Here is a 57,671-nt window from a genome sequence, read left to right on the forward strand (position 1 = left end):
GGAAAATCAACGGCCAAATTGTACAACTCATAAAAAATAGACAAACTCGATTTTCATCGAGTTTGTCTACAGTCTGAGTGGTTTTTCCTTCTGGAAAAACCACTTTTTCTTTCCATACCCGAATTTATTTTTAATACTGATTATGATACTTACTGAAATGCTAAAGATCATTCCCTTGATTGATCCCAAATCAAATCAATAGACAAATTTCCTTTTGTCCCTACAACAGCATAAGAGATGTCAATAACAGAAAGGTTTCTTTTTTTAAGTTCAGCCATTAACCATTCGTCATCGTAGGTTTGTTTGGATAAGTTTTCGTATAGGATCTTCCCATCATAGACCATCTCTATCGGTATAGTTCCAGCTGAGGACCGTATAGCCAAATCCTGTTTGGTGGTATTTTGGTATTGTGTTTTTTTTAATACAGAAAGTGAGCCATTTATCTCTAATATGGCACATTCCACTTCATCAAAATGGAAGATATCCTTGCCCCGCAAAGCCTGTTTAAGAGAATCCAGTGAATACCCCATTCGCTGCATGGACTCCTCAAGAATCTGTCCTTTCTGAATTAAGGCAACAGGTTCTCCAGCAATCCATTTTCCGAAGCGCGGATTTCGAACCGCTACAAGATTCAGTATAAAAACGACGGCACCCATAATAATCATTGCAAGGATAAAATACAAGAATTTAATTTTAATATTGAATGCTAGATTGCCTGCAATTGTCCCCATCGTAATTGAAGCGATATAAAGGTGATAGGTCCTTTGGGCAATCGTCTGTTTACCGAGCAGATGGACAAATACCCATAATAAAATAAAAGCTGTAAAGGTTCGAAAGATGATTTCAACAGATCCTGGCATGGCTATTTCTCCCTTTTAAAAATCCCGACAGTTCGTTTGTAATAGTATGTTTTTACAGCAAGCCCATTATTCTGTAATTTGGGTGCGAAAGTTGAAGAAGAATTAAGTTTTTTAGGATCGTGGCCATATTTTAAATATTCCATAAAGGGAGCGATTCTTTAATAAGGATTGGTTTTCTTCCTGAACGAAGGCATAAGTCAAAAATAGGTAGGGAAACTAATTGGTTTTTTTTGTAATTAATTTGATCAACTATTAAAAATGAGGTATACCAGTTTACATGTCCCTTTTCAATAAACGGGACCCTATAGTTTTCGGCCTAGCATTTTTTTATTTCGTTCACTGTTTCAATATGCATTCCTGAATCAGTATAATCACTGTGTGTTTCGAAAAAATCAACATAATTATGAAACGTACTTCCTTATAAATCAGGCATTCAAAATAAGTGAAATAGGAAGCAAGTAGCATATCGTTACTTGCTTCTTTTTATTTGGTGTCGAAAATCCATGGATATGTTTACTTAGTATTGATTTAGAACATTTTTCGAATAATAGTATCAAAATACTTTTTGCACGGGGGTATGTTTTGAGTAATATTCGGGAGATATTCATTGACGATTTAAAATGCATTTATAAAAATTTCTTTATTTGTATCGTTGTTGTGTTTCTTATGTTCATCCCATCCATTTATGCGTGGTTTAATATTGTTGCATCATGGGACCCATATGCAAATACGGAAGGAATCCTTGTCGGTGTTTCAAATAATGATAAAGGTGCAGAGTTAAATGGCGAAGCCGTAAACATAGGCAAGGAAGTCATAGAGGGGTTAAAGGGAAACAAAGATTTGGGCTGGAGATTCACAACTCAAAAAGAGGCGTTAGCAAAAGTGGAAAAGGGGGATTATTACGCATCCATCATCATTCCAGAGAATTTTTCGGAGCATATTGCGACAATCATGACCGATGACCCTATTAAAGCGGAGATTGATTATTATGTGAATGAAAAAATCAATTCCATTGCTCCTAAAATTACGGCAGCGGGGGCCAACAGCATTGTGGGAAATGTGAGCAAAAGCTTTATCAAATCAGCTAGCGGGAGTATTCTTGCAATCTTTAATGAACTGGGAATCACCTTGCAAAATGAGTTGCCGACAATTCAGAAAATGAAGAATATGGTGTATTTATTAGAGGGAGAACTTCCGGAGCTTGAACAAAATCTGAAAATCGTACAAACACATGTGAAAAGAGCAGAAGAAATCATTAAAATGGTCAATGATGGTCTGGATTCAATAGAAGGTTTAACATCACAGAAAGACAAATTGGTATCAGGTGTTTCTAATTATGTAGACTCAACCAAGCAGGCATTTGCCGAAATCCATCCACTCTTGAAAAATGATATTGCGAGCATCAGGAGTGATAATGAATCGATTTTAGTGCTTGCAAATAGGTTAGCGGATCAGGATTTGCCCGATAATGAGGGGAATCAGCTAGTTGAACAAGGGAGAACGAGGATAAATAAAGAGTTATATCTTTTGGACAGTATGTATAACTTATTGGTGAGCGTCAATCAATTTAGTGAAAAAAACCGCCTTCAGCCAGAAATAAATCTAGTGGATGGTTTAAGGGATAATGCTTCGGATCAACTTCAAGCACTGAATGACCATTCCTTCGACTCACTTAGAAATCTTGGTGAAAATAATGATGAAGTCCTGGGAAGCTTCCAGGATACCTTTTCAAAGGAGACAGGACCAAAATTCAATGAAATCTGGGCTGAAACGGATACTATATTACAGAATGCCCAGCGTATGATTGAGGAGGGAAGCCAAGCTCTTCCTGAAGTGAAGACATTGTTGAATGAGACGAATCGAACGTTAGTAACTCGTACGGGAGATATCGATAAGTTACAGGATAAATTTCCGGAGATCGAGGGAAAAATCAAGGCTCTGGCTTCTAAAATGAGAGAAATCGATAAATCTTATAATATGGAAGAAGTGATTGATTTTCTAAAGAATGATATTGAACAGGAAAGTGACTTTTTCTCGGAGCCAGTATTGCTCAATAAACACAGTTTATTTCCCATTCCGAACTATGGATCTGCCATGTCCCCCTTCTTCACGGCACTTTCCCTCTGGGTGGGTGGGACAATATTGATTTCCATGCTTAGCGTGAGCGTCACACAAAAGGGTTACAGTCCATATCAAATTTATATTGGCAGGTACCTTATATTCTTCATCATTGGATTGATGCAGGCATTAGCCGTTTCCATCGGTAACCTTTTTCTGATTGATGTATATGCAGTAAATAAATTCGAGTACGTCATGTTCTCCGTCTTGATAAGTACAGTATTTACTTTAATGGTCTACACATTCGTCTCGGTTCTAGGAAATGTTGGGAAGGGAATAAGCGTAGTTCTGATGGTGCTTCAAATATCAGGCTCGGGAGGTACCTTCCCCATTCAAGTAACACCGCCATTTTTCCAATATATCAACCCCTTCCTGCCGTTTACCTATGCCGTTGGTTTACTTCGTGAATCAGTTGGAGGGATAACCTGGAGTGTCGCTGGCAATGATATATTCATCTTATTCCTCTATTTAATAATCACGCTCAGCTTTGGCATCATATTGAAAAAGCCACTGCATGAAAGGACGCAAAAGATGAAGGATAAATTGTATGGAAGCAGGATTTTTTAAGTTACTGAATGGAGCGGAGACCTCGGTTAACTTAACTGAAATGAAGGCACGAAATTGGATACTGAAAAATCAGCCTGAACCCTTGAAAAGGGCTCAGGTTTTTTATTTGTTGAATGGAATTTGTTTATATGAACCTTTATGTAAAATTGGAATATTTATCAATATATTGACAGTTTGATAGAAAGATACCGATAAATTAGAATTTTTGCATTTTTATTGTTGACAAAAACCATTGGATTAATCATTATTAAGAAATAATGTTTAGTTAATCGGTGCGATATAAAAGTGGGGTGACTTTATGTATTTAACAATAGATGGCATTGAAAAAAGTTTTTCGAATGAAAAGAAAGAAAGCATAAAGGTGCTCGATGAGATTAATATAGAGGTCGAGAAAGGAAGCTTCGTTTCGATCGTCGGACCTTCAGGATGTGGCAAATCGACACTCCTTTATCTAATTGCCGGCCTTGATAAGGCTGATAAAGGTGAAATACGTGTAGCTGGAAAAAAGGTGATTAAGCCAGGTCCGGAGCGGGTTGTAGTGTTTCAAGAGGCTGGGTTATTTCCTTGGTTGACGGTTCTTGAAAATGTTACATACGGATTGAAGTTAAAGAAGATTCCCAAAGAAGAGGCTAAAGCCAAAGCATTGGACATTTTAAAAATGGTTCACCTCAGCAGATATGTTGACTCCTATCCACATCAACTCTCGGGGGGGATGAAACAGAGGGTAGCCATCGCAAGAGCGCTGGTGATGGAACCTGATATCCTGTTGATGGATGAACCATTTTCTGCTCTTGATGAGCAAACGAGGATGGTCTTGCATAAAGAGCTGCTCGAAATCTGGAGAAAAACTAAAGTGACCATTTTTTTCGTTACCCATAATATTCGTGAGGCTGTTCAGCTTTCCGAAAAAATTATCGTCTTTGCAACCCGTCCCGGGAAAATTAAAGAGACGATTTCCGTCCCTTCCATGAAAGATGGAGTTATGCCGGATAGTGTAACTTTGCATACTGAACAAAGGGTTCTATCGATCTTGCAGGAGGAAATTGAAAAAGTGCTGAAGGAGGAAATGGGGAATGATTACAGCTTTAAGACGAATCATATTCATCGCGATGATAGCGGGGATATGGGAAGTCACATCTAGACTTTCCAGTCTACCGGACTTCATGTTTCCCAGCCTGACTCAAGTGTTGGAAACTCTGTTTAATGGACTAGTAAGCGGACAAATAACCGAAGCCATCGGAAAAAGCCTTGGCCGTATCCTAATCGGCTTCACGATTGCCATTATAATAGGTCTAATCTTAGGATATTTCATTTGGCGCTTTAAACTGGTTGAGGATACGCTTGGATTCGTAGTGACTGCTTTACAATCCATCCCGAGTATCGTTTGGTTCCCTTTGGCAATAATTTGGTTTGGATTGAATGATTTTTCAATTCTCTTTATCGTCACGATCGGCGCAACTTGGACGATGACAGTTAATGCAACAAGTGGATTCCGGAATGTGCCCCAGCTGTATCAACGGGTTGCCAAAACATATGGATCAACCGGTTTTCATTTTCTACGTACCGTAATTTTACCAGCATCTGTTCCACAAATTATATCCGGGCTGCGAATTGCATGGGCATTTTCTTGGCGTGCATTGATGGCAGGTGAATTACTTGGCGGTGGCGGCGGTCTTGGACAGTTGCTGGAAATGGGCAGATCACTTGGACAAATGGATTTGGTGATCTCCGTAATGATCATTATCGCAATCATTGGAACAATCGTGGATAATGTTGTCTTCTCACGCCTAGAGCGTAATGTTCAACTGAAATGGGGAGTAAACCAACGGTAGATTAATAAGATTATAGTGTAAAAGGAGAGGGAAATATGCTGAAAAAATCATTTTTTGCCCTTATTATGTCCGTATTGTTAATCGGAATAGTAAGCGGATGCACACAATCCACCAGTAAAGAAGAGGAAAAAGGCTCTGGTAAACAAACTGTGAAAATTGGATATTTTCCTAATTTAACTCACAGTGCAACGATCATTGCACTTGAAAAAGGCTTTTTTGAAGAAGAGTTCGGTAAAGATGTTAAGATTGAAACCAAAACAGTGGCCAATGGCGGATTATTCATGGAAGCAATGGCTACAAACGCTATTGATGTCGGAACGGTTGGACCTGGTCCATTGCTTAACTTTTACGTGAAAAACCCTGAATACCATCTGATCTCTGGCGCTGTTAATGGCGGTGCCGTTCTTGTGGCCAGTGAGAACAGCAAGGTAACGGATTTAAAAGATTTGGACGGTAAAAAAGTAGCGATTCCCGTCATTGGGAGCACACAGGATGTCATGCTTAGGAAAGCCCTTCAAGATGTTGACTTAAAACCGACTACAAATGGGGGAACAGTTGAGTTGTATGCGACAGCCCCTGCTGACACAACCGCTCTCTTTGTCCAAAAATCAGTCGATGCAGCTGCTACCCAGGAACCATGGGGGTATGTATTGGAAAACCAGGCAAAAGGAAAGTTAGTGCTTGACTGGGATCAATTTGCATGGGGAAAAGATTCACCTAATACGGTAGTGGCTGCAAGCCAGAAGTTCTTGGATAAAAAGGGGCTCGCTGCTTCCTATTTGAAAGCGCATGAAAAAGCGGTGAAGTTTATACAGGACAACCCTGAAGAAAGCCAAAAACTGGTTATTAAGCATTTGAAGGAACTGACTGGAAAAGAATTAAGTAAAGAAGAAGTGGCTTCAGCATTTTCACGCTTGGAAGTGACAACTGAAGTTAATGAGCAAGTCATCCAGGAAATGGCTGACATAAGCAAAGAAGCCGGTTATATTCCTAGCAGTGATATAAAAGGCATGATCGATCTATCAACTCTTGAAAAAGTGTCCAAGTAAATTGTAATGAGAAAGCGCCTCAGCCATCCAGGCTTGGGCGTGTTTTTTGTATTCCGGTAAAGGTCGAAAAAATCTAGTTTAGGTCGGATTAATCCGTTATAATGGCCTGAGAAGATGATTATACATATAAACACGGCACTGTCATGAACTCCTGTATTATGGACAGACTCGATCCAATGCCTGAATAACATGATCAACCTCTTCCCAGGAATGGATGGTAGCACCTGACGCCAGTGAATGTCCTCCTCCATTGAATTGACGTGCGACAGAAGCGATGGGAATACTCCGTGAACGAATCCTGACACGGATTTCAGAAGGATATTCGATGAAGAAAGCCCAGATTTTGTTTCCCCTTACACTTGATAGAGTATTTACTAAATTCGAAGCTTCGATTCGATCTATTCCATACATATTTAACAGATCCTCCGTAATAATGAAGTAAGCTACCCCTTTATCGGTTACCTTGAAGCTCATGAGAATGTCTTTTTGAAGTCTTGAAGAGTTTTTCGACTTTATATTAAGCCAGTTATGGATTCTTTCTGGCTGAAAATTATAAGTTCTTAAGTGCGAAACCATTTTTAATGTCCTAGGAGTGGTATTCCCATTCATGAAATTCCCTGTATCACCTAGAATTCCTGCATAAAATGATTTAGCTGCTTCTTTATTCATGATAAAGTCTTCTGGAAATTGCAAAAATAAATCAACAAGCATTTCACTTGCAGAGCTATAAGAAGGGTCGACCCAAGAAAGGTCACCGAATTGTTCATACTCGGGGTGGTGGTCAATTTTGATCAGCAGGTCCCCGTGATCATAGCGGGAATCACTTATCCGTGAAAGGTTGGCAGTATCACAAACAATCACTAAGGCCCCTTTGTATTTTTTATCGGTAATGACATCCATTTCACCAATGAATAAAAGCCTATCCACTTCTTCGCCAACCACAAAAACTTCCTTGGCAGGGTATGAGTGCTTCAAAAGCCGTTGTAAGCCGATTTGTGACCCCAATGCATCGGGGTCCGGATTAACATGGCGGTGAATGATAATGGTTGGGTATTTCTTGATCGCTTCGATTATTTCCTTTTTTTTATTGACCATATTGCCATCTCCCTTTGAATCTTTCCTTGTCTGTCGACCGATAATTGATTGTATGGAAAATTCTCATTTTAAATATAGACAGTTATGTATATCCAATCATCACATGCCTCACGAATAAAGGCAATTCCAATTACTTTAGCTTGAGGGAGTCCTGGAAGTATTTTTATATTAAACGGGAAGTATGCTAAAGAGTATTTCAGTGGAAGTAATAAAAACACCCAAACAAAGTTATTGCAAAATTCAAAAAATGAAACTATACTTAATTTACCAAACCGATGACAACAAGTTACCTTGTTGCATGGCCGGCTTGTCATAAATCTGGAATTCATAAAAATTGACTTGGTTCACTTGATCTTCCTTTGCAGGAAGACAGTTCGTGGATAAGGGTCAGTGAAACATCAATGTATGACATTGTTGGTTTTACTGGCTCTTTTTTGTGTATCCTGACAGTTTGAAAGGGGTGATGATATGAATGGAGCTTTGGAAGGAGTCAGGATTATCGATGTATCCCGTGTTTTGGCGGGACCGTTCTGTTCAATGATTCTCGGTGATTTGGGTGCGGAGGTAATTAAAATTGAGCATCATGAATCAGGTGATGAAACGAGAGGGTGGGGTCCGCCATTCGCCCAAGGAGAAAGCGCTTACTATTTATGTGCCAATCGAAATAAGCAAAGCATGACCTTGAATTTAAAATCTGAACAAGGGAAAGAGATTTTCCAGAAATTAGTGTCTTCACGGGATATAGTGATTCAAAATTTTAAGACGGGTACATTGGAAAAAATGGGGTTAGGTTATGAAGATTTAAAGGAAATTAACCCTAAATTGATCATGGCCTCGATTACGGGATTTGGTTTAACCGGTCCTTATAAAGATTTGCCTGGCTATGATTATATCATTCAAGCAATGAGTGGTTTGATGAGCATCACAGGAGAAAAAAATGGAAGCCCCGTGAAGGTCGGAGTGGCCATAGCTGACATATTGACTGGCTTGTATACAGGCATTGGCATTCTATCCGCTTTACATCATAGGGATAAAGAGGGGGAAGGACAGGAAATTGATATTTCGTTAATGGATTGTCAGGTTTCTTCATTGGTGAATGTTGCCAGCAACTATTTATTCAGTGGCTTGACCCCTGAACGAATGGGAAACCAACATCCCAATATCGTTCCATACCAGACGTTCCGGACAAGGGATGGGGAGCTTGTCGTGGCTGTAGGAAATGATGATCAGTTCAGGAGATTCACAACCGTTTTAGGCAGACCTGATTTAGCCGAGCAGGAACAGTTTAAGCATAATGAAAAACGTTTGCAAAACAAGGAAGAATTAATACGGATTATAGAGGATTCGTTGAGAGGAAAGACAAAGAAAGAATGGAAAAGGCTGTTTGATGATGCAGGGATACCCAATGGTCCGATTAATGATATCGCAGAGATGTTCGAGGATCCACAAATCATCGCAAGAGGCATGTTGGTGAACATGGAACATCCGACAATTGAAAATCTTAGAGTGACGGGATCGCCCCTGAAACTTTCGAAAACGCCGGTTACGATGAGAAAGCATCCGCCGTTGTATGGTGAGCATACCGATTCCATTTTGGCTGAAATTGGATATAGTCCAGACCAAATAAGCAAATTCAAGGAAAATAAAATTATTTAGGAGGAATTTTAATGATGAATTTCGAATTAACAGAAGAGCAGCAAAGTGTAAAGAAAGTGGTAAGGAAATTCGTGGATAGGGAAATTACCCCATATATTCAAGAGTGGGATAGGCAGGGTCAATTCCAGCCACATATTTTAAAAAGATTAGCGGAATTGCAGTTGATGGGCGTTTGTATACCAGAAGAGTACGGTGGAGTCGGAATGGATTATAATACCCTGGCCATCGTTTGTGAAGAACTGGAGCGAGGCGATACGGCTTACCGAACCGCAGTTTCTGTACATACAGGGTTGAATAGCATGACCCTGCTGCAATGGGGGACGGAAGAACAAAAACGGAAATACTTAGTTCCTCAAGCAAAAGGGACCAAGATTGGCGCTTTTGGGCTGACTGAACCGAATGCAGGATCTGATGTAGCGTCAATGAAATCAACTGCAAAACGTGTTGGGGACCATTATATCCTGAATGGATCAAAAACTTGGATTTCGCTCTGTGATTATGCAGATCATTTCCTTATTTTCGCCAAGACGGATCATGATGCCGGCTCAAGGGGAATTACCGCTTTTATAGTGGAACGGACTTTTGAGGGAGTGGAGTCGAAAGCCATTAAAGGGAAATTAGGAATCCGTGCGGGGAATACAGGCGAAGTCTTTTTAACGGATGTAAAAGTTCCGGTGGAGAATAGGCTTGGTGAAGAAGGTGAGGGCTTTAAAATCTCCATGTCGGCATTGGACAGCGGCCGGTTTACAGTGGCCGCAGGTGCTGTAGGGTTAATTGAAGCAAGCCTTGAAGCAAGCTTGAAGTATTGTCATGAACGAAGTACCTTCGGAAAAGAGATTGGCAGGCATCAGCTCGTTCAACAGATGATTGCCAAGATGACCGCAAATTTAGAGATTTCAAGATTGCTGGTCTTTAAAGCGGGTACCTTAAAAAATCAAGGAAAAAGGAATACGAAGGAAACATCACTTGCCAAGTGGATATCATGTAATGCTGCTAACGAAGCGGCCAATGATGCTGTTCAAATTCATGGTGCCTATGGCTACTCGGATGAATATCCAGTCGAACGTTTTCTCCGGAATTCAAAGGCTCCGGTCATTTACGAAGGAACCCGTGAGATTCATACTGTAATGCAGGGTGAATACGCTCTTGGCTACAGACAAGATAAAGCGCTTCGCAAGCAATTGCCTGCATGGCCCTTCGAGCAAATTTCCGTACATTAATTATAGATAGAGGAGATCAGATGATGAACACATACTTTATTGCAGGGCATGCAAAACTTCCACAAGGGATGGCAGCGAGAAATATATATGATTCCATCACGATCACGGTAGAACTTGATTTTAAACATGGTGTCATTGTCGAGGCTTCCTGTACACTTGCTACAGAACATGGCAGGGAATTCATTCGTCACCTGCTGCGAGGGTATTGCCTGAAAGATGGTATCGAAGAATTGATTGATCGTGTACAAAAGTATTATCGTGGAAAAGCTGGTCAAGCCATTCAAGCAGGACTGAAGGATGTGTATGCACAGTTCGAATTGGTCTCCGTCAAATAAGGGAAAATGGAAGGATCCTACCGGTATGTGAAACCGATAGGATCCTTTTTTGAGGATTAAAAAATCATTCAATTTTCGTTTTCAGGATATAAAAAAGAGGCGTTGATGTAAACACCTCTTTGTCTTATAAATTATTAAAATACATGAAAGGGATGATGAAACTAGAAGCTCCAATTCCATTTCTTGTTGCCGCTGCCGTGGTTAGAAGATCTCCGATTTCTGCTAGTACGCCTTTGGTTTCTGCATGTAGATCTCCGATTTCTGCTAGTGCGCCTTTGGTTTCGGCATGTGGATCTCCGATTTCTGCTAGTGCGCCTTTGCGCGCTGCATGTGGATCTCCGATTTCTGCTAGTGCGAATTTGCGCGCTGCATGTGGATCTCCGATTTCTGCTAGTGCGCCTTTGCGTGTTGCATGTAGATCTCCGATTTCTGCTAGTGCGCCTTTGCGTGCTGCATGTAGATCTCCGTTTCCAGCAAGATCCCCATCGTGTGCCGGAAGTGGACCTTTTCCAGCAAGTGGACCGATTTCTGCTAGTGCGCCTCTGAGTGCTGCAAGTGGAAAGATTTCTGCTAGTGCGTCTTCGAGTGCTGCAAGTGGACCGTCTTTTTTTGTTTCTTTTACGTGAAGAACGGCAATTTGAACGTGGGTCATTAAACATGAAATCGCTTAACCCGAAGGAATTGGCTCTATCCACCGCATTTTGTATATCACGAATGATGTTTGACATATTTATATATCCTCCTTTCTATACGTTAGACTATTCGGCTTGTACGTAATGTGCTAATGATAAACGCACAACTTTTTTGAAAAAAAGAGTTGTTTTTTTGTGACGTCCTTCGCTTTTTCCCATAATTTAATAGGAAAGTGAAAGGGAAGGGTTATATGAATAATGACCAGAAGCTGCCTGTATATCAGCTTTTTATTCCACCTGTAAATTTAAAGGACCTTCGCAGGGATATATGGTGCAATGATCCTTTACCTGCAAAGTTAACCATTAACAGAAAAAAATTGGATATTGATATTGTTTACCGTGGCTCACATATCCGCGGTTTCCAGAAAAAGTCTTATAATGTAGTCTTTTATAAACCTAATACTTTTAGGAATGCTAAGGAAGTTCATTTAAATGCTGAGTATAAGGATAAATCTTTACTAAGAAATAAATTATCTTTAGACTTTTTTGCGGATATCGGGACTTTATCACCGAAATCCCAGTTTGTTTTCCTGAATCTGAACGGGAAGGACGAGGGAATATATCTAGAATTGGAATCAGTGGATGAATTTTATTTGAAGAATAGGGATCTTCCTAAGGGATCAATTTTCTATGCAGTGGACGGTGATGCAAATTTTTCATTGATGAGTGATTTGGATAAAGGAATCAAAAAATCATTGGAAATGGGATATCAAAAAAAATGCGGGTCAGCAAAGGATGAATTATATTTACAAGAATTGATTATCCAAATCAATACAATTTCAAGGGCGGATTTTGAAAGGGAAATCGTAAATTATCTCGATGTGGAAAAGTACCTGCGCTGGCTGGCTGGTGTCATATTCACGCAAAACTATGATGGGTTTGTTCACAACTATGCCCTGTATCGAAATGGAGATACTGGACTCTTTGAAATGATTCCATGGGATTATGATGCGACATGGGGCAGGGATGTTAACGGAAAAGTGATGGAAGAGGATTATGTGGGAATCGAGGGATTCAATACATTGACTGCTAGAATCCTTGATGTAAGGGCATTTCGTGTTCGATACCAAAGACTCCTAAAGGGGATTTTGAACACCCGGTTTAACGTTAAGCATATGAAACCCATCATTCAGGGAATGCATGATCAAATAAGTCCTTATGTTTCAAAAGATCCATATATCAAGGATAATAAGAAAACTTTTGATAATGAGCCTGATTTTATCCTGAAATTCATAGAGAGCCGCGCAAAGTATATAAAGGGTCGGCTGCATAAATTAGATTAATGATTCCCATACTTTAACTTTGAAAATTGTGATTGGAAATGGGGAAAAATAACGGGAGTGTTGAAAGAAAAGCATTCCTGTTGTTTTTTCTGCACGATTCCATTTGCTTTTCCATCCTATTACAGCTATGTTTGATAGAAAGATATAATCTATAGTAAATGAAGGATGGGAATGGATTGACTAATCAAAGCCGTATACCGGCATATATATACACCTTTACGTGCAGCCCTGACGAACGCTCATTATCTAAAATGGAAATGCGCTCGTTCTTTGGCTTTGAGGCTTCAGAAAATATATTAAAAAGTGATATAAAAATTGAACCGAGCAGAAGTCCCTTTATAAAAGGACGGGTCGATGTCATGTTTGAAGGGGATAGCATATCCGAAATTGTTGAGCAAGTGAAGGATATAAAATTGCCTGATTCGACGTTCAAAGTGTTATTCGTAAAAATTAATGATCTTAATAAAGAAGAAAAAATAGATTATGATGGACAGCGTGAAATTGAACGGGAGATTGGCTGGCACATTCAGGGGAATGCCGATGTGAGAAATCCTGATCAGGTCTATGGAATAGTAACCCTAGGCGGCCGTTGGTATTTTGGGAAGTATGTAAAACCTGAAGCGGTTTGGTTACATCATATGAAAAAGCCGCGTGAATATTCAACAGCACTTAGCACACGAGTGGCGAGGGCCATTGCCAACATAGCCGTTCCACATCCAGATGGAGTGAAGGCCATTGATCCATGCTGCGGAATTGGAACGGTATTGGTGGAAGCACTATCAATGGGGATAAATATTGTTGGCCGAGATATCAACCCACTTGTTACTGACGGTTCCAGGGAGAACATTGCCTATTTCGGACTCGAAGGTGATGTAACTACAGGTCCGATTTCGGAGGTCACCAGTAAATATGATGTAGCGATTATCGATATGCCTTACAATTTATATACGCATGCGACGCCGGAAGATCAGCTATCGATCCTTAAACATGCCAGGGGCTTTGCTGACAAGGTCGTTGTCGTTACGATTGACACGATGGATCATATGATTGAAGAAGCAGGATTTGAAATTGCTGATCGTTGTGTAGCAAGGAAAGGCATTTTTTCCAGACAAGTTGTAGTGTGTGTATAAGTTTCGTCAGCAAGATGAAAAAAGCTGAAATCTTTAATGGTTTTGAAGTTACCCCTGTAAAACAGACAACTAAAAAGGCTAAGTTGCCATCTGGCATCGATATTCTATCGGTGCGAGGTGGCAGAGTCTTTTTTGGAATCGTTCACAATGGCTGCTTGTAGTTATTTTCAGATTCAAATTGATTTAAAAAAATACATTCTGATTCAATACAAGCATTATAAATGACAGTTTCCCTTACGAAGGGGGCTTCCAATAACACCCAGTTGTGCTAATTGCTTATGATAGGCGGGAGATGTGTACTGAAACCCTTGATCCGAATGGAGAATGGTTCTGTACACATTTCTTTTTTCTGTTACTGAATTTAATCTATCCAACACAAGATGTAAATCCCTTCCGTGAAGACAACTTCCAAGCAATAATCTCATTGTTATAATGTCTTATACGGCAGATAAATAATGAAATCCACACTTCAGCAAATATAGGTAATATCCCTAACGAGTACTTCAGTGGGCTCTATTCTGAAATTTTCGTTCAAATGTGGATAGGTTCTAGAGTATTCGCCTTTAAAGAAACGCGGTTTCCCTTCTAATAATGGACTGTACTTGTAATTCCCACATTAAGCATATACTTTTTTGTGAATGACGAAAAAGCCTCGATTGCAATGCAATTTTCACCCGAGGACATCCATACCATCTAGAAAACTTTGAACTGCTTGAATCTTTAACTCCAAGAGTAGCGTTATTTTTTCTAGGCATAATAAAATCCCTCTCCAAGAATGAACGTTTTTTACACTGTCCACTTAGAGGGGATAATATCAATTTATCTATTGAGATAGCCGCCTTTAAAATTAAGTTTCAACGTGATTAGAATCCCGGTGTAGATGAACTTTCAGGAATATTTTCATAGTCTGATGGATTAATATTATGAACCGATCCATCTGTTACACCATTGATAATACCCATTAGACCAGTTTCAACCGTTTTTACTAGCTGGCCTTTCTTTTTTTGCCCAAAGTTTTGTGTTTGTCCACTTACTTCAAATAGAACCGTACCACTTCCGTTTAAAGCAAACGTTCCTAAAGCAGTACCTGGCAGGTCGATAGATTGATCGTACAATGAAATATTTGTAAACACGGAATTCCCTTTTGCTTGTAGTGCGTTATACGCAGTAAGTGTCAACTGACGGGAGAAATCATATTTAAAATTATCTGCATACTCTGCATATTTAGCCCCTGCAGGAGTGCTTGGGTTGGCAACGAATTTTCCGGATATTGACATTGTTACACGACCATCAGTTCCTTCGATATATGGGAACCCTTGGTGATGAAGGTCGATAAAAACATCCACTTTACCAAATTTCGATTTTAACCCTTTATATATGTCACGTACCGTTTGCGATTCAGGTGTAATAAACCAGCCCGGCTTTTCAGATGCCCCCGGGAAGTCTTGAGGCTTTGGTACATAGTTAAGGTTTGGATTAAAGTCACGATTAACATCAAATCCCGGTTTGCTAGCATAGTCGTCTCCAGATCTGGGAATCGTGTAATAGTTCCAAGCGGGTTTCACATTTGAAAGTTGTGGGAATTTCCCTACAACCTCTGACCATGTCATCTCATTTCCACGGCGATCAAGCTCTGAGGCGTCTACGTTCATCATTGGAATAGCAACGATTGTTAATTCATCAAGCATTTTCTTTACCTCAGGCGAGTTGCTTTGACCAAGGTTTTCAAGAATGTTCAATAACGCAACAGTTCCTGTTTTTTCATTTCCGTGAATTTCACTTTGAATAAGAACGACTTTGTCACCATGACCGACCGTTACCTTGTGAATGGAACGCCCCTGATTTGTTTGTCCAGCCACTTCTACTTTTACTTTCCCTTTACTCACTTGCTCAAGTTGATTTAATTTTTTTACAAGCTCGTCATAATTAAGGAATGCTTCAGTAGAAAGATTCGTTCCACCTGTCGGGTTTGGTCCTCGTTCAGCAAAGCTGACATTAGGGACAAGTAATGCTGCTGCTATTACTGTTGAACTTAAAACCTTAAAAAGTTTCTTTTTCACATTCATTCTCCTTTTTCGAAAATACCCAATATTCAGAAAAATTCTTCGTTTTCTCTTCTTTTTCCTGTTAGATTATTAAAAACACCTAAAAAGGCCTATAAATGTGAAAAGAAAAATTCAATCCAAAATGACAGTTTACCACGCAGCGCAATTTTCATCCGACGGTATCCATACCATTTAGATAACCTTGAACTGCTTGAATCTTTAACTTTCAAGAAGCTGTTATTTTTTCTAGACATAGTAAAATCCTCACTGAGGGGACAGTGGGGATAATATCTATTCAGCCTTATTGATTGTCACTTAGTTTGATAATGAACTACATATTCGATAAGTTGTTTCTTGACCTTCCCCTGATATTCCAAGTAATCCAAATGGCCGATGATTTCTGACATGACGAGCGGGAATTCTGATGTATACTTTTGTTTGTAAAATTCCTTTGCCAGTTCATTTCCTGTAGAAATTCCAGATTCTATTAAGGCCAGGATTTTTTGTGACTTTCTCTCAATGCTATTGAGTCTTTTTTCAATCAATGGACCAGGTTGTTCCATGATGTTGCCATGACCTGGTAAGAGGAGATTCACCTGTAATGCTAAACATCGCTTTAATGAGTCGATATGATCGACAAGAGTCAGCATCCTATTGCCGTTTTCATCAGGTTCGATCAAGGCGTTACTTGAAATATGTTCAATCAATAAATCACCGGAAAGAAGCAGTTTCCCTTTTTGGTCAAGGAAAGCAATTTGATCCGGGGCATGCCCGGGAAATTCGATCACTTCAAAATTTAGCCATTGTTTTCCTGTGATTGCGATGATGTCACAATTCAGTTTTTGATCTTTATTATTGTCGACCGCGTTGAAAAGGTATGCTACTTGTTTATCTCCAAGTTCGCCACAGCCCATCTCAAGATAAAGCTGCTTATAAAATTCTATTCTCATATTTAAGAAGTCAGGGTCCCGTTTTAGACGGGGAACGGATTTAGAATGGGCATAGACTGGTATAGGATGGAGTTCAGTAATCCGGTTGACCAAGCCAACATGGTCCCCATGATGATGGGTTAATAAAATTCCCGTGATATCCCCAACGGTAAATCCATTTTCCTTTAAGGTTTGCTGCAGTGCATTCCAGCAAACGTCATCATTCATACCAGCATCGACTAATGTTAAAGATTCATCCTGTTTGACTAAATAAAAGTTTATACTTTTTAAAGATAAAGCGCTTGGAGCTATAATTGGATAAATTTTATTATTTTTCATGAACGTCTCATATCCTCCTAAATCGAGATAAACTTCATCTGAAAAATTGCGACATTACTAAATAAAGTAAGAATAGAATTATAGGGTTATTATTTATGATTAGTTGAATGAAATAAAACTGTCAAGCGGAAGCTTTCAGATAAACAATATTTTAATAGTAAGAATGATTGGAAATGAATGGTCTAATTATCTAGTTTATTTTAAAATTGAATAAACAATCTGGTTACTTAGCCAATATAATAATTAATTTTTTTGAAGTCTCATATGAAATGAAAACTGAATGCATGACGAATGAAGCAAGTGTGTCTCCATGAATAAAAAAACGGTATGGGGGGTTATGGTTTGAAGCCTAAAATTTATATTACAAGGAAATTGCCGGAACAAATCATCGATGGTCTTAGTGGGAATTATGATGTCAGGATGTGGGACCAAGAGGATATACCGGTCCCTAGAGAAGTCCTTGAAAAAGAAATGCAAGAAGTAGAGGGGCTGCTTTGCTTGTTGACGGAACAAATCGACGAGTCACTGATTGAAAAGGCGGCTAATCTGAAAATCATCGCGAATATGGCAGTAGGCCATAATAATATTGATGTTCAAAGTGCAACTAAACGGGGCATCATGGTAACGAACACACCGGGGGTCTTAACGGAAACGACAGCCGATTTAACCTTCGGCTTGCTCCTTGCAACGGCAAGGAGGTTGATGGAGGCAGAAGATTATTTAAGGAGTGGGAGATGGGAAACGTGGTCGCCAATGCAGCTGACCGGACAAGATGTAAACGGTGCGACGCTTGGTATCATCGGGTTAGGGAGGATTGGTGAAGCCCTTGCAAAAAGAGCAAAGGGATTTGATATGAACTTAGTTTATTTTAATCGTAGTCGAAAGTATGAAAAGGAAAAAGAATTGGGAATCGAATATCAGCCCCTTGAAAAATTGCTCCAAATCTCGGATTTCGTTTGTGTCATGCTGCCGCTCACACCGGAAACCGCTTATATGATCGGCAAGGAGCAGCTGGGATTAATGAAAGGGACGGCTGTGCTCATTAATACCGCAAGAGGCGGGATAATTGATGAAAACGCGTTATATCAGGCGCTGAAAAATCAGGAGATTTGGGCGGCTGGACTGGATGTATTTGAAGAAGAACCCGTTCGGTTGGATCACCCTCTGCTTACATTGACCAATGTGGTTACATTACCCCATATCGGGAGTGCAAGTATTGCCACAAGATTAAAAATGGCAACTCTTGCTGTACAAAACTTGAAGGAAGGATTATCAGGTGATTCTCCCCGTAATTTAGTATTGTTGAATAAAGGAAAATGACGCTAAAATGGGGTTCGGATTGGTTTCACCGTTTTTTACTCTCAGACTTTTCTCCAAGTTTGGCTATAGTCTGAATGACTCCGAAATGGGGTCATTTTTTTATGGGGAATGTTGGACCTTTAATAGTTTTTCTTTACTTCGTCGTATTCTCAAATGATATTTCCTGATATATGATTTGTCCTTTTTAGAAGATTTCGGAGTTTTGATGCACCTGTGCTTAACTGAGTGCCGAAAGGAAGAATCCCTTTCAATTGAAGCATACTTATCGTAAATTGTTCCGGTCTTTTGTAAAATAAAGAAAGTCGAGTTTTATTTAGGAAAAACAATTAGTTGAAAGGGATAGGGGTAATAATGATTGAAATGAAGGAAACGATATCATCAGGCAACGAAATGACTAAATCCAAAAGGCTGTTGATGGCTCTTATGCTAGGGTCTTTTGCAGCCATCGGACCACTCTCACTTGATATGTATTTACCGGGTCTCCCCACACTGGCAGAGGATCTGAAAAGCAGTACGTCATTAGCGCAGCTGAGCTTGACTGCCTGCTTGTTAGGATTGGCTTTGGGCCAAATTTATTTAGGGCCGCTAAGTGATGCAAAAGGAAGGCGTTCACCGTTAATCATATCTTTATCCATTTATTGCATTTCATCTCTGTTATGCGCTTTTGCTCCAACCATTGAATTGCTTTTATTATTACGTTTTATCCAAGGTATTGCGGGAGCGGGAGGCATTGTCATTTCAAGGGCCATAGTTCGTGACCTTTTTTCAGGAACGGATTTGACCAAGTTCTTCTCCATGTTAATGCTGGTGAATGGGGCGGCACCGATATTGGCTCCGGTTTTTGGCGGTCAACTTTTGCAGTTCACTTCTTGGCGGGGAGTTTTCATTGTCATTTCAGTATTAAGTATCATTATGGTTGCGGCTGCATTTTTTGGGATAAAGGAAACTTTATCGCCTAATCTCAGGAGTGCTGGTGGGATAAACGATACAATCAAGACGTTTGGGAATTTATTGAAGGATAGGGTGTTTATGGGCTATGCTTTTGCACAAGGATTCATAAGTGCCGCAATGTTCGCTTATATCTCCGGATCACCTTTTGTTCTCCAGAACATTTATGGCGTTTCCCCACAGACCTTCAGTCTGATTTTTGCAATAAACGGAATTGGGATCATCATCGCTTCACAAGTTGCCGGGAAGCTGGCAGGGAAGGTTAAAGAAGAAAAACTGCTTCAAATGGGATTATGTCTAGCTTTGTTTGGGGGAATATTACTTCTTGCGTCAGTCCTTCTCGAAATTGGGCTGGCAGGAATCTTGGCCGCTTTATTCCTCTCCGTCTCCAGCGTCGGTATTGTCGGTACAACGAGTTTTTCTTTAGCGATGCAAAATCAGAAAAAAACAGCAGGCAGTGCTTCGGCTTTAATTGGCTTGCTTCCTTTCATATTAGGATCACTAATGGCTCCCTTGGTGGGACTAGGTTCAGGTGAGTCACCCTTGCCAATGGGGATTGTGATGGTAAGTTGTCATGTCATCGCCATGTGCGCTTATTTACTCCTTGCCCGTCGTGGGTTAAGGAAAGTTGCTTAAAAAGGAAAAGCTGAAATCCTAATATGGGATTTCAGCTTTCAGTTTGTAGACAAAAGGGATTCGGAATTAAAACATTCCGAACCCCTTTTGAAATTCCCTTTGAATTTTGCTCAATATTAAGGAATTGGGTCTCTATGAGCCCCTATGTTAGGGACCTTGCCATGTCCAATTGGCCATCTTCTTTACATTCATGGCAGTGAAAGTGAGCATCGCCTGCATCGACAATTTTTTAAGTCCCCTTAAAGTAATCCAACGCATGCCATGCTTTTCTTTTGCATCTGCGAAAACACGCTCCGCATAGATAGGTTTTACATCTTGATGATGACGCAGATGATCGGCTTCTTTCATATAATCTTGCCAGATATGACGTGTCACTACTTTTTGATGGTCATTACTTTCGGTCACTTTGATAAAAATGGACATGTCACACAAATGTGTTTTGGTGTTTTGTCTCGCGATAGCCCTCGTAATTCGTTGTTGAGTACTTTAAAATCTCGTCCGATGGGCAAAGGTAATAATCAAAATGTTCATCGTAAACATAGTCATGTTTGCAGAAATATTAAAACAAAAAAGACTGTAGGCAAAAGAGATTTTATCTAAATTTTATAACAAAGTTGATTGGAGCGGAAAGCGAGTGCCTGGAGTGGAAATCAACGCTACAGTCTGAAAGCTGAAATCCTAATATGGGATTTTAGCTTTTCCCTTTTAATGGAATATCCGAGGGGGAAGTATGAATTATAATAGTGATTCTGCACCATCGATATAAACTTCCGTGCCCGTAATATGGGAGGACATGTCTGATGCTAGAAACAATACGAGATCACCAGCTTGTTCGGTAGTCCCCGCTTTCTTCGCCAGGGGCTGAGAACCTTGCGGATATTCTATGGGAATCCTGATTTTTTTTAAGTTTTCATCTTCCGGGAAAGTGTTATCGTGAATGTTCGTATCGATGGAGCCGGGACAAATGGTGTTCACCCTGATTTTATATTTTGCCAATTCGAGTGCAGCCATTTTACCAAAAGCGACTTGACCAGCTTTGGATGAGCTATAGGCGGAAAATCCAAAATTCTTGAAATAGCGGTTTCCGTTGATGGAGCTATTAATTACGATGCTGCCACCCGTTTCCTTCATATAGGGAATGGCGTATTTGATGGTGAGAAAGGTGCCTTTGAGGTTGATGGTATGTGTCTGATCCCAATCTTCTGGCTTTATATCTTCAATAGGGGCTATCACTCCGTTTATGCCTGCGTTTGCAAATACAAAATCAATTTTGCCAAAATGGTCATAGGCGGCCTTGTAGGCATGTTCAACTTGCTCAGCCTTGGAAACATCCGTTTTAATGATTAAAGCCTCTCTGCCCAGGTTTTCCACTTCTTCCTTCACCTTTTCGGCATTTTCGACTGTACGGTCAAAAAAGATGATGTTCGCGCCGTTTTCAGCAAGTTTAAGTGCTGCACCGCGGCCAATTCCAGATCCTCCACCGGTAATGATGGCAACTTTGTTTTTCATTAAATCTGTCATAAACTTCACACGCTCCTTTTAAGTTTTCTTTCCCGTTTAGGGAGTATGTAGAAACATCATGGCAGTGATTATATAGGAAAATTATAAACGAATATTGCCTGAAAAATCCAATTTAAACGGTTGCCAGTGTTCATTATTCTTTGTTTTTCAAGGAAATGTCTGTATATTGAGGACATGATAAGTTAGTTTGAAAGGGGATAGGCTGTTGATACGAATAGGGGTAATAGGTACAAATTGGATCACGGAACGATTTTTGGAGGCTGTAAAGCATGTAGCGGATTTATCTTTAACCGCCGTGTATTCACGTACAGAAGCGAAAGCCAAGGAATTTGCCAATAAATACGATGTACATACGATTTTTACAAATTTAGAAGAAATGGCGGCCAGCGATGAGATCGATGCTGTATATATTGCCAGCCCTAACTCTCATCATTGCAGGCAAGCCGTGTTGTTTTTACAAAATAAAAAACATGTATTATGTGAAAAACCAATGGCCTCAAATGCGGCAGAAGTAATGGAAATGATTGAAGCTGCAAAACAAAATGAAGTGCTATTGATGGAAGCGATGAAATCGACCATCATGCCGAATTTCGAAAGTATAAAGGCGAATCTGGATAAAATCGGGAAGATACGACGTTTTTCGGGAAGCTTTTGTCAATATTCATCTCGCTATGATTCGTATAAACAAGGCACTGTGCTGAATGCATTCAATCCTGAATTCTCTAATGGTTCTTTAATGGATTTAGGTATTTATGTCCTCTATCCACTTGTTGTACTATTCGGTAAACCAAATAAGGTGCAGGCGTCAGGAACGATGCTTGAATCAGGAGTTGATGGACAGGGCACGATCTTGCTTTCCTATGATGAAATGGAGGCGGTCGTCATGTTTTCGAAGATTACCGAATCCAATTTGCCATCGGAAATTCAAGGTGAACTTGGAAGCATCCTCATTCAGAAAATTTCAGGACCGCAAGCGGTGGATATCCAGTATCGGGATGGAACAACTGAAAGCATTTCGGCTAAACAGGATATGCCTACCATGTATTATGAAGCGAAAGAATTTGTTGAATTGATACAGCAGGGGAAAATGGAGTCCGATATAAATTCATATTCTAATTCACTGTTGACTATGGAAATCATGGATGAAGCAAGAAAGCAAATTGGCGTCGTCTTTCCTTCAGACCGATTATAAGCACTTAATTGGACATGGCCAAGCAGGAAGGATATAAATGGATGTTACTGTTGCCCCATAATTGGGTAGAATTTAGTACATGGAAATTTTTATTGTTGGAGGAATGGACATGAATTGCAAAATTAATCGTAATGCAGCAAAGGTCTTACAAAAAATGCTGGGCACTGATGAAGCCGAAGGGAAAATGATTCGTGTATATATCACGCATATGCATGGCGATCATGCCCATTATGAGATGAAACTAGATACACCGGCAGAGCATGATGAAATCGTCAAAACAGATAAAGATATCGATATCTTGCTTGATTCACGTGAGGAATTTCTGGATGGCGTCTGGATTAAATATTTTTATGTACCTGAAGAAGGCTTTGAAATCACGAACCCTTCAAAAGAGCCGCACGGACATCATCACGATTAAGATTAAGGGGGAGGATTTGGCATGAACCAAAAATACGAAAAGATCTTTCAACCATATAAATTTCCATCAGGGGTAGAAGTGAAAAATCGTATCATGATGGCTCCTATGACCACTTATTCTTCGGATGATCAAGGTGTTGTAACCGATGATGAACTGGCCTATTACGCTGAACGCTCGGCTGGTGTAGGTGCGGTGGTCACGGCATGTGCCTATGTATCTGCCGGAGGAAAGGGATTCCCAGGTCAATTTAGTGCAGATGACGATTCATTTATCCCATCTTTGAGAAAATTAGCGGAAACGATTCAGTCTAATGGGTCAAAAGCGATATTGCAAATATATCATGGAGGCCGGCAAAGTCCTCCGGAATTATTGCCTGATAACCAACCTGTTTCTGCAAGTGCCATTGCTTCCAGCGAGGAAGCACCTGTACCGCGGGAAATGAATGAAGATGAAATACAAGACGTTATTAAGGCATTTGGCGAAGCAACAAGAAGGGCCATCGAAGCAGGTTTCGATGGTGTGGAAATCCATGGTGCCAATACTTACTTGCTTCAACAATTCTTCTCGCCACACTCGAACCGCCGTACAGATAAATGGGGCGGAACATTGGGAAAACGATTGATTTTCCCGCTTACCATTGTGAATGAAGTCGAGAGAACGGTTGCCGAGCATGCAGAAAAGCCGTTTATAATTGGCTACCGCCTTTCTCCTGAAGAAGGCAGCAATCCTGGAATCACTTTAGATGATACGATCCAATTCGTTGATAGATTAGCGAATCAAAACCTGGATTATCTACATATATCGGTAGGTCACTTCTGGAATGGCTCATTCCGTGAGAGTGATAGGACAAAGTCGCGCATCGTTAAAATTTTCGATAAAGTAGGTAATCGTATCCCGGTGGTCGGTGTAGGTTCACTGCATACACCCGATGAAGTTGCAGAAGCCATGGAAACGGGTGTCCCTTTTATCGCCCTAGGCCGTGAACTTCTTATGGAACCGCATTGGATTGAAAAAATCAGGTCTGGAAAAGAAGCGGAAATACGGACTACCCTCTCAAAAAAAGATCAGGATGAACTGGTCATTCCAGATCCGCTTTGGGAAAAGTTGATCGGGATAAAAGGTTGGCTCCCGGTTGTGGAATGATGATGAAACACCATGAATAGATAAGTTACCCGTCCTCTTTAGGTGGACGGGTTTTTGTTGGATTCACACAATAAACCGAGATTGAGAAACAGGCAAACCGATAAAATATCTGATGTGGAATTCAATTAAAATGTAACTGTCATACGTATATTACGTACATTCGAAACCGAGTATATTTAATTGCCGAAAAGCTTGTTTCTAGGGCAAATTGCTTTATTATTCTATTAGTTCAAAAAAGAATATCAACTTCGGCCAAAGTAGAAGCATTGAATCAGCAGAACGAACGACGTTTATTTTAGTATTGGCACTCGATTTAACCATTTCATTACAGTGAATACTATCTATAACACATATGTTTTTACGAAGATTCTGTAGTCATATACTGAAAAAAATTATATAATTGCATTAATATTTGTACCAATAAATAAAATGTATTATTATCAATTTAATAAGATGGTATAAAAAGGGGTGTTACAATGAAGTTTCCGCACGATTTTTTATTAGGAGCAGCCTCTGCTTCTTTTCAGATAGAAGGTGCATGGGATGAGGATGGAAAAGGTGTAACGAATTGGGATGTCTTTTCAAAGATTCCGGGGAAAACTTTTGAAGGTACAAACGGGGATGTAGCCATAGACCATTATCATCGTTACAAAGAGGATATTAAATTAATGGCAGAGATGGGACTTGAATCGTACCGGTTTTCCATTTCATGGGCACGTATTTTGCCCACAGGGGATGGAGAAGTCAATGAAAAAGGCTTGGAGTTTTATAATAATGTTATTAATGAATGCTTAAAGTATGGGATTGTTCCATTTGTTACGCTGTATCATTGGGATTTGCCTTTGACGCTTGAACAAGATGGGGGATGGACGAATAAGCGAACAGCTGAAGCATTCGTAAAGTATGCGAAAATTTGTTTTCGCGCTTTCGGAGACCGCATCAAACATTGGATCACGTTTAATGAAACGGTTATGTTTTGCGGTTTGGGCTATTTAAAAGGAGCGCACCCGCCTGGAATCCAAAACGATGAAAATAAATACTTTCAAGCGATACATTATGTTTTTTATGCACATGCAAAAGCGGTAGAGGTATACAAGGCACTGAATCATTACGGTGAAATTGGGATTACCCATGTATTCCTGCCAGCTTATAGTATAGATGATAAACATAAGAATGTATTAGCTGCTCGGCATGCCAATGAATATGAAACTTTTTGGTATTATGACCCAATTTTAAAAGGTGAATATCCATCTTATGTGGTTGAGCAATTAAAGGAGAAAGGCTGGACGCCAAGTTGGACTGAAGAAGAACTGGATACGTTAAAAAGAAATGCGGAGAACAATGATTTTATTGGACTTAATTATTACCAGCCCATTCGGGTGGAAAAAAATCGCGAAGCTGTTTCAAACGTGGAGCATTCAAGAGAAACATCTACCCTTGCTCCAGGGAACCCGTCTTTTGATGGCTTTTATCGGACCGTAAAAATGGAAGATAAAACATATACAAAATGGGGCTGGGAAATCTCACCTCAAGGATTTTTAGATGGGCTGCATATGTTAAAAGAGCGTTATGGTGATATTAAAATGTATGTTACAGAAAACGGTCTTGGTGATGAGGATCCCATTATCGATGGTGAAATAGTGGATGTTCCCCGTATTAAATATATTGAGGAACACTTAAAAGTGATTAAGCGTGCAATCAAAGAAGGCATCCATATAAAAGGGTATTATGCATGGTCTGTCATTGATCTATTAAGTTGGTTAAACGGGTATAAGAAGCAATACGGATTTATTTACGTGGATCATCATGATCAGTTAAAACGAAAAAAGAAGCTGTCGTTTCATTGGTATAAGCATATTATCGAGACGAGAGGGGAAGAGCTGTAAATAAAAAGAAAACCTCTTGATTTCAATCAAGAGGTTTTCTTATTTATAAGGTAATGATTGAATGCATCATTTAGTCGGACTAAGGTAAGAGCATGTTTGAGCAACCTTTTCAAACATGCTCTTTCTATTGTTCATTAATCAAGGTTCCTGGTCTTAATTTGATCCAAATTAGTTTCAAAACTACACCATGAGCTGAATGGGGAATTAGTCGAAAGGTCAAACCTCCTGATTCCTAGTCTAAATCTCCGGCTTCAAATTTACCAGACTGGAAGTATGGTCCCGGATTGTAATGTAAATGTAAAAAGATGCAAAAAGTTGTAAACAAATGTTAACGTTACTAACAATGTACAGTTTTACGTTTTACTGTATAATGTTGGAGCGTGGCAAGAACCATGTCAAATAACCTTACAAAAGGAGAGTGCATATGACGATTATTCCTTAGTTTTGGAAAGGCCCCCCGCATGCTTGTAGTGAACGAATCAGTCCCGTTGAAAGGATAGTATCCTCTACAATAGTTAATTTATTTTCGATCGTGTAACTCCCTCTAAAATGAAAGAATGTCATTTTTCCTGATGATGGTAGATTCCAATCTTAAAAAACGAATAAGGATGTGAGTTTGAAAAAGATGATAAAAGATTCTAGATTTCAAGGATATAACATGAAGGGTTTTCAAAAAGACGTAACGGCAGGATTGGTTGTAGGTGTTATAGCCATTCCTTTAGGATTGGCTTTTTCAATTGCTTCAGGCGTCGAACCGATATACGGGTTATATACGACCATCATAGCTGGAATTCTCATATCGATTTTGGGTGGCTCCAAGTATCAAATTGGAGGACCAACCGGGGCGTTTGTTCCTTTATTATTTGGAATCGTTATGCAATATGGGTATGAAAGTCTGCTAATTGCCGGAATTTTAGCGGGAATGATATTAGTCTTGATGGGTCTTCTTAAGTTAGGCAATTTGATGAAGTTCATTCCCCGTCCAGTAATCATTGGATTTACAACAGGAATTGCGATAATAATCTTCTCGGGGCAAATTGCCAACTTCTTTGGTATGAAAGTGGAAAAACATGAAGCATTCATGGATAACATGAAGGAACTGGTGATTAAAGCAGACACGATCAATATGTATAGTGTGTTTGTTGCGATCATATGTTTTGTCGTCATACTGCTGGCACCTAGACTCCTGCCACGAGTGCCAGGACCGCTCCTGGGTCTGCTAATATCCACAATGGCAGCTTACTTTTTACTTCCCGATAAGGTGGCTACAATTGGTTCCACGTATGGGGCGATTCCGAAAGGTTTTCCTGAATTCCAAGTGCCGGAGCTTTCAGTGGAGATCATTATCACCCTCCTTCCCGTTGCTTTTACCATTGCCTTGTTGGGCGGTGTCGAGTCATTGTTATCAGCTACAGTGGCCGATAATATGGGGGGAACCAAGCATGATAGTAATAAGGAATTGGTTGCCCAAGGGATTGCGAACATCACGACTCCATTCTTCGGTGGGATACCGGCAACAGGTGCTATTGCCAGGACAGCTACCAATATAAAAAGCGGGGCAGCCTCCCCGATGTCCGGAGTCATTCACGGAATTGTCGTTTTACTGGTTTTGCTAGTACTTTCTCCATATGCAGCGCATATACCTTTGGCTAGCATGGCGCCCATATTGATGTTTGTTGCCTGGAATATGAGTGAAAGAAAGGAATTCGCTCATGTATTGAAAACGAAGACGGCGGATACGACGGTTTTGCTAGTCACCTTCCTCATCACTGTCTTCACTGATTTAATCATGGGAGTGGGAATCGGCTTATCGATTGCATTCATCACCTTCATTGCAAAAATGAGCCAAACGTTAAAGGTTAGGGAAAGAAGTCATGAGATCACTGAGATTGTTCCAATTGATAATTCGGATTCAAAGATCAACGTGTATAACTTGGAAGGTCCCCTCTTCTTTGGTTCGATAGACGTCCTGGAGTCATCGATATTGGCGAACCTGGATAATAAGACGAAAGTGTTGGTATTAAGCATGCGCCGGGTAACATATATGGACACTTCAGCAGAGGCTGCACTATTGGCGATTGTTAATCGAATCGGAAAATATAAGGGGAAATTAATCATTTCCGGAATCCAGCAGCAACCAAAGGAATTGTTACTCAGCACTGGTTTGTATCATAAGATAGAAAAACAGCACTTTTTTAAATCGAAAGAAGATGCCCTGTATTTTGCCAAGAAGCAGTTGAAGGGCAATTCTGATAAAGTAGTCTAATAGATTCATCCTCGAGGTCACCTTATAGGATAGTTATGTTATAGTATCGTTAACAGTAGATTTTAAAAGAAGGTGACTATCTGGGTGAATGTATATCGGATTGGCCAGCTTGCTGAACTTGCGAATGTTTCGAGGAGAACCATTGACTATTACACACAATTAGGAATGCTGAGCTATGAAAAAACTGGGTCAAGATATCGATATTATACAGAAGATGCTCTAAATCGTCTTCAAATGATTAATCGGTATAAAGAACAGAATATGCCGTTGACTGAAATCAAGGAACGGTTACTTGTTTGGTCTGAATCCACTGTTGATTCTGAGCAAGTGCTCTTGATGGTGGACAAGATATCTACAGACCTTAAAGGACTGGAGAACGAATTGCTTGAATTAAAGCCTTTACTGGAACAGCTCGATGAACGGCAGTTAACATATGCTGCAAAACAGCTTTCCGTTCGGGGTAGCTCTTTATTGAGCATCATTGCCATGTTCTCTTAAGATTTTGCCAAAATAAGACCTGATTGGGTCTTTTTTTGTCCTTTTATTTACATGGGTTAATATCCTCAATAACGTTTTCAAATCCTAGGCATGACTTTAACTTTTATATAAGATAGTGGTACTTTGTTGGAATGGCCAAATAATCTTTTTTCGATAAAGATGAAGGATACTGGGGAATGGAAAAAGAAGAACATAAGTATCTACGACTATATGAAGAGGTGAGAGTGAATGATTGGATCAATAGTAACGACGGCTAAAGGTCATCTTCAAGGCACTTTGGAAAACGATATTTGCGTGTGGCGTGGAGTCAGGTATGCGAAAGCGCCGGTTGATTCTCTGCGTTTCCGCTCACCGGAGCCCGTTGAGAATTGGAGCGGTGTCATGGATGCAGTGGATTTTGGTCCCATTCCCCCACAGCTGATGGATCGGGATGTAAGAACAGGAATGGCAGGAAATGAAAAAATGGATGAGGATTGCTTGTTCCTGAATATTTGGTCACCTAGAGCTGATCATAAAAAACGTCCGGTAATGGTGTGGATCCCTGGTGGAGCATATCTAACGGGAGCCGGATCTCTTGATATGTACAATGGACATTTATTGGCTAAGAATGGAGACGTAGTCGTTGTAAGCATAAACTATAGGCTGGGTGCACTGGGTTATTTGGATTTTACCGAGTTATCAGTTGATGGTGAAATATTCGAAACCAATTTAGGTTTACGTGATCAAGTGGCGTCTCTGAAATGGGTTAAAGAGAATATAGAAGCCTTTGGCGGCGACCCTGAAAATGTTACGATATTTGGAGAATCAGCGGGAGGGAATGCCGTAACGACCTTACTTACTGTCCCTTCTGCAAGGGGTCTTTTTAAACAGGCTATTGCAGAAAGTCCCGCTCCGACATCTGTTTACGGAGAAGGATTTGCACGCCAATTCAGTGAAAGGTTTCTTGAAATCTTGGGCATTGGAATGAAAGAAATCCATCGATTAAAAACACTTCCAGTTCAAGAAATTGTCACGGCGTCCTACCAACTCTTACGGCAGAACTCACAAGCCTTGCCGGGTTCCCTATCATTTGGACCTGTCGTGGATGGTGACTTCCTGCCTGATTATCCACTAGATTCGATTCGATCAGGAAAAGCAAAGGGAATACCCTTGCTTATAGGAACAAATAGGGACGAAGCTACATTATTCGACCAGATGGATCACCCGTTAATCCCGACTAATCCAGAGATGATTCATAAAATGTTCGAAAATACTGATCCTGAGGCAAAAGAGCGAATTACGAATGCTTATTTGAACTACCCGGAAAAGGAGGCTTTGCTAGGCATTGGCCGTGATGCGACTTTCCATATTCCCTCGGTTTGGTATGCGGAGGCATACAGTCGCTTTGAAAAAACATGGATGTACCGTTTTGATTATAAAACGGCGGCAATGCGCATAAGTAAATTAGGGGCGACACATGGTATGGAAATTCCTTTTGCCTTCCAGACTTTTGACTCGTCATTGGGCAAACAGATTACTTCATATGGTTCCAGGCCAGCGGCTTTAAAGGTATCCAATAGAATCCAGGGCCATTGGGTCAACTTTGCTAAGCGTGGAAACCCAAATCCCCCGGAAGGTGAAGTATGGCCAAAATATGATGAAACCAATCACTACACAATGATTTTTGATAAAAAGGATTATATTGAAAAAGATCCTAACAGAATGATAAGGTTGGCATGGGAAGGAGTAGGGATTTACAAGTGAAATGTAGTGGATCGGAAGAAAGCGAGGAGAACATGGGCATCAATAAATATGTCAACGAAGTCATTGGCCCTTTTATCGAAGCGGGCTTTAGAAAAGTTTAATGAAGTCATTGGTGGATTGGAAAAAGCATGGAATCGATGGGTGGACGGACGGTGCCGAGCCCTGGATTTACTTTTTTGAGAGATTGGGTGAATTGAGCGCCCAATTGCTAGGGGCTGCATGTGATGAAGTGATAATGGCAGTGTTAACTACAGCTAATCTGCATCAGCTTGCGGCCACCTTTTTTGAACCAAGAGCTGGCAGGAATAAGATTTTGGCGGAATGATTTCATCTTCTTCATGGAATTTACCACCCCGGCTTTTCACCTGGGCTAAATGTGTCGAAGGATTCAGTCCATGTAATTGAAGCGGCTTTGTAGTGCATAGATATCACTGGGAAAGGGTAGATCTGCAGAGATGAACGAGGAAAAGCGTTCATTGTACTTTCGACGATCTTATATCGTAGCGGTCAGAGGTTAACAAAGGAAGCCCATGCGCGTATAATCGAGATTGGATTCATGCCTGTCATTCCGTGGGTGCCATTCCGCATCGGTTTGACAAGTGGGAAGTGCCCCCCCATATATTAAGCATAGGCCTTTTGGGCTCGCTAGAAATGATTACGGAAGTAGGAATAAAACAAGTCCGGAAAAAATCTTTGAGGTTGACTCAATATCTTATGGATTTAATCGATTCGGAATTATCGGGATACGGATTTGAAATTGGCAGCCCAAGAGATGAATCAAAAAGGGGAGGTCATATCATCCTTGAACATCAAGAAGGTCGCAAGAATATGTAAAACATTGAAACAAGACGCTATCATACCCGATTATCGTGAACCGAATATGATTCGTCTAGCACCTGTTACTCTTTATACCTCTTTTCAGGAAGCTTATGAAACGGTACAGGTCCTTAAAAAGATCATGGATGGCAGGTTATATGAAAACTATGAAAATAAAAGGGGAATCATTGCCTAGAATGGAGCACCATATGGAGAAAAGTAAACTGCAACGTGAATTATCATCGAATCAAATCACAATGATTGCCATGGGATGTGCAATAGGCACCGGATTATTTTTGGGAAGTGGCCTTGCGATTTCGACGGCAGGTCCAAGTGTACTGATCAGCTATGCAATAGGTGCATTCATTGTCCTTCTATTGATGGGCTGTTTGGCGGAAATGACTGTAGCTTATCCAACATCGGGATCGTTTGGAACCATTGCTGAAAAATATATAAGTCCATTTGCGGGTTTTGTTGTGAGGTATTCATATTGGATAGCGAATGTCCTGGCCATTGGTGTCGAAGTGAGTGCCATCGCTGTTTATATGAAATATTGGTTCCCGGATGTACCAGGAAGCATTTGGATTTTCCTTTTTGCTGCCTTGCTCATCTATGTAAATGCAACGAGTGTCAATACATTCGGGAACTTTGAGTATATTTTTTCAATGATCAAAATTAGCGCCATTGTCATTTTCATTCTACTGGGCGCCTACGTGGTGATTGGCGCCGAACCTTCAAGCGGGATCGGTGTAGAGAACTATGCCAATGATGGAGGTTTTATGCCTTTTGGGTTTTGGGGGCTTTGGGTCGCTATATTTATTTCTCTCTTCAGCTTCTTAGGAACGGAGTTGATTGCGGTTACGGCGGGAGAAGCAAAGGACCCTGATATTGCCGTCCCTAAAGCTTTGAAGGCAACTGTCTTAAGGCTTACCACTTTTTATGTACTGACAATCGGGCTCATGTTACTAATTGTACCCTGGCAATCCGCTGGTATTGATAAAAGCCCATTTGTTAGGGTGATGGAAATCCTGAATATTCCTGGAGCATCGGGGATAATGAATTTCATTATTTTAACGGCGGCTTTATCTGCAATGAATAGTCAATTATATGCCTCCACCAGAATGATATTTTCATTATCCGAGCAAAAGCAGGCTCCAGCCCTATTTCAAAAAGTAAGCCGGAAAGGAGTCCCGATAAGGGCCCTTCTCATATCCACTTTGGGCATATTTCTTGCTGCAGGAGTAAAGGTTCTTCTCCCGGATACTTCATATGCATTCATGATGGGGGTATCGATGTTCGGTGCCATTTTAACCTGGTTCATGGTGTTCATCTCCCATTTATTTTTCAGAAAGAGGTGGGAGAAATCAGGGGGGCGTAAATTACCGGTTAAAATGTATGGCTTTCCGTATTTAACGATTCTTGGTGCATTACTTTTGTTTGCTTTGACGGTATCTACTTGGTTCACTGGCCCGTTTAAAATCGTTCTCCAGTTCGGTGTACCTTGGCTGGTCTTTCTTTGCATCGTCTATTTATTAATGTCGAAAATCAAAAGAAGGTAAAGGGAAAGAGGGATGGTATGGATAAGGGACCAATGGATAAAGATGGTTTGGAAGAAGGTATGGTAACTGATTTTGATAAGGATATGTCCTATGGGGACTACCTGCAATTAAATCAAATATTATCAAGTCAGCATCGGCTTTCCGGTCATCACGATGAAATGTTGTTCATCGTTATTCACCAAACAAGTGAATTATGGATGAAATTGATCCTCCATGAATTGACTGCAGCAAAGGACCATATTGAGGCAGGACGTTTGGAGCCATCCTTTAAGATGCTATCCAGAGTGGCTAGGATCCAACAGCAACTTATTCAATCCTGGAATGTGCTTTCGACCTTAACGCCATCTGATTATATGGAGTTCCGGGAGAAACTAGGAAACTCTTCAGGGTTTCAATCATTTCAGAACAGGTTGATAGAATTTGCGATGGGTCAAAAGAATCCGCAAATATTGGCCGTTTTCCGTCATCAGCCTGAGCTTTATGAGTCGATGAAAGCAACTTTGAATAAACCTAGTATTTATGATGCGGCTATAGGGGCATTGGCTGCAAGAGGGCTTCCTGTTGATGAATCGGTCTTGAACAGGGATTGGCCTGAAACCTATCGGGAAAATGCCAGTGTTGAAAGCGCCTGGCTGACAGTTTACCGTGACGTGCATAAATATTGGGATTTGTATGAGTTGGCCGAAAAACTCGTTGATATTGGAAGTCAGCAACAATTCTGGAGATTCAATCATATGAGCACTGTAGAGCGTATCATCGGTAATAAGACGGGAACGGGCGGATCATCCGGTGTAAGTTATCTGAAGAAAGTGGTCGAACAGCCATTTTTTCCTGAGCTTTTGACATTAAGGACCAAGCTGTAAGATTTGACTGGAGGGGAATATGCATGAGTCAATGGTTAGATATTTCCAGCACCTTAATGAAAGTTCGCGATATTGGCCTGGAGAAACGCAATATTCATTTTGGTTGAATTCATTAACGGAAGGGTCATCCGTCAACGTAGGGGAAATTCGGATGAGTACCCATTTAGGAATCCATATTGGATGCTCCCTTTCATTTTGATGGATAGGGAAAAAACATTACCGAACTTGATTTTGATTTATACTATGACCTTAGCCGTTTTCCTGAATAGATTCCACCGGTTGAAGTAAATCCAGCCAAAGCAACCTGACCCCTTTTTTTTAGGCTGAGGGATTCCTATCCTGGAAGGGCTTGTTCTTGACGAGGTGGAGTCTGGGTTGTACGATTTGGCTGCTTTGCCGCTTGCAATAGAAAGAGAGGATGGCAGTCCGGTCAAGGCCGTGGAGAAAAAGATAGGCTGATAAGGGGGATATGGGAATGGGCAAAATTGGAGTTTATGGATCTTCCTTCGATCCAGTCACCAATGTGCATTTATGGACAGCATCCACCATTGCGCATCGTGCTAAGCTAGACAAGGTGATTTTTTTGCCTTGTGCAAATGGACGTATCGATAAACAGATGAAAACGAGCAATGAACACCGTTGGGAGATGCTTGGGCTGGCAATAGGGGGCAACCCGTTATTCGAAGTTAGTGATTATGAAATTAATGAACGCGCTGGAATGAGTAAACAATATACTTGGTATACGATGGAATATTTTAAATCACGATATCCAAAGGATGAAGTTTATTTCATTATGGGTGCAGATTTACTTGAGGATATTGACAATCAGGAGTTACCGGTACACTTACGATGGAAATTCAGGGAAAAATTGATTGCCAATCATAAATTCATCGTCATGGCACGGGATGGGATCGATATGTTAAAAATCATATCGAAAAGTCCGTTGCTTAGGAATTATGATGATGGCAATACATTCCACCTAATAGATAAAGGCCTTTCAATGGAAATCAGTTCTACATATATAAGGGATGAACTTGCGATGGGAGGGGAGCCAAGATATTTACTGCCTGATCAGTGTTATCAGTATATTGTGGACAATAAGCTATATCAAAAAGAATCAAATCCTTAAGTGTTAGCTGGGGATGAATGGGCTCGATCTCTCCGTTGGATCGAGCTCCTTTCGTTTGGAAAATGCATTAACCTTATATACGTGAATAAGTTTAAATAAAGGACAGGTAAAAACAAAAACACAGTTGACAACTTGGTATACTTTGTTTTATGGTAATGATACATAAAATCAGAATATTCGCTGATCAGAGAACTGAAGGCATACTATCTCCTTGAATAAAATTAAGAAGGGAATAGTATGCCTTTTTTGTTGCAAAAAGTGAAAAACAGGAGGAAGTTCATGAAAAAATTGATGATATTGACAAGTTTGATATTGGCTTTCGGTGTACTCGCAGGATGCAACTCGGAAAAAACGGAAGGGGACGGGACATCAAAGCCAGTCGAGCTATTGAATGTGTCATATGATCCGACACGTGAATTGTACCAGGAATTCAATGAAGCGTTTGTGAAGCATTGGAAAGAAGAATCGGGTCAGGATGTATCGATTCAACAATCCCATGGCGGATCTGGTAAACAGGGCAGGGCCGTTATTGATGGATTGGAAGCGGATGTCGTTACATTGGCATTGGCCTATGATATTGATGCCATTTATGAAGCTAGTAACCTATTAGCGGAGGATTGGCAGAAACGTTTACCGGAAAACTCGACACCTTACACATCAACCATTGTATTTTTGGTGAAAAAAGATAACCCCAAAGGCATTAAAGATTGGGATGATCTAATCAAAAAGGATGTATCCGTCATTACACCAAATCCAAAGACAAGCGGAGGGGCAAGGTGGAATTATCTGGCTGCGTGGGCATATGCAGAGAAGAAATTCGGTAGTGACGAAACAAAGGTTAAGGATTTCATGAAAAAGCTTTATCAGAATGTTGAGGTTCTGGATTCAGGGGCACGGGGTGCAACCACCACTTTTGTAGAAAGGGGAATTGGTGACGTACTTATTGCTTGGGAGAATGAAGCCTATTTAACACTTGAAGAATTCGGTGATGACAAATATGAAATCGTCAATCCCTCCATCAGTATATTAGCAGAGCCACCGGTAGCTGTTGTTGACAAGGTGGCCGAGAAAAAAGGAACAAAGGAAGTGGCTGAAGCCTACCTGGAATACTTATATTCGGATGCCGGTCAGGAAATTGCCGCGAAAAACTTCTATCGTCCAAGGGATGAGAAGATACTCGCTAAATATGAAGACCAATTTGCAAATATCGATATGGTGACCGTTGATGATACGTTTGGCGGGTGGAAAAAAGCCCAAGAAACACATTTCAATGACGGTGGTACATTTGACGAAATTTATCAACCGCAATAAGCAGGGGGAGAAGATGGATAGACACATCTTCTCCTTCATAATAAGAAGAAGAGCTGGGGCGAAGCGATGAATATAATGACAGAAGGTAAACAGAAGAAAAAGAGGACTATACCCGGTTTTGGTTTGACGATGGGTTTTACGTTACTGTATCTATCCATCATCGTTTTGATTCCATTATCCATGGTTTTTCTAAACACATTTTCAATGGGATTTCAGGATTTTTGGGCGACCATAACTGAACCAAGGGTTGTCGCTTCGTATAAATTGAGTTTTTTATCAGCGTTAACTGCGGCCTTCGTGAACGCAGTTTTTGGCGTTTTAATTGCCTGGGTGCTTACTCGTTATGAGTTTCCCGGCAAACGGATCATCGATGGGCTGGTGGATTTGCCTTTTGCCCTGCCGACTGCTGTGGCAGGGATTACTTTGACCACTTTGTACTCACCGAACGGGTGGATTGGGCAATTTTTCAACTTTAAAATCGCTTTCACCCCTACCGGGATTATCATCGCCCTTATATTTATAGGCCTCCCATTCGTGGTGCGGATGGTTCAGCCGGTACTTGAAAATATAGAAAAAGGGATGGAAGAAGCATCTGCTTCCCTAGGGGCGAATCGAATGCAGACATTCATTAAAATTATCTTCCCGGAATTGATTCCAGCAATATTGACGGGTTTTGCACTTTCTTTTGCGAGAGCACTTGGAGAGTATGGATCCGTTGTCTTCATTGCAGGAAATATGCCATTTAAAACGGAGATTTCCCCGCTGATCATCATGACAAAGCTTGAACAGTATGATTATGAAGGTGCAACAGCGGTAGCAGCCGTCATGCTCATTATTACATTTATAATTTTGTTCACCATCAATATCTTACAATGGTGGACTGGCAAAAGATATTCAGGGAAGTAGGAGGGGGACATGTTGGAACATGATAATTCAGTGGTTGTAAATACGAATGATCCAGTCATTATAACGAGAAACACAACAAAAGAGCCTAAATCCATACAGTGGGTCCTTATTTCCATTGTATTGCTATTTCTGACTTTGTTTTTAGTTGTCCCATTAATCGCAATCTTTGTAAAGGCCTTTGAAAAAGGTGCTGAAGCTTATTTTGCGGCCATTGCACACCCTGATACATTGGCTGCAATTAAATTAACATTGATAGTTGTTCTCATCACCTTGCCACTTAATGCCATATTTGGGATAGTGGCTGCGTGGACAATTACAAAATATGATTTTAAGGGAAAAAACTTCTTAATAACGTTGATTGATTTGCCTTTTTCCGTTTCACCCGTCATTGCAGGGTTGATATTTGTCCTTCTGTTCGGCCTACATGGAACACTTGGTCCATTGCTGCAAACCTTTGACATTAAAGTGATCTTTTCAATACCAGGGATTGTCATCGCATCCATTTTCATTACCTTCCCATTCATTGCGCGTGAATTGATCCCGCTCATGCAAAGTCAGGGGACGTCTGAAGAAGAGGCATCACTCACGCTGGGGGCGGGAGGGTTTAAGACATTTTGGTATGTGACGCTTCCCAATATAAAATGGGGACTTTTATATGGAGTCATCCTTTGCAATGCAAGGACAATCGGGGAGTTTGGAGCCGTATCGGTCGTATCGGGCCATATACGGGGGATGACAAATACGATGCCGCTTCATATTGAAATCTTATACAATGAATATCAATTTTCAGCCGCTTTTGCCGTTGCATCCCTGATGTCCATTTTTGCAATCATAACCTTGGTCATTAAAAGTTTCATAGAATGGAAAACCGACTTTAAATCAACCAAAGCGAGTTAGGAGGAAGGAAATGAGTATCATCATTGAAAATGTTACAAAATATTACGGGTCCTATCAAGCACTCCAGAACATCGATTTGGAAATAAAGAGCGGGGAACTCGTAGCCCTTCTTGGCCCTTCCGGATCTGGAAAAACGTCATTACTGCGTATCATCGCGGGTCTTGAACAGGCAGAGAACGGAAAGATCCTCTTCAATGAAGAGAATTACACGCATAAGCATGTAAAAGATCGGAATGTAGGTTTTGTCTTTCAGCATTATGCCCTTTTTCGTAATATGACCATTTTTGATAATATTGCCTATGGATTAAAGGTCCGCCCTAGAAAAATAAGGCCCAGTAAAAAAGTGATTGAGCAAAAGGTTACCGAATTGCTTCAGCTCGTCAAGCTGGAAGGCTATAAAGATCGTTACCCATCCCAATTATCAGGGGGGCAGCGCCAGCGTGTAGCATTGGCAAGGGCGCTTGCGGTTGAACCGAATATTCTTTTGCTTGATGAACCATTCGGGGCATTGGATGCTAAAGTTCGAAAAGAACTTCGGCGTTGGCTAAGAAGGCTTCATGATGAATTCAATGTTACGAGTGTGTTCGTGACGCATGATCAAGAAGAGGCGATGGATGTTGCTGATCGGGTCGTTATCATGAATGAAGGGAAAATTGAACAGATTGGAACTCCGGAAGAAGTGTATGATCATCCGAAAAATCCATTTGTTTATGATTTTCTCGGCAGTGTCAATCTTTTTAAGGGCAACGTTCACCAAGGGAAATTGGTAACTGGGAATGTGGAAATGAATGCTCCGGACAGTGAAGATGGAGTGAGTACGGGTTATGTAAGGGCTCATAACTTTATAATAGAAAGAGAATCATCAGGAAAGGATTCGATTGCATCCATTATTGATCACATTCATACAATTGGCCCCATTGTCCGGATAGAAGTGATTCGCCAGGATACAAACGAACCGCTAGAAATCGAACTGACAAAAGAGCATTATATGAATCTGGAAATAAGGAAAGGTGAAAGGGTGTTTGTCCGACCAAAAGAATTGAAAGTCTTTGTCGACTATATGGCTGGAATTTAGCGTGGGTCGAAAATTGACGAAAAAACCGCTGAGAGCGGTTTTTTAGTTTTTAATGAGGATATTAGTGACTTCCCTATATGAAAGGTTATAAGCTGCCATCAGCTACAGAGTTGATATGCGGTTTGGATTTTGGTGAGTTTTTACCGCCAATAGTCTATGGTCCCTTGGTTCTAAACACTAGATAGAAAGTCTTGCATCAAAAAATGAAGATATTTATGTAAAATATTGGTTGGTTTATCACAGGAAAAAGTCGAATTTTTATATATTATGTTAAAAATGAAATGTAAATGTAACATTGTTATTACGTATTTGACAAAATCTGATGATATACTACGACTTAGGTAAAAACATAGAAGAGTTTCAGCAATGTATTCAATAGTATTACAACCTTAGAGGATTACATAATGAGTAAAAAAAATAGAGAAGAGTTCCCAGCAATTTATTTTGACTAATTATTTTTCATAGAGAAAAAGATGTGGGTCGATGGAAATGCAAGGGGAGGAAAGCAGGGGAAATGAGTTTGAAGAAAAAACTTATCGTTTTGAACACGACAATTATGCTAGGATTAGGAAGCGCTTTTGCCATCCCGTCGGTTAAAGCTGAATCTATCTCGGATATTCAATCGCAACGCACAGGAGTACAATCAGATATTTCAGAGGCAGAACAGGTTATTAAGGAATTGAAAAATGAACAATCGAAAATGAATTCCCAAATTGCCCAGATAGAAACGGCAATGAAAGAAAATGACCAAAAAATTAAAGACACTAAACAAGAAGTTAATGACACCGAAAAAGACATAGATTCTTTAAAGAAGGAAATTAAAGCTTTGGAAGAAAGAATCGCAAAACGTGAGGAAGTCTTGAAAGAGCGTGCCCTTTCATTCCAAGAGAGCGGTGGAGACGTTGACTACCTAGAAGTTGTTTTAGGTTCTAAAAGCTTTGGTGAATTCGTTAATCGTGTTGGAGCGGTAGCTACCATTGTGGAAGCTGACCAACAGATTCTTAAGGAGCAGGAAGCGGATAAAGCTGACTTAGAAAAAAAACAAGCGACTGTTGAGAAAAAATTGCAGAGCCTGAAGGATATGGAAGTGGAGCTTAAAGGCATGCAATCCCAAATTGCAGATCAAAAAGCAGAAACTGTGAAGATGAAGGCAAAGAGTGAAAAGAAGGAATCGGAAACAGCTGCCCTTAAACAATCTTTAGAGAATAAAGATGCAGGTTTGGAAGCGCAAATAGCATCCATTCGTGAAGATATCAAAAAAGAGGAAGAACGTAAAGCATCAGAGAAAGCAGAACTTGACCGTGCTGCTAAAGAAGTGAGTTCTTCAAATTCTTCTAGCGAAGAATCATCAAGTTCGCCTAAAGGTGAAGCATCTGCATCAGGTTCGTCTAAATCTAAAGGTGAATCATCATCTTCCAATTCATCTAATAACAGTTCTGCAGATAAGCCTGCAGCGAGTATAACTGAAACATCAAGTAAGCCAAGCAGTGCAAATACTGGCTCTGCAATTACAGCAGGCTATAAATATATCGGTAACTCCACATATAAATTTGGTGGCGGAAGAACGGCTTCCGATATTGCTAACGGCCGATTCGATTGTTCAGCGTTCGTTGCATGGGCTTATAGACAGGCTGGTGTGAACCTTCCACCAAGTACGGATGCATTGAAAAGCGCAGGACGTCAAGTATCTAAAAGCCAAATGCAACCTGGAGATCTAGTATTTTTCAATACCTATAAAACTGATGGGCATGTCGGTATTTATGTCGGCGGCGGCAAGTTTATCGGTTCTCAAAGTTCAACAGGTGTTGCTATCGCCAATATGGATAGTGGATATTGGGCAGGGGTATTCAATGGCCGTGTCGTTCGTGTAAATTAATAGTTCATTAATAAGCAGGGGAGTAAACGCTCCTGCTTTTTTTTTTTATTTTTTTTAAAAAATATCCAGAAAAGTGAAACTTATTTTGATATTAAACGTAAATACTATAAGATAAAACAAGGGATAGGTGATGTGGACTTTCAGTAAATCTGGGAAGACATATAATGAAACGACATTCCATACTATTAAACGGAGGCAAAAAAAAATGATGAAAAAATTTATGGCAGCATTACTTACAATTACACTAGCATTCTCGCCAGTCGGCACTTATGTTTTCAAGGATCATTCGGAGTCAGTCGATGCAAGGGGTTACAAGTCTGGGAAAAGAAGCTTTAATAGCAACAACAATAATAAATCGATTTTCCAAAACAAAGAAACGAAGAAATCCGATGTCACTACCACTAATAAAGCAAAGACTGATACAAAAAGTGGGAAATCATTCTCTAAAGGCGGCTTAATGAAAGGAATTATGCTAGGTGGACTAGCAGGTTTACTTTTTGGTGGCCTATTCGCCAATATGGGAGCCCTTGGTTCTATACTTGGACTAATGATCAACGTGTTAGCGGTAGTTGCATTAATCGTTGTAATCCGTAAAATATTCACATACTTCAAAGATAAGAAGAAGAAAGAGGATCCAAACCCATGGAGAGGCTAAAGATTTCCGAACAAGATATCATCAATGCGGTTTGTGTTTACATTGCCCGTAAAAAGCAGGTAGAACCTAATGAGGTAGAAGTGGAGTTAATGTATGATGATGATTATGGCTTTTCGGCTGAAACGTTTGTAGATGGCCGGAAACAAGTGTTAATTACCATCAACTTGATAGAAGCGCTTCGCACATGGCTCGATGAATATTTGAATATTGATCCATATTCAGGTATTGAACTTGTTTTGGATGATGAAGAGGGCATAGTGGCATTAGTAAGTGAAAGTAATCGATAATATGATAAAGGATGCCGTAAAAGGCATCCTTTTTTATTTAATAAGGTACCTAGTAAAGTAACGGTAGTCGAGCAGTGCACAGTAAAAAGTATAAAAGAGAAACAGAAAAATAGTAAAGCAAACTAAGCAAAATCCTAGATTACCAACACTTAATTCAAACAGGGAAATATTAAGAATGAAATATATTTTCCATTTGTTGCAAAAAGTGGTCATTGGAAGTAGGATGGATATATGTTCAAGCCAAAGGGGGAGAATAAGTGACAGGGTATATAGAGGATATCATTTTTTTAAATGAAAAGGCCATAAAGTTCGGCAATGCAAATGTGGAAGCGATGCTTGCACCATCTTTAGGCAGCAATCTGCTTTCGTTGAAGTACAAGCGAAAGGATATTGAGGTGCTGCGAACTCCGGATAGTTTGGAAGAGTATAAAAAGGACCCCATTTTATACGGTATGCCAATCTTGTTTCCTCCCAATCGAATTGAAGATGGTCAATTTACATATAAGGAGAATACGTATAAGTTTCCAATCAATGAAATGGGAAAATTCAATCATATTCATGGTCTTTTGCATGACAAGCCGTGGCGAGTCTGCAAAAAGGAAGTGAACGGGAACGAAATCGTCATTAATACTGAATTTTCAAGCAGTGATTTTACTAATCTAAAAGGTAGCTTCCCACAAGATATCACTGTGAATATGTCTTTGTCTTTAATGGATGATACATTGGATATCCAATTGGAAATCACCAACAAGGGCATTGAACCCTTTCCGTGGGGAGCAGGTTATCACACTGTATTCAATTTTCCATTTGGACCAGGGAGCAAAATGGAGGATTGCAGAATATCACTTCCCGTCAATAAACAATGGGAGTTGAATGAAAGGTCATTGCCCACTGGTGAAATTTATGAAACGGCCAATACGTTGGAAATCCAAAATGGATTTAGCTTGGAAGGTCGGCGGTTTGATGATCTTTATGGCTATGATGAGGAAAGTGCTCTGGAAAACGAGTGTGTTCTCACTGATCAAGATGCTGGCATACAAGTCATTTATCAAGGCGATCAACGTTTTAAGTTTTGGGTATTGTTCAATCAGGAGGAGTTCGTCTGTCCGGAACCATATACATGGGTAACGAATGCTCCTAATCTGGATTTATCGGCGGATTTGACTGGATTGCGGGAGCTAAGCTCAGGGGAAACGGTTCGGCTGAAGACTAGACTGATAATGAAAGAGGTATAAATAAAACACCTTGGCACTTTTGAATGCCAAGGTGTTTAAGTTTATGCTTTCTTTCTCATCCAGAGTGGGTATAGAACGATTCCAAATACATATAAGGCAATGCCAAGTATGAATGTATTCATATCGGCTGTACCGGTCTTGATGACCCAGATCGAGTAGACTAACGCTAGGATGGTGATGATGCCATCACGTACCCTTGAGCCTTTCATGATGTCATATGTTTCACCAGTCATGACTAACTTTAACTGGTACAGAACTGATGCAAGATAAGGAATCAAGTAAGCGAGTGTTGCGACAATCATTGAGAATTTATAAGCTTCCAGGATCGTTCCCGAAATAGTGGAGAATAAGAATATCTGTGTCATGATATTTGTTATTGTCATAGAACGGACGGGTGTTCCATTTTTGTTTGCCTTTGCAAAGTAGGCCGGAAACAGATCTGATTTCGCTGCCTGGTAAGGAACTTCAGATGCAACGACAATCCATCCGATTGTTGATCCCAATAAGGAAATGACGGCAAGAGCGGCCATTAAATACGTGCCGCTTGAACCAACTATAGCTTGTAGTGCGTCAACAAGTGGCTTTTGGGATATTTTCAAATCATCTTGAGATATGGCACCCATCGTCAATAAGGTAATGCCGATATAAATGGAAACAGCGATAAGTAAACCAAGAATCGTCGCTTTCTTTACATCATTTTGTGACTTAGCACGGTTTGAAAGCATGACGGCAGCTTCAATACCGATGAAGGCCCATAATGTTGAAATTGCAGCAGCATTCACTTGAGCACCTAAAGAGATGGCTGAACCTGCTTTATCATAAAATTCAGCACCGTTCCCCAGATTGGAAGAATCGAAGATGAATATCGTGATAATGATGAAAAATAAGAATCCAAGCACTTTGGTAACCGTAGCAAAAAGATTCAGTTTTCCAGCACTGTTAAAATTTCTTACCAAGATTGCCTGGATCCCCCAAAGTGCAATGGAGCATACCGCAAATGTTAGTGCTTTACCAACTTCGAGATCAAATGAACCAGCAGTATAAATCACTTTGGTACTATGCATGACCGGGAAAAATGTTGATAGGTAACCAGCAAATGAAATGATGACAGAAGCTGTCGCAGCCCAATTTGCAGCCCAATAACCCCAAGCCATGCTATATCCTGAAACCCTTCCTTTAGCCGGAGATTTAAATAATGCTTGAGCATAACTTTGAGGTCCAGCCTTCAAATCCGGTTTCCGGACTGCCAAGTTACCAAACACCAGAGCTATTAGAAAAACTCCCAGTCCAGTAACCACCCACGCCAATGTGGCCCCTAATGGGCTGGATACTTGTGCTAATTGAGCAGGGAGCATGAAAATTCCGCCGCCGACCATATTCCCGATTACGAATGTGGTCAAAATCAATAAACCCCATTTTTTATTTACCATTTATAATCGAACCTTTCTTAAATACAAAGTGTGTGTTAATACCGACAACTTATACTAAAATAGTATATCTTAAATAGTTTAGTTTGGTAAAGTGGTAAATAAGTAAAATGTAAAACACATACTAATCAGAAAATTCTAATTCATATTGACAAAACGAGGGAATTGGATTATATTAGTAAATACCAAGTTAGTTGGTAAGAATAATGCGGTTTTTGCTTTAAATCGTATTTTTCTATAACATATGCAACTCTAAAATATTGCCGATTAGTCAACTAAAGGCACCCTTACATCTACTTCTGTTTGATGGCGGGTGCCTTTTATTTTTTATAGTGGGGGGAGGGGAATGTGGAGTTCCTATTAACTGGTTATTCTTATACGCAAAGTATGATGAGGATATGATAGGTAAACCAAGTTCCTCAAGAAAACATGGAAAGCGGGGAGAGTACGTGTATGTTCGTACGATCTCTTTTTAACATTAGATATGAAACGAATCTTTATTACCAGTAGTGAAGGGGAGAGATTATGGAAAAGAAAGAAGAATTCAAATTTAGGCATATTATTTCAAGCTTGGAAGATCTGCAATATGGATCCGTCATAATAACCGTACATGATGGTGAAATCACTCAGGTGGATACAACTGAGAAGAAACGATTCCCAGTTAAGGGCCGGGCTGTTAAAACAAGATAATTACCACTTTTTAAGGGGGCTTTCAAGACGAAGGCTCTTTTATTTTGCTTTTTATACAAATTAATTCGATTTGGAATTTCGTAGAAGATTGTACTGCTTTTAACATGGTAGAATAAGTTAAGGTATAAGGGAGTTTTTAAAGGGACTTAAATGAAACAATAAGGAGGAACAGGGAATTTATGACCTTACAAACCATAGAACATGATATCTTGGCATTAGTTGAATCATTTAATGGGAAAATTGCATATAAAATTGAAAATGGTCTAGGAGAGACTATTGGATATCACGTGAATGAATCCTTTCAATCAGCTAGTTTAATCAAAATACCAATGATCATCGAAGGTTATCGTCAAAGTGAACAAAAGAAAATCTATTTGAATCAACCAGTGACCATCCCCCCTAATGAAGTGACCGGCGGATCTGGGGTCCTGCATGCCTTATCAAATAAGGTATTTTTAACGGTTGAGGACTTATTGACATTGATGATAACCGTTTCTGACAATACATCCACGAATATGATGATGAGCCTGTTAGGTATTGATGAAATTAATCGATGCATCAAGGAACTTGGTTTGAAAAATACCATCCTTGAACGAAAAATGCAGGATTTTAAGGCATTAAAGGAAGGACGGGACAATACCATTTCGGCGGAAGATACGATTACCTGCTTAAAAGCCATACATACAGGCTACTTTTTAACGAAAGAAAGCCAGGAAAGAATAATGCGTGTATTTGATAATCAGCAAATACGGGATAAACTTCCATCACTGATGGGTAGAGGAGTTAAGGTCGCAAGCAAAACGGGCGGAATTCGGGGAGTTGCCCATGATTGTGCAATCATTCGGTCAGAAACACAAACAGTTTATGCTGCAGTTCTAACTGAAGATATGAAATCAGAGGAAGAAAGCCGTCAAGTAATAAGTAAAATTGGAAAGTTGATATATGATGATATGGTCTCAGAATAGATTATCCGATTTAGAATGGTCATCACTATAATAAGAAGAAGAGCGGGAAGTCAATCATGATTCCCGCTCTTCCATATTATTAGTTATAAGGGGAAATGAGGGAAAAATGGTATATAATGAAAGGAAAACGAAACGGGGAAAAACATTGAAGAGGACGATGAAATTTGGCGTAATTGGATTTGTTGTGTTACTGGGTTATTTTGGTTTTTTACATATGAAAATTCAACAAAGCATTCACCAGCCGATTCCGGAAAATGCCAATTACCTCATAATTCTTGGAGCAAGGGTCAAAGGTTCGGTTCCATCATTATCTTTACAATACCGGATTGATAAAGCTGCAGAATATTTATCGGCGAATGAACATACTGTGGTCATTGTATCTGGCGGCAAAGGTCCGGGGGAAGATATTTCGGAAGCAAAGGCAATGCAACAGGGGCTAATCGCGCATGGAATAGAAGCAGCGCGTATCATGATGGAAGACAAATCTACAACAACTCACGAAAATATTGTTTTCTCAAAAGAACTCATTCCTGATAAAGCTGCTTCCGGATTGATTGTCAGTAATGATTTTCATATCTACCGGGCAGTTGAAATAGCAAAAAAAGAAGGCTTGGACATGAAGGGAATACCGGCAAAGACACCAAAAGTGGTATTGTTGAAATCGTATATCCGTGAATATCTCGCTATTACCAAATATTATTTGACTGAATTAATTGGGAGATAACCATCCCAGGGGCATAATCCGAATTCCCTTTCCTTATAGACAGGGGATTTTTTTATTATTCGACTTCCACGACAACATTGGGAATTTCCCAAAAATCGTTCTCTTGATATATTTCCTTAAGTGTCTTATAGACGGGATACCCGGTGTAGGAAATCTCGACTCGTTCATCAGGATCTACTTCTTCCACATCTATATCATCAACAAAACCAAGTTGATCATTGATTTCCATTAAATAGAATCCAAGTGCCTCATACCCGCTATAGGCTACAATAACCTTATTTTCAAAACCGCTATTGGAAACTTTGTAATATTTCATTGATTGACCTCCTTGCTGTTTACTCTTTAAGTGAAATGGTACTGTTTCTTATTTGATATACCCTTTCATCATTATCTGAATCATTCTATTGGATAAATAAAGAAAATAAAGGAAAGAGGGAAATGGGCAATTGAAAAAATCTATCCAAGGAAGGTGAAGAAGATGTAATCCTTGTATTTTTAAAATATCTCTAGATAATTTGCTATATTAATCATTTCATGTTAATCTAATATAGAATTGTTTTTGATTGTGGAAGAGGATACTAGTTATTTTCCAAATGGTTAAAAATAGTAATAACATGTGTGTTATGCACTAGGAGGCAACAAAAATGGAACAAGGTACAGTTAAATGGTTTAATGCAGAAAAAGGTTTTGGATTTATCGAACGTGAAAACGGAGACGACGTATTCGTACATTTCTCAGCTATCCAAAGCGAAGGCTTCAAATCTTTAGACGAAGGTCAAAAAGTAACTTTCGACGTTGAGCAAGGTGCTCGTGGAGCTCAAGCTGCTAACGTTCAAAAAGCTTAATTTTAAAATTAAATCGTAACCTATATGAACAGACTCCTCTACTGGAGTCTGTTTTTTATTGTTTTAAAAAATGAAGGCATAAAAAAACCCACTCTGAGCGGAGTAGGGTTTTAGGGACGTGTTATTAAGCTTTTTTTAATTCTTCTTCAAAGAAAAAAGTAGTTGGATGTTCTTTTACAGTATAAGAATATCTTTTCATGTTCTTTACGTATGCCCATTTATTAATGGTTACTAATTCATTAGTATCCTGAATAGTTACTGTTTCGCCAGTATTATACTTATTGCTTTTCAATTTATGCACCCTCTTTATTAATAGTATAACATATTTGGGAATAAAAAATGTGTTCAAGATATTCCAATGATATATTATGTAGCTTCCTAAACGTGATAAGTGGACGTATTGTGAGATCTTTTGCCTTGAACAGAGCATATTTAAAAAGGTTCTGCACATTCGGATATTATAAAAGGAATGAGGATGCCTAAAACTAATTTTAGGATCGGGAAAATTAATATCAATCCATTGCCCATTAAATGCTTCTTCATATTCTCCCCCATACCTTTTTTGACTGGCTAATTGTCTGTAAACACTTGTGAATTTTTAATATAGGCAAATGTCTATTCCTTTTTGAATATGGACACATACACTATTTTTGAAGCAATTTGAGGAGGAGATATAAATGGAAAGACAATTCTTTGGCGGTTATCCTGGTTATGGCATGGGTTATGGCGGTTTAGGCGGTTATGGCATGGGTTATGGCGGTCAACCTGGATACGGTATGGGCTATGGTGGTTATCCTGGTTATGGTATGGGCTATGGCGGTCATCCTGGATATGGTATGGGCTATGGCGGTCATTCTGGTTATGGTATGGGTTATGGCGGTCATTCTGGTTATGGTATGGGCTATGGCGGTCATTCTGGATACGGTATGGGTTATGGCGGTCATCACGGACATGGTTGTTACTAGCCTAATTAAGTAATATTAGTTAATTTTGCACATGAAGTTATTTTAAAATGAACATTTGCCTTATTAGACGCTGGTTTGAGTTCAATAACACAAATATTTAATACTGTTTATATACAAAATTTTATTCATAACCTGTATATAAATGGCTTGTTTTCCATGAGTATCATATAGTAAAGCAGCAGGAAAGTAGTAAGGAAGGAAAGAAGTATTGATTCCAGACTTCGACAAGCAATATAAAAGATATACCATTCGAGAACTATCGAATTCTCAGCTTGCAAAGGAATTAGGTGGATCAAAACCAACACTAGACAAATTAATTAAAGAGCATCAACAGGTGACTATTTAAAGGGACTTCCAAAATAAACTGTACACTTTATAGCCACGTGCTTCCTAGTATGCAGAAACACGTGGCTGATGAGCTAGATAATTTGTTTAAATCTAATGAAATGTGACCAATTCTGTGACCACTCAAGGTTATGGACCTTCAAAACCCCTCTATATCAACCCTTTAATTAAAACGCCCAATCCCCATTACGGAAGACAGGTTCTGAAGTGCCATCCTGTTTGATGCCGTCGATGTTCATTTTCACGGATCCAATCATGAAATCGACATGTGCAAGGCTTTCATTCAGCCCATTTTCTGCAAGCTCTTCTGGACTCATATTTTTTCCGCCTTCAATACAGAAAGCATAGGAGCTGCCGATAGCGAGATGGTTTGACGCGTTTTCATCGAATAATGTATTGAAGAATAAAACATTCGATTGGGAAATCGGTGAGTTGAATGGAACGAGTGCCACTTCCCCAAGATAGTGTGAACCTTCATCCGTTTCAACCAATTGTTTTAGGATTTCTTCCCCTTCTTCAGCTTTTACTTCAATGATCCGTCCTTCCTTAAAGGTTACGGAAAAATTATTAATGATGTTGCCGCCATAACTAAGGGGTTTCGTACTGGAAACCGTACCGTTAACACCTGTTTTCAATGGAACCGTAAACACTTCTTCGGTTGGCATGTTAGCCATGAATTCATGACCCTGTACGTTAACGCTTCCTGCTCCGACCCAAAGGTGTTTGTCAGGCAACTCGATTGTCAGGTCGGTTCCAGGAGCCGTGTAATGCAATTTTTGGTAATGCTTATCATTTAAATAATCAACCTTTTCATGCAGGGTATCATCGTGTTTTTTCCAAGCCTCTACAGGATTCTTCACATCAACACGAACTGCCTTGAAAATGGCTTCCCATAGCATATCAACGCGTTTTCCTTCTGCTTCTTCAGGAAATACTTTATCAGCCCAAGCCTTTGAAGGGACGGCGACTATGGACCAGCTTACTTTATCCGATTGCATATACTGACGCCACTTCTTCAGAGCAGTCCCGGATGCCTTTTGGAAGTTGGCAATCCTTTCAGGTTGTACACTTTTCAATAAGTCAGGGCTTGAGGAGATGACGGACAGATACGCAGCTCCGTTTTCCGCAAGTTCGATCGTTTCTTCTGCCCGCCACTTTGGGTACTCGTGGAACACCTCATCAGGAGCCAGTTCATATTTGGTACGTGCAACGATATCATCATTCCAATTAACGATGACATTCCGCGCGCCGTTCTCATATGCTTTTTTTACGATGAGACGCACAAGGTCAGCTCCCTCTAATGTAGTGTTTACAACCAGGGTTTGATCTTTTTGGATATTAACGCCGACCTTAACGGCCAGTTCTGCATATTTTTCTAAATTCGTTTGAAAATCACTCATCATTTAAAAACTCCTTTTCCATTTTCTACATCTATAATTGTACTTATTGTCATATAAAAAAGAAACTTTTTACATCGTTGTATGGAAAAACTTTATAGTTCTATGAAAGATTATAAGATCAAAAACAACTTTTCAGTAAATCATGGTCCACATAACATTCCCAATTGATTTCACTTAGGTGATTAATGGCCGCCTCAACACCATCACCGGCGTTTGAACACGTACACCCGCGCTAGCTCCAGCAGTAAAGGTGCCTTCAACATTCTTTTTGTCCATGTTTCAACCTACCAAAACTAAAGAAGGAAAGACTATCGGAAAGGTTTGAATAGTCGCAATAATTTTGTTGTTTCTCAGTTCATCACGGACTGAAAGAAAGGGGGTCTCTTTGAGACCCCCTTTCTAATATTCAAAAAATCACTTACCCAAATTGATCCAGACGCTTTTCACTTCCGAATAGTTATCAAGTGCATAAGATCCCATTTCACGTCCGATTCCTGATTGTTTGTAACCGCCGAACGGGGAAGCCGCGTCGAAAGCGTTATAACAGTTCACCCACACTGTACCAGCACGGAGTTTTCCTGCAACATAATGGGCATTGGCTAAATCGCTTGTCCATAAGCCAGCAGCCAATCCATATTCACTGGCATTTGCGCGGTTAATGACATCGTCTAAATCCTCGTATGGCATTGCGGCAATGACCGGCCCGAAAATCTCTTCTTTAGCGATCGTCATTTCCTCTTCAACACCAGCGAATATGGTAGGAGAAACAAAGTAGCCTTGTTCACCCGGTTTGTTACCGCCGACAAGGACTTCCGCGCCCTCGTTTTTCCCTTTTTCAATATAGCCCATTACCCGATTTTGCTGCTCCTGGGAAACAAGCGGCCCAATTTGTGTGCTTGGATCTAAACCTGCCCCTTGTTTGATATTTTTTGCATGGCTGGCCATATCGGCAACAACGTTGTCATAATGTTTCTTTTGAATATAAACCCTGGATCCGGCACAGCATACCTGCCCTTGGTTAAACATGACCCCATTCAAAGCTCCAGGTATGGCTTTTGAGAAATCCGCATCGGGTAGGATGATGTTTGGGGATTTCCCACCAAGTTCCAATGTGACCCGTTTCAATGAATATGACGCGGAACGCATGATCAATTTTCCAACTTCAGTCGAACCGGTAAATGCAATTTTATTTACTTGCGGATGGTCGACAAGTGCTTGTCCCGCGGTTTCACCAAAGCCGGGAACGATATTGACCACCCCATCAGGGAAACCGGCTTCAGCGAACAATTCAGCCAAATAAAGTGCGGAAAGCGGTGTTTGCTCAGCAGGCTTTAATATGACCGTACAGCCTGTAGCAAGTGCCGCTCCAAGTTTCCACATCGCCATAAGAAGCGGAAAGTTCCATGGGATGATTTGTCCCACAACACCAACAGCCTCGTGTTTTGTGTAGTTAAAGTAATTTCCGCTTACCGGAATGGTTTGTCCAACAATCTTGGTGGACCAGCCAGCAAAATATCTCATATGTTCTATAGCTAAAGGGATGTCAGCATTGGTAGTTTCACTGATTGGTTTCCCATTATCCAGCGTTTCCAATTGAGCAAGTTCAGTTTTGTTTTCTTCCATTAAATCTGCCAGCTTATACATAAGCCTGCTGCGGGTAGCGGCGCTCATCCTTGACCAAGGACCTTCATCGAAGGCTTTGCGTGCAGCTTTGACTGCTAAGTCGATATCTTCTTTATCTGCTTCATATACTTCGGCAAGTTTTTGTCCTGTAGCAGGATTAGGAGTGGAGAAGGTTTTTTTTGAAGCACTTTCTACAAACTGACCATTAATATAAAGCTTTTTTGGTCCTGTTAAAAATTTTTGCAGCTTTCCACTTACTTCTAACGTTAGATTTGTCATAAGTACCCTCCTGAATAAAATGAATATCTTGGGCAAAACATGATGACTTATTTGATAACGCTATGATCTATGCCAATTTTTATAATAAATGAAAAAAAAGGAATATTCAATCTTTATCATTCGACATAATACCCCAATCAAGAGTCATTCTTCATTTATAAACGAATGATGTTTTTTTGTCATGACATGTGTAAATACTATAGCGGAAATTAAAGTTAATAGTTAAAATGAATAGGGATAAAATAACTAGAAGGTCTAAAGTTCTTCAGGAGGAATATATGGGAAATGATGTTAAAACGATATCGCAGCGTAAATTATTAGGTGTTGCGGGTCTAGGGTGGATGTTCGATGCACTTGATGTCGGTATGCTTTCTTTCATTATAGTTGCTTTGAAACAGGAATGGAACTTAACCAGTGAACAGGTTGGCTGGATAGGGAGCATAAACTCTATAGGGATGGCTGTCGGAGCTGTTTTCTTTGGTGCGATGGCTGACAGGGTCGGACGCAAGAATGTCTTTATCATTACATTATTATTGTTTTCAATCGCAAGTGGCCTGTCTGCAGCAGTCGGTACACTCAGCTTGTTCTTGATATTGCGATTTTTGATTGGAATGGGACTTGGAGGCGAACTTCCGGTTGCATCGACATTGGTTTCTGAAAGTGTTGATGCTAGTAAAAGGGGAAGGGTTGTCGTCCTCCTTGAAAGTTTTTGGGCGGTTGGCTGGATATTGGCAGCACTCATCTCCTATTTCATCATTCCGGCTTATGGTTGGAGGGTTGCGTTGATATTATGTGCAGTTCCCGCTTTATATGCACTGTATCTGCGCTTGAAGCTACCAGATTCACCGAAATTTACGGAACTTGAAAAGAAGCAGAGACCAACAGTAATAAGCAACATGAAAAGTGTCTGGAAAAAGGAATATTCTCGCCAGACCCTTGTTTTGTGGATTCTTTGGTTTTGCGTGGTCTTTTCTTATTATGGGATGTTTTTATGGCTGCCAAGTGTGATGGTCTTAAAAGGATTCAGTATGATTCAAAGCTTTGAATATGTTTTGATCATGACGCTTGCACAGCTTCCGGGCTATTTTTCAGCTGCATGGCTGATAGAGAAGATGGGTCGTAAATTCGTTTTGATCACATACTTAATTGGAACAGCCATCAGTGCCTTTTTCTTTGGATCGGCAGAGGGGTTGGCACTGCTGATAGTTTCTGGAATGTTCCTATCTTTCTTCAACTTAGGGGCATGGGGTGCGCTTTATGCGTATACACCTGAGCAGTATCCAACTGCAGTTCGTGGTACCGGTACAGGGCTAGCTGCTGGTATTGGCAGGATTGGCGGTGTCCTGGGGCCATTGCTTGTAGGGTATTTAGTTGCTGCCGGTACCCCGATTTCAACGATTTTCACCATATTTACAATTGCTATTCTAGTGGGAGCCACTGCTGTGGCTTTTGGGAAGGAAACAAAGAATACCGTTTTGACATAAACGAAGGAAGGGGACCAATCAGTCCCCTCTTTTCTTTACTTAAAGTCTTTTATTATTTTTAAAAGGAGTTCGGAGGCAATCTTTGGACTATCTGCATTCATGATTGCTGAAACGACTGCGGTACCGGATAGCCCGCTATCTGAAAGTGAAGAAATGTTATCGGCTGTGATACCCCCGATTGCTACGGCAGGAATCGATACGCTGCGACAAATTTCCTCCAAATCTTCAATGGCCATTAGCGTTGCATCTTGTTTGGTCTTCGTAGGGAAAACGGAACCGACTCCGATATAGTCTGCTCCATTTTGTTCGGCTTCGAGAGCTTCTTCAAGTGTGGAGACTGAAACACCGACAATCATATCGTCAGGAACCATTTGTTTGATGACAGGCAGTGGAAGATCATCTTGCCCAATATGAATTCCGTCCGCTTCAACAGCGAGTGCTATATCTACCCGGTCATTAATGATAAGGGGAATGGACAGCTCGCTCAATAACTGTTTTAATTCAGAAGCCTTTTTATAAAAGGAGAGGGAGGAATTGTTTTTCTCTCTAAGTTGTACGATCGAAACTCCTCCTGAAACCGATTCTGCAATGATTTTGGTCAATTCTTCTATTGCTATCGACTCTTCCGTAACTAAATATAGACTTAAATCAATTTGGGACTTCTTCATTTATTTTCACCTCATGCATCCAGATTTCCTTATCCATTCTTGATATTGCATCCATTAATCGCACTCGAAACGTTCCTGTCCCTTCATCTTCTTGAAGTTTTGCAGCTGCCAGGTCCCCTGAAATGCTCATGGTCGAGATACCGGCAATTGCCGCAGAATAGAAATCGTCCGTGACTCCGGAAAAGGTGCCGATAAGAGCTGTGGCCATGCATCCGGTACCAGTGACATTAGTTAAAAGGAGATTCCCGTTGTCGATAATTGACGTATGTTTTCCGTCGCTGACCGCATCCTTAGCCCCGCTGACCACGATGATACTATTCAATTTATTTGCTGCTTGTGCAGCCAGCTCTGCATTGCTAATCGCTAGTTCCCCTGAATCCACTCCGCGTGTAACGATATCCCCCCCCATCAATCGTAGGATCTCACTCGCATTTCCGCGAATGATTTGGAAAGTAACCTTACTTAGGAGCTCTGTGACTTTCTCTGTCCGATAGGAGGTGGCACCCACTCCCACCGGGTCCAAAATGACTGGGATATTCAGGGCATTTGCCGTCTTGCCGGCAATCTCCATTGCTTCTAAGGCTTTATCATCAATCGTACCGAAATTCAGGACCAATGCATTCGCTAATTTGACCATATCCGCCACTTCACTGGGGCTCGATGTCATTACAGGTGAGCCACCGATGGCAAGGGTGACATTGGCACAGTCGTTGACCGTAACAAAGTTGGTGATTTGGTGAACGAGAGGTTTTCTTTCTCGTACTTTCACGAATAAATCGGCTGCAGCAACATTCATATTAAGTCACTCCGTTCTTTTTTTGAAAATGAATGAAAATGATGGACAGGTCCATGCCCCCTACCGATTGAAAAGCTATTACGTATCGCTTCGGAAATATAGGTCTTGGCCAGTTCAATCGACTCTTTCAATGGCAGTCCATTTGCCAGGTTGGATGTAATGGCGGATGATAGGGTACAGCCTGTACCATGTGTGTTTTGTGTATGAATGCGTTCTCCCTTGATCCATTGGAAGTCAGTTCCATCATAAAAAAGATCGTTTGGATTTCCTGCTGCATGGCCCCCTTTAAGTAAAACGGCTTTAGAACCTAGTTCATGTATGGATATGCATGCCCTGTAAAAATCTTGTTTCGTTCGAATCGACAAGCCAGTAAGGACTTCCGCTTCTGGTACATTCGGGGTTACAAGTGTTGCAAGCGGAAGCAATTCCATTTTTAAGGCAGTGACAGCTTTTTCGTCTAGCAAATGGTGGCCGCTTTTTGAAATCATGACTGGGTCAAGGATAACGATGGAAGGTAAGTAGGTTTTAATGGACGCAGCGACTGTTTTCACTATTTCTTTTGATCCAAGCATTCCTATTTTTACTGCATCGACATGAATATCCTCAAAGATGGCAGCAATTTGATCCGAGATGATAGCTGTTTCGATGGCCTGAACTGAACGCACTTCCATTGTGTTTTGTGCAGTAACAGCTGTAATGGCAGACATTCCAAAGACACCATGTGCAGAAAATGTTTTTAAATCTGCTTGTATTCCAGCACCGCCCCCTGAATCAGAGCCTGCGATGGTTAATGCTGTTTTCATAAAAAATCCCCTTCATATAATTATTTTTTAGAAGTATTTTAAGTAATATGAAAGCTAAAAGCGCACCTGCGAATGAACTAAGCATAAAAGCTGGTAAAAAACCAAAAAGAGCAGCTTTTTCCCCCAATAGGAGGAGTGCAAGTGGATAACAGGATAGGGATCCGAGAATGCCGGTCCCAATCACTTCCCCTAGACAGGCGAATTTCAAGCTTTGTGTTTTTCGATAAAGGACGGCAGCCAATAGTGCACCTATCATGCTGCCAGGAAAGGCGAAAATTGAACCGGTACCAGACATGTTTCTAATGATGGAAACTAATAAAGCTTGTGTTACCGAATAGGCAGGCCCCAATAAAACGGCTGTCAGGACATTTGCCAGATGCTGTATAGGGAAGATTTTAGCAAATCCGACAGGGATGAAAATAATTGAACTGGTCAGAGTCGTTATACCCGTGATCATGGCAGTCAACGTCATTTTCTTGATTGGATTCATCATCATGGCCAATACCTACAGTGGCCAATCTTGTTCATTTTGAACCATATCCCAGAATAAATATTCATATCGGGAAGTCACCAAAAAGTGCTTTTCTAATCTCAGAAGTTCCTTTTCAGGCATGCCTCTTGTTAATTCTTCCAATAAAGCAATCAGCCACTTGTGTGCCTCACCGAATTCAGGAGATGAATAGGACCTTATCCAATCTGCGTAGCGGTTGTTTTCCAATGCTTCACCATTTTGTTTTTTTAATATCAAACCAATTTCATAATAATCCCAAGCACATGGTAGGAGACAAGCGATGAGGTCTGCCAAAGTCCCATGCTGAGCTGCATTTAGCATGTAACCCGTATAGGCTAAAGTGGTAGGCGTAGGTTCTGTTTCTTCCAATTCCTTGGTACTGATTCCGAATTCCGAAGCATATTGCCGATGGATATCCATTTCCACTTGAAGAGTTTCGTTTAAAATACTGGAAAATCTTGCCATGGTTTCGATATTATGAGCTTTGATGACACCTAGAGCAAAAAGCTTGGAATATTCCATGAGATAGATATAGTCCTGCTTCAAATAATAAGAAAATTTTTTTTCAGGTAGCGTGCCGTTTCCAATTGCCTGGACAAAGGGATGTGAATGGTTCCTTTTCCAAATTTCTTTTGCCCGTCCATGAAGTCTTTCACTGAAGGTTTCTAATTTAGTATTCTCCATTGTTCATCCTCCTTTAGAATAGATCCCCTATTTACATCCATAAAAAAAACCGCTCCTGAATACGGAACGGGGTAGATGGATAAAGTCTGCAAATGGACGATATCATCCACTTCCCTCCGCCGGTATGAGCCG

Annotated in this window: 53 protein-coding genes, 3 pseudogenes and 1 riboswitch (1 of these 57 running past the window's edge); of the genes and pseudogenes, 37 read left to right on the plus strand and 19 right to left on the minus strand. The window is 40.3% G+C overall.

The genetic code is table 11. The features are described 5' to 3' along the window. Positions 1-167: 167 nt before the first annotated feature. A complete protein-coding gene (locus tag ACFX4L_RS09780) occupies positions 168-860 on the minus strand; it encodes a DUF421 domain-containing protein (RefSeq protein ID WP_377383895.1) in 693 nt (230 codons plus the stop codon). Positions 861-1,442: 582 nt separating this feature from the next. Here ACFX4L_RS09780 and ACFX4L_RS09785 point away from each other — a divergent pair. From ACFX4L_RS09785 to ACFX4L_RS09800, 4 genes are all read left to right on the plus strand, one after another. Then, on the plus strand, positions 1,443-3,545 hold the full coding sequence (locus ACFX4L_RS09785; protein WP_377404912.1) for a YhgE/Pip family protein: 2,103 nt from the start codon (positions 1,443-1,445) through the stop codon (positions 3,543-3,545). Between the two features lie 298 nt (positions 3,546-3,843). Beyond that, complete coding sequence (locus tag ACFX4L_RS09790; protein ID WP_284471435.1) at positions 3,844-4,686, plus strand: ABC transporter ATP-binding protein; 843 nt, start codon at positions 3,844-3,846, stop codon at positions 4,684-4,686. Then, a complete protein-coding gene (locus tag ACFX4L_RS09795) occupies positions 4,619-5,377 on the plus strand; it encodes an ABC transporter permease (RefSeq protein WP_061462138.1) in 759 nt (252 codons plus the stop codon). Before ACFX4L_RS09790 ends, ACFX4L_RS09795 begins: the two co-directional genes overlap by 68 nt. Positions 5,378-5,412: 35 nt before the next feature. After that, the gene (locus ACFX4L_RS09800) at positions 5,413-6,426 is read left to right on the plus strand and encodes an aliphatic sulfonate ABC transporter substrate-binding protein (protein WP_377383901.1); all 1,014 of its coding nucleotides are present in this window, start codon (positions 5,413-5,415) and stop codon (positions 6,424-6,426) included. Positions 6,427-6,582: 156 nt separating this feature from the next. On the opposite strand, the gene ACFX4L_RS09805 is transcribed toward ACFX4L_RS09800, so the two are convergent. Continuing rightward, complete coding sequence (locus ACFX4L_RS09805) at positions 6,583-7,521, minus strand: DHH family phosphoesterase (protein ID WP_284471433.1); 939 nt, start codon at positions 7,519-7,521, stop codon at positions 6,583-6,585. Between the two features lie 468 nt (positions 7,522-7,989). On the opposite strand from ACFX4L_RS09805, the gene ACFX4L_RS09810 reads away from it, so the two are divergent. From ACFX4L_RS09810 to ACFX4L_RS09820, 3 genes are read left to right on the plus strand one after another with little or no spacing between them, the layout of a single operon-like run. Beyond that, entirely contained in the window at positions 7,990-9,177 is a 1,188-nt protein-coding gene (locus ACFX4L_RS09810; RefSeq protein ID WP_377404915.1) for a CaiB/BaiF CoA transferase family protein, read from the plus strand. Between the two features lie 14 nt (positions 9,178-9,191). After that, a complete protein-coding gene (locus ACFX4L_RS09815) occupies positions 9,192-10,397 on the plus strand; it encodes an acyl-CoA dehydrogenase family protein (RefSeq protein WP_377404968.1) in 1,206 nt (401 codons plus the stop codon). 23 nt (positions 10,398-10,420) lie between these two features. After that, complete coding sequence (locus tag ACFX4L_RS09820) at positions 10,421-10,732, plus strand: DUF3870 domain-containing protein (protein ID WP_061462142.1); 312 nt, start codon at positions 10,421-10,423, stop codon at positions 10,730-10,732. Positions 10,733-10,856: 124 nt separating this feature from the next. On the opposite strand, the gene ACFX4L_RS09825 is transcribed toward ACFX4L_RS09820, so the two are convergent. Together ACFX4L_RS09825 and ACFX4L_RS09830 are read right to left on the minus strand one after the other, a co-directional pair. After that, positions 10,857-11,384 (minus strand): hypothetical protein, encoded by a 528-nt coding sequence (locus ACFX4L_RS09825; protein ID WP_377404978.1) that lies wholly within the window; start codon positions 11,382-11,384, stop codon positions 10,857-10,859. Between the two features lie 22 nt (positions 11,385-11,406). Continuing rightward, positions 11,407-11,460: pseudogene (locus ACFX4L_RS09830) on the minus strand (hypothetical protein); the annotation flags it as partial. Between the two features lie 155 nt (positions 11,461-11,615). Between ACFX4L_RS09830 and ACFX4L_RS09835 the strand changes: the two are divergent. Then, the gene (locus ACFX4L_RS09835; protein WP_377404918.1) at positions 11,616-12,707 is read left to right on the plus strand and encodes a CotH kinase family protein; all 1,092 of its coding nucleotides are present in this window, start codon (positions 11,616-11,618) and stop codon (positions 12,705-12,707) included. 158 nt (positions 12,708-12,865) lie between these two features. Beyond that, positions 12,866-13,837 carry a TRM11 family SAM-dependent methyltransferase gene (locus ACFX4L_RS09840; RefSeq protein ID WP_377404922.1) on the plus strand — a complete coding sequence of 324 codons (972 nt, stop codon included), beginning with the start codon at positions 12,866-12,868 and terminating at the stop codon, positions 13,835-13,837. Positions 13,838-14,700: 863 nt separating this feature from the next. Here the strand turns inward: ACFX4L_RS09840 and ACFX4L_RS09850 are convergent. The 3 genes from ACFX4L_RS09850 to ACFX4L_RS09860 all read right to left on the minus strand — a co-directional run bounded on the left by ACFX4L_RS09850 (position 14,701) and on the right by ACFX4L_RS09860 (position 17,150). Next, positions 14,701-15,903, minus strand: a complete 1,203-nt coding sequence (locus tag ACFX4L_RS09850; protein ID WP_377404925.1) for a M14 family zinc carboxypeptidase — start codon at positions 15,901-15,903, stop codon at positions 14,701-14,703. Between the two features lie 89 nt (positions 15,904-15,992). Further along, the gene (locus ACFX4L_RS09855; RefSeq protein ID WP_284471426.1) at positions 15,993-16,136 is read right to left on the minus strand and encodes a hypothetical protein; all 144 of its coding nucleotides are present in this window, start codon (positions 16,134-16,136) and stop codon (positions 15,993-15,995) included. A 57-nt stretch (positions 16,137-16,193) separates the two neighbouring features. After that, positions 16,194-17,150, minus strand: coding sequence for an MBL fold metallo-hydrolase (locus ACFX4L_RS09860; protein ID WP_284471425.1), 957 nt, complete (start codon positions 17,148-17,150; stop codon positions 16,194-16,196). Between the two features lie 342 nt (positions 17,151-17,492). Here ACFX4L_RS09860 and ACFX4L_RS09865 point away from each other — a divergent pair, with 342 nt between their 5' ends. Next, complete coding sequence (locus ACFX4L_RS09865) at positions 17,493-18,470, plus strand: 2-hydroxyacid dehydrogenase (RefSeq protein WP_377404928.1); 978 nt, start codon at positions 17,493-17,495, stop codon at positions 18,468-18,470. Positions 18,471-18,830: 360 nt separating this feature from the next. Beyond that, complete coding sequence (locus ACFX4L_RS09870) at positions 18,831-20,054, plus strand: multidrug effflux MFS transporter (protein WP_377404971.1); 1,224 nt, start codon at positions 18,831-18,833, stop codon at positions 20,052-20,054. A gap of 147 nt (positions 20,055-20,201) precedes the next feature. Here the strand turns inward: ACFX4L_RS09870 and ACFX4L_RS09875 are convergent. Next, positions 20,202-20,613 (minus strand): annotated as a pseudogene (locus tag ACFX4L_RS09875) (transposase); the annotation flags it as partial. 176 nt (positions 20,614-20,789) lie between these two features. After that, positions 20,790-21,575, minus strand: a complete 786-nt coding sequence (locus ACFX4L_RS09880; protein WP_284471423.1) for an SDR family oxidoreductase — start codon at positions 21,573-21,575, stop codon at positions 20,790-20,792. A gap of 205 nt (positions 21,576-21,780) precedes the next feature. On the opposite strand from ACFX4L_RS09880, the gene ACFX4L_RS09885 reads away from it, so the two are divergent. The 20 genes and pseudogenes from ACFX4L_RS09885 (at position 21,781) to ACFX4L_RS09980 (ending at position 43,330) form a co-directional block, all read left to right on the plus strand. Further along, complete coding sequence (locus ACFX4L_RS09885) at positions 21,781-22,767, plus strand: Gfo/Idh/MocA family protein (protein WP_377383923.1); 987 nt, start codon at positions 21,781-21,783, stop codon at positions 22,765-22,767. 109 nt (positions 22,768-22,876) lie between these two features. Beyond that, on the plus strand, positions 22,877-23,185 hold the full coding sequence (locus ACFX4L_RS09890; RefSeq protein WP_284471421.1) for an iron-sulfur cluster assembly accessory protein: 309 nt from the start codon (positions 22,877-22,879) through the stop codon (positions 23,183-23,185). A gap of 21 nt (positions 23,186-23,206) precedes the next feature. Continuing rightward, positions 23,207-24,328 carry an NADH-dependent flavin oxidoreductase gene (locus ACFX4L_RS09895; RefSeq protein ID WP_284471420.1) on the plus strand — a complete coding sequence of 374 codons (1,122 nt, stop codon included), beginning with the start codon at positions 23,207-23,209 and terminating at the stop codon, positions 24,326-24,328. Between the two features lie 476 nt (positions 24,329-24,804). Continuing rightward, complete coding sequence (locus ACFX4L_RS09900) at positions 24,805-26,214, plus strand: GH1 family beta-glucosidase (RefSeq protein ID WP_377404932.1); 1,410 nt, start codon at positions 24,805-24,807, stop codon at positions 26,212-26,214. Between the two features lie 625 nt (positions 26,215-26,839). Beyond that, positions 26,840-28,480, plus strand: a complete 1,641-nt coding sequence (locus tag ACFX4L_RS09905) for a SulP family inorganic anion transporter (RefSeq protein WP_377404974.1) — start codon at positions 26,840-26,842, stop codon at positions 28,478-28,480. A gap of 84 nt (positions 28,481-28,564) precedes the next feature. Next, positions 28,565-28,978 carry a MerR family transcriptional regulator gene (locus tag ACFX4L_RS09910; protein WP_061462155.1) on the plus strand — a complete coding sequence of 138 codons (414 nt, stop codon included), beginning with the start codon at positions 28,565-28,567 and terminating at the stop codon, positions 28,976-28,978. Between the two features lie 228 nt (positions 28,979-29,206). Beyond that, on the plus strand, positions 29,207-30,721 hold the full coding sequence (locus ACFX4L_RS09915) for a carboxylesterase/lipase family protein (RefSeq protein WP_377404935.1): 1,515 nt from the start codon (positions 29,207-29,209) through the stop codon (positions 30,719-30,721). Positions 30,722-30,833: 112 nt separating this feature from the next. Continuing rightward, on the plus strand, positions 30,834-31,046 hold the full coding sequence (locus ACFX4L_RS09920; RefSeq protein WP_377404937.1) for a hypothetical protein: 213 nt from the start codon (positions 30,834-30,836) through the stop codon (positions 31,044-31,046). Between the two features lie 389 nt (positions 31,047-31,435). Then, positions 31,436-31,733: pseudogene (locus ACFX4L_RS09925) on the plus strand (kynureninase/PvdN C-terminal domain-containing protein). A gap of 1 nt (position 31,734) precedes the next feature. Then, positions 31,735-33,096: an amino acid permease gene (locus tag ACFX4L_RS09930; protein WP_089364712.1), complete on the plus strand. Its 1,362-nt coding sequence runs from the start codon at positions 31,735-31,737 to the stop codon at positions 33,094-33,096. A 17-nt stretch (positions 33,097-33,113) separates the two neighbouring features. Further along, the gene (gene kynA / locus ACFX4L_RS09935; RefSeq protein WP_377383931.1) at positions 33,114-33,959 is read left to right on the plus strand and encodes a tryptophan 2,3-dioxygenase; all 846 of its coding nucleotides are present in this window, start codon (positions 33,114-33,116) and stop codon (positions 33,957-33,959) included. A 475-nt stretch (positions 33,960-34,434) separates the two neighbouring features. Continuing rightward, positions 34,435-35,088, plus strand: a complete 654-nt coding sequence (nadD, locus tag ACFX4L_RS09940) for a nicotinate (nicotinamide) nucleotide adenylyltransferase (protein ID WP_284471414.1) — start codon at positions 34,435-34,437, stop codon at positions 35,086-35,088. Positions 35,089-35,367: 279 nt separating this feature from the next. Then, positions 35,368-36,399, plus strand: a complete 1,032-nt coding sequence (locus tag ACFX4L_RS09945; protein WP_176432051.1) for a sulfate ABC transporter substrate-binding protein — start codon at positions 35,368-35,370, stop codon at positions 36,397-36,399. A 75-nt stretch (positions 36,400-36,474) separates the two neighbouring features. After that, positions 36,475-37,305, plus strand: a complete 831-nt coding sequence (cysT, locus tag ACFX4L_RS09950; protein ID WP_375166307.1) for a sulfate ABC transporter permease subunit CysT — start codon at positions 36,475-36,477, stop codon at positions 37,303-37,305. A 9-nt stretch (positions 37,306-37,314) separates the two neighbouring features. Next, positions 37,315-38,202 (plus strand): sulfate ABC transporter permease subunit CysW, encoded by an 888-nt coding sequence (gene cysW, locus ACFX4L_RS09955; protein ID WP_377383935.1) that lies wholly within the window; start codon positions 37,315-37,317, stop codon positions 38,200-38,202. Between the two features lie 10 nt (positions 38,203-38,212). Then, on the plus strand, positions 38,213-39,277 hold the full coding sequence (locus tag ACFX4L_RS09960) for a sulfate/molybdate ABC transporter ATP-binding protein (RefSeq protein ID WP_089364718.1): 1,065 nt from the start codon (positions 38,213-38,215) through the stop codon (positions 39,275-39,277). Between the two features lie 520 nt (positions 39,278-39,797). After that, complete coding sequence (locus ACFX4L_RS09965) at positions 39,798-41,153, plus strand: C40 family peptidase (RefSeq protein WP_483878232.1); 1,356 nt, start codon at positions 39,798-39,800, stop codon at positions 41,151-41,153. Between the two features lie 208 nt (positions 41,154-41,361). Next, positions 41,362-41,808, plus strand: coding sequence for a hypothetical protein (locus ACFX4L_RS09970; protein WP_061466005.1), 447 nt, complete (start codon positions 41,362-41,364; stop codon positions 41,806-41,808). Then, complete coding sequence (locus ACFX4L_RS09975; RefSeq protein ID WP_377404941.1) at positions 41,796-42,095, plus strand: YxcD family protein; 300 nt, start codon at positions 41,796-41,798, stop codon at positions 42,093-42,095. The genes ACFX4L_RS09970 and ACFX4L_RS09975 overlap by 13 nt, the downstream gene beginning before the upstream one ends. 257 nt (positions 42,096-42,352) lie before the next feature. Further along, entirely contained in the window at positions 42,353-43,330 is a 978-nt protein-coding gene (locus ACFX4L_RS09980; RefSeq protein WP_377404944.1) for an aldose 1-epimerase, read from the plus strand. A gap of 41 nt (positions 43,331-43,371) precedes the next feature. On the opposite strand, the gene ACFX4L_RS09985 is transcribed toward ACFX4L_RS09980, so the two are convergent. Then, complete coding sequence (locus ACFX4L_RS09985) at positions 43,372-44,760, minus strand: amino acid permease (RefSeq protein ID WP_061462169.1); 1,389 nt, start codon at positions 44,758-44,760, stop codon at positions 43,372-43,374. Between the two features lie 522 nt (positions 44,761-45,282). Here ACFX4L_RS09985 and ACFX4L_RS09990 point away from each other — a divergent pair. From ACFX4L_RS09990 to ACFX4L_RS10000, 3 genes are all read left to right on the plus strand, one after another. Next, positions 45,283-45,447 carry a YezD family protein gene (locus tag ACFX4L_RS09990; protein WP_081108733.1) on the plus strand — a complete coding sequence of 55 codons (165 nt, stop codon included), beginning with the start codon at positions 45,283-45,285 and terminating at the stop codon, positions 45,445-45,447. A 179-nt stretch (positions 45,448-45,626) separates the two neighbouring features. Further along, on the plus strand, positions 45,627-46,412 hold the full coding sequence (locus ACFX4L_RS09995; protein WP_377383946.1) for a serine hydrolase: 786 nt from the start codon (positions 45,627-45,629) through the stop codon (positions 46,410-46,412). 106 nt (positions 46,413-46,518) lie between these two features. Further along, positions 46,519-47,136 (plus strand): YdcF family protein, encoded by a 618-nt coding sequence (locus tag ACFX4L_RS10000; RefSeq protein ID WP_377383949.1) that lies wholly within the window; start codon positions 46,519-46,521, stop codon positions 47,134-47,136. A gap of 55 nt (positions 47,137-47,191) precedes the next feature. Here the strand turns inward: ACFX4L_RS10000 and ACFX4L_RS10005 are convergent, their stop codons facing one another. Further along, on the minus strand, positions 47,192-47,452 hold the full coding sequence (locus ACFX4L_RS10005) for a hypothetical protein (RefSeq protein ID WP_377383952.1): 261 nt from the start codon (positions 47,450-47,452) through the stop codon (positions 47,192-47,194). Positions 47,453-47,780: 328 nt separating this feature from the next. Here ACFX4L_RS10005 and cspC point away from each other — a divergent pair, with 328 nt between their 5' ends. Beyond that, a complete protein-coding gene (cspC, locus tag ACFX4L_RS10010; protein WP_010331195.1) occupies positions 47,781-47,981 on the plus strand; it encodes a cold shock protein CspC in 201 nt (66 codons plus the stop codon). Positions 47,982-48,105: 124 nt separating this feature from the next. Here the strand turns inward: cspC and ACFX4L_RS10015 are convergent, their stop codons facing one another. Beyond that, a complete protein-coding gene (locus tag ACFX4L_RS10015; protein WP_167555970.1) occupies positions 48,106-48,273 on the minus strand; it encodes a hypothetical protein in 168 nt (55 codons plus the stop codon). Between the two features lie 385 nt (positions 48,274-48,658). Between ACFX4L_RS10015 and ACFX4L_RS10020 the strand changes: the two genes are divergently transcribed. Next, positions 48,659-48,946, plus strand: coding sequence for a hypothetical protein (locus ACFX4L_RS10020; RefSeq protein WP_377404947.1), 288 nt, complete (start codon positions 48,659-48,661; stop codon positions 48,944-48,946). Positions 48,947-49,458: 512 nt separating this feature from the next. Here ACFX4L_RS10020 and ACFX4L_RS10025 read toward each other — a convergent pair. Together ACFX4L_RS10025 and ACFX4L_RS10030 are read right to left on the minus strand one after the other, a co-directional pair. Continuing rightward, positions 49,459-50,691 carry an aminopeptidase gene (locus tag ACFX4L_RS10025; RefSeq protein ID WP_377383955.1) on the minus strand — a complete coding sequence of 411 codons (1,233 nt, stop codon included), beginning with the start codon at positions 50,689-50,691 and terminating at the stop codon, positions 49,459-49,461. Positions 50,692-51,105: 414 nt separating this feature from the next. After that, on the minus strand, positions 51,106-52,593 hold the full coding sequence (locus tag ACFX4L_RS10030) for an aldehyde dehydrogenase family protein (protein WP_061462174.1): 1,488 nt from the start codon (positions 52,591-52,593) through the stop codon (positions 51,106-51,108). Between the two features lie 278 nt (positions 52,594-52,871). Between ACFX4L_RS10030 and ACFX4L_RS10035 the strand changes: the two genes are divergently transcribed. Then, entirely contained in the window at positions 52,872-54,077 is a 1,206-nt protein-coding gene (locus ACFX4L_RS10035; protein WP_377404950.1) for an MFS transporter, read from the plus strand. 35 nt (positions 54,078-54,112) lie between these two features. Here the strand turns inward: ACFX4L_RS10035 and thiE are convergent, their stop codons facing one another. From thiE to tenA, 5 genes are read right to left on the minus strand one after another with little or no spacing between them, the layout of a single operon-like run. After that, positions 54,113-54,745, minus strand: a complete 633-nt coding sequence (gene thiE / locus ACFX4L_RS10040) for a thiamine phosphate synthase (protein ID WP_284471403.1) — start codon at positions 54,743-54,745, stop codon at positions 54,113-54,115. Continuing rightward, a complete protein-coding gene (gene thiM / locus ACFX4L_RS10045; RefSeq protein ID WP_061462177.1) occupies positions 54,726-55,541 on the minus strand; it encodes a hydroxyethylthiazole kinase in 816 nt (271 codons plus the stop codon). The genes thiE and thiM overlap by 20 nt, the downstream gene beginning before the upstream one ends. Next, positions 55,538-56,344, minus strand: coding sequence for a bifunctional hydroxymethylpyrimidine kinase/phosphomethylpyrimidine kinase (gene thiD / locus ACFX4L_RS10050; RefSeq protein WP_284471402.1), 807 nt, complete (start codon positions 56,342-56,344; stop codon positions 55,538-55,540). The genes thiM and thiD overlap by 4 nt, the downstream gene beginning before the upstream one ends. Continuing rightward, on the minus strand, positions 56,313-56,834 hold the full coding sequence (gene thiW, locus ACFX4L_RS10055) for an energy coupling factor transporter S component ThiW (RefSeq protein WP_284472102.1): 522 nt from the start codon (positions 56,832-56,834) through the stop codon (positions 56,313-56,315). The genes thiD and thiW overlap by 32 nt, the downstream gene beginning before the upstream one ends. Positions 56,835-56,849: 15 nt before the next feature. After that, positions 56,850-57,539: a thiaminase II gene (gene tenA, locus ACFX4L_RS10060; protein WP_089364158.1), complete on the minus strand. Its 690-nt coding sequence runs from the start codon at positions 57,537-57,539 to the stop codon at positions 56,850-56,852. A 94-nt stretch (positions 57,540-57,633) separates the two neighbouring features. Continuing rightward, positions 57,634-57,671, minus strand: a riboswitch (TPP riboswitch); it runs 67 nt beyond the window's last position.

The sequence above is a fragment of the Peribacillus sp. YIM B13482 genome (assembly GCF_042787975.1).
GTDB classification, from domain to species: domain Bacteria; phylum Bacillota; class Bacilli; order Bacillales; family DSM-1321; genus Peribacillus; species Peribacillus simplex_A.

Coding starts and splice junctions, on each gene's coding strand:
- ACFX4L_RS09780 (WP_377383895.1), bottom strand. CDS start 860: ATGCCAGGATCTGTTGAAATCATCTTTCGAACCTTTACAGCTTTTATT.
- ACFX4L_RS09790 (WP_284471435.1), top strand. CDS start 3,844: ATGTATTTAACAATAGATGGCATTGAAAAAAGTTTTTCGAATGAAAAG.
- ACFX4L_RS09795 (WP_061462138.1), top strand. CDS start 4,619: ATGATTACAGCTTTAAGACGAATCATATTCATCGCGATGATAGCGGGG.
- ACFX4L_RS09800 (WP_377383901.1), top strand. CDS start 5,413: ATGCTGAAAAAATCATTTTTTGCCCTTATTATGTCCGTATTGTTAATC.
- ACFX4L_RS09805 (WP_284471433.1), bottom strand. CDS start 7,521: ATGGTCAATAAAAAAAAGGAAATAATCGAAGCGATCAAGAAATACCCA.
- ACFX4L_RS09810 (WP_377404915.1), top strand. CDS start 7,990: ATGAATGGAGCTTTGGAAGGAGTCAGGATTATCGATGTATCCCGTGTT.
- ACFX4L_RS09815 (WP_377404968.1), top strand. CDS start 9,192: ATGAATTTCGAATTAACAGAAGAGCAGCAAAGTGTAAAGAAAGTGGTA.
- ACFX4L_RS09820 (WP_061462142.1), top strand. CDS start 10,421: ATGAACACATACTTTATTGCAGGGCATGCAAAACTTCCACAAGGGATG.
- ACFX4L_RS09825 (WP_377404978.1), bottom strand. CDS start 11,384: ATGACCCACGTTCAAATTGCCGTTCTTCACGTAAAAGAAACAAAAAAA.
- ACFX4L_RS09835 (WP_377404918.1), top strand. CDS start 11,616: ATGAATAATGACCAGAAGCTGCCTGTATATCAGCTTTTTATTCCACCT.
- ACFX4L_RS09840 (WP_377404922.1), top strand. CDS start 12,866: ATGAAGGATGGGAATGGATTGACTAATCAAAGCCGTATACCGGCATAT.
- ACFX4L_RS09850 (WP_377404925.1), bottom strand. CDS start 15,903: ATGAATGTGAAAAAGAAACTTTTTAAGGTTTTAAGTTCAACAGTAATA.
- ACFX4L_RS09855 (WP_284471426.1), bottom strand. CDS start 16,136: ATGTCTAGAAAAAATAACAGCTTCTTGAAAGTTAAAGATTCAAGCAGT.
- ACFX4L_RS09860 (WP_284471425.1), bottom strand. CDS start 17,150: ATGAAAAATAATAAAATTTATCCAATTATAGCTCCAAGCGCTTTATCT.
- ACFX4L_RS09870 (WP_377404971.1), top strand. CDS start 18,831: ATGAAGGAAACGATATCATCAGGCAACGAAATGACTAAATCCAAAAGG.
- ACFX4L_RS09880 (WP_284471423.1), bottom strand. CDS start 21,575: ATGACAGATTTAATGAAAAACAAAGTTGCCATCATTACCGGTGGAGGA.
- ACFX4L_RS09890 (WP_284471421.1), top strand. CDS start 22,877: ATGAATTGCAAAATTAATCGTAATGCAGCAAAGGTCTTACAAAAAATG.
- ACFX4L_RS09895 (WP_284471420.1), top strand. CDS start 23,207: ATGAACCAAAAATACGAAAAGATCTTTCAACCATATAAATTTCCATCA.
- ACFX4L_RS09900 (WP_377404932.1), top strand. CDS start 24,805: ATGAAGTTTCCGCACGATTTTTTATTAGGAGCAGCCTCTGCTTCTTTT.
- ACFX4L_RS09905 (WP_377404974.1), top strand. CDS start 26,840: ATGATAAAAGATTCTAGATTTCAAGGATATAACATGAAGGGTTTTCAA.
- ACFX4L_RS09915 (WP_377404935.1), top strand. CDS start 29,207: ATGATTGGATCAATAGTAACGACGGCTAAAGGTCATCTTCAAGGCACT.
- ACFX4L_RS09930 (WP_089364712.1), top strand. CDS start 31,735: ATGGAGCACCATATGGAGAAAAGTAAACTGCAACGTGAATTATCATCG.
- kynA (WP_377383931.1), top strand. CDS start 33,114: ATGGATAAGGGACCAATGGATAAAGATGGTTTGGAAGAAGGTATGGTA.
- nadD (WP_284471414.1), top strand. CDS start 34,435: ATGGGCAAAATTGGAGTTTATGGATCTTCCTTCGATCCAGTCACCAAT.
- ACFX4L_RS09945 (WP_176432051.1), top strand. CDS start 35,368: ATGAAAAAATTGATGATATTGACAAGTTTGATATTGGCTTTCGGTGTA.
- cysT (WP_375166307.1), top strand. CDS start 36,475: ATGACAGAAGGTAAACAGAAGAAAAAGAGGACTATACCCGGTTTTGGT.
- cysW (WP_377383935.1), top strand. CDS start 37,315: ATGTTGGAACATGATAATTCAGTGGTTGTAAATACGAATGATCCAGTC.
- ACFX4L_RS09960 (WP_089364718.1), top strand. CDS start 38,213: ATGAGTATCATCATTGAAAATGTTACAAAATATTACGGGTCCTATCAA.
- ACFX4L_RS09970 (WP_061466005.1), top strand. CDS start 41,362: ATGAAAAAATTTATGGCAGCATTACTTACAATTACACTAGCATTCTCG.
- ACFX4L_RS09975 (WP_377404941.1), top strand. CDS start 41,796: ATGGAGAGGCTAAAGATTTCCGAACAAGATATCATCAATGCGGTTTGT.
- ACFX4L_RS09985 (WP_061462169.1), bottom strand. CDS start 44,760: ATGGTAAATAAAAAATGGGGTTTATTGATTTTGACCACATTCGTAATC.
- ACFX4L_RS09990 (WP_081108733.1), top strand. CDS start 45,283: ATGGAAAAGAAAGAAGAATTCAAATTTAGGCATATTATTTCAAGCTTG.
- ACFX4L_RS09995 (WP_377383946.1), top strand. CDS start 45,627: ATGACCTTACAAACCATAGAACATGATATCTTGGCATTAGTTGAATCA.
- ACFX4L_RS10000 (WP_377383949.1), top strand. CDS start 46,519: ATGGTATATAATGAAAGGAAAACGAAACGGGGAAAAACATTGAAGAGG.
- ACFX4L_RS10005 (WP_377383952.1), bottom strand. CDS start 47,452: ATGAAATATTACAAAGTTTCCAATAGCGGTTTTGAAAATAAGGTTATT.
- cspC (WP_010331195.1), top strand. CDS start 47,781: ATGGAACAAGGTACAGTTAAATGGTTTAATGCAGAAAAAGGTTTTGGA.
- ACFX4L_RS10020 (WP_377404947.1), top strand. CDS start 48,659: ATGGAAAGACAATTCTTTGGCGGTTATCCTGGTTATGGCATGGGTTAT.
- ACFX4L_RS10025 (WP_377383955.1), bottom strand. CDS start 50,691: ATGAGTGATTTTCAAACGAATTTAGAAAAATATGCAGAACTGGCCGTT.
- ACFX4L_RS10030 (WP_061462174.1), bottom strand. CDS start 52,593: ATGACAAATCTAACGTTAGAAGTAAGTGGAAAGCTGCAAAAATTTTTA.
- ACFX4L_RS10035 (WP_377404950.1), top strand. CDS start 52,872: ATGGGAAATGATGTTAAAACGATATCGCAGCGTAAATTATTAGGTGTT.
- thiE (WP_284471403.1), bottom strand. CDS start 54,745: ATGAAGAAGTCCCAAATTGATTTAAGTCTATATTTAGTTACGGAAGAG.
- thiM (WP_061462177.1), bottom strand. CDS start 55,541: ATGAATGTTGCTGCAGCCGATTTATTCGTGAAAGTACGAGAAAGAAAA.
- thiD (WP_284471402.1), bottom strand. CDS start 56,344: ATGAAAACAGCATTAACCATCGCAGGCTCTGATTCAGGGGGCGGTGCT.
- thiW (WP_284472102.1), bottom strand. CDS start 56,834: ATGAATCCAATCAAGAAAATGACGTTGACTGCCATGATCACGGGTATA.
- tenA (WP_089364158.1), bottom strand. CDS start 57,539: ATGGAGAATACTAAATTAGAAACCTTCAGTGAAAGACTTCATGGACGG.